At 73.4% G+C, this 56,008-nt stretch carries 55 protein-coding genes and 1 pseudogene (2 of these 56 running past the window's edge); 26 read left to right on the top strand and 30 right to left on the bottom strand.

Features of this window, described 5'->3' with window-relative positions; genetic code table 11:
- From FB558_RS28910 to FB558_RS28900, 3 genes are all read left to right on the top strand, one after another.
- Window positions 1-797, top strand: partial view of an ABC transporter substrate-binding protein gene (locus FB558_RS28910; RefSeq protein ID WP_142058673.1) — the 3' portion only. It extends 214 nt beyond the left edge of the window; only the last 797 of its 1,011 coding nucleotides appear in the window; its start codon lies off the left edge, out of view; it ends in the stop codon at window positions 795-797.
- A gap of 94 nt (window positions 798-891) precedes the next feature.
- Entirely contained in the window at window positions 892-1,560 is a 669-nt protein-coding gene (locus tag FB558_RS28905) for a TetR/AcrR family transcriptional regulator (RefSeq protein WP_142058671.1), read from the top strand.
- A gap of 4 nt (window positions 1,561-1,564) precedes the next feature.
- Window positions 1,565-2,410 carry a class I SAM-dependent methyltransferase gene (locus tag FB558_RS28900; protein WP_142058669.1) on the top strand — a complete coding sequence of 282 codons (846 nt, stop codon included), beginning with the start codon at window positions 1,565-1,567 and terminating at the stop codon, window positions 2,408-2,410.
- 31 nt (window positions 2,411-2,441) lie between these two features.
- Here FB558_RS28900 and abc-f read toward each other — a convergent pair whose 3' ends face one another.
- The 5 genes from abc-f to FB558_RS28875 all read right to left on the bottom strand — a co-directional run bounded on the left by abc-f (window position 2,442) and on the right by FB558_RS28875 (window position 9,663).
- Window positions 2,442-4,061, bottom strand: a complete 1,620-nt coding sequence (abc-f, locus tag FB558_RS28895) for a ribosomal protection-like ABC-F family protein (RefSeq protein WP_142058667.1) — start codon at window positions 4,059-4,061, stop codon at window positions 2,442-2,444.
- 184 nt (window positions 4,062-4,245) lie between these two features.
- Window positions 4,246-6,555, bottom strand: a complete 2,310-nt coding sequence (locus tag FB558_RS28890) for an FAD-dependent oxidoreductase (RefSeq protein ID WP_142058665.1) — start codon at window positions 6,553-6,555, stop codon at window positions 4,246-4,248.
- A gap of 11 nt (window positions 6,556-6,566) precedes the next feature.
- Entirely contained in the window at window positions 6,567-7,406 is an 840-nt protein-coding gene (locus FB558_RS28885) for a carbohydrate ABC transporter permease (protein WP_246106805.1), read from the bottom strand.
- A complete protein-coding gene (locus FB558_RS28880) occupies window positions 7,403-8,347 on the bottom strand; it encodes a carbohydrate ABC transporter permease (protein WP_211366896.1) in 945 nt (314 codons plus the stop codon). The genes FB558_RS28885 and FB558_RS28880 overlap by 4 nt, the downstream gene beginning before the upstream one ends.
- Window positions 8,348-8,358: 11 nt before the next feature.
- On the bottom strand, window positions 8,359-9,663 hold the full coding sequence (locus FB558_RS28875; RefSeq protein ID WP_142058663.1) for an ABC transporter substrate-binding protein: 1,305 nt from the start codon (window positions 9,661-9,663) through the stop codon (window positions 8,359-8,361).
- Window positions 9,664-9,820: 157 nt separating this feature from the next.
- Between FB558_RS28875 and FB558_RS28870 the strand changes: the two genes are divergently transcribed.
- Window positions 9,821-10,843: a LacI family DNA-binding transcriptional regulator gene (locus FB558_RS28870; RefSeq protein ID WP_211366895.1), complete on the top strand. Its 1,023-nt coding sequence runs from the start codon at window positions 9,821-9,823 to the stop codon at window positions 10,841-10,843.
- Window positions 10,844-10,932: 89 nt separating this feature from the next.
- A pseudogene (locus FB558_RS28865) lies at window positions 10,933-11,196 on the top strand (nuclear transport factor 2 family protein); the annotation flags it as partial.
- 4 nt (window positions 11,197-11,200) lie between these two features.
- On the opposite strand, the gene FB558_RS28860 reads toward FB558_RS28865, so the two are convergent.
- Entirely contained in the window at window positions 11,201-12,223 is a 1,023-nt protein-coding gene (locus tag FB558_RS28860; protein WP_142058659.1) for a serine hydrolase domain-containing protein, read from the bottom strand.
- A complete protein-coding gene (locus FB558_RS28855) occupies window positions 12,216-13,040 on the bottom strand; it encodes an IclR family transcriptional regulator (RefSeq protein WP_142058657.1) in 825 nt (274 codons plus the stop codon). Before FB558_RS28855 ends, FB558_RS28860 begins: the two co-directional genes overlap by 8 nt.
- A 72-nt stretch (window positions 13,041-13,112) precedes the next feature.
- On the opposite strand from FB558_RS28855, the gene FB558_RS28850 reads away from it, so the two are divergent.
- The 5 genes from FB558_RS28850 to FB558_RS28830 are packed head-to-tail and all read left to right on the top strand — an operon-like array spanning window position 13,113 to window position 18,100.
- Entirely contained in the window at window positions 13,113-14,642 is a 1,530-nt protein-coding gene (locus FB558_RS28850; RefSeq protein ID WP_142058655.1) for an ABC transporter substrate-binding protein, read from the top strand.
- Window positions 14,639-15,616, top strand: coding sequence for an ABC transporter permease (locus tag FB558_RS28845; protein WP_246106804.1), 978 nt, complete (start codon window positions 14,639-14,641; stop codon window positions 15,614-15,616). The genes FB558_RS28850 and FB558_RS28845 overlap by 4 nt, the downstream gene beginning before the upstream one ends.
- The gene (locus tag FB558_RS28840; RefSeq protein ID WP_142058653.1) at window positions 15,613-16,494 is read left to right on the top strand and encodes an ABC transporter permease; all 882 of its coding nucleotides are present in this window, start codon (window positions 15,613-15,615) and stop codon (window positions 16,492-16,494) included. The genes FB558_RS28845 and FB558_RS28840 overlap by 4 nt, the downstream gene beginning before the upstream one ends.
- Window positions 16,491-17,285, top strand: coding sequence for an ABC transporter ATP-binding protein (locus tag FB558_RS28835; RefSeq protein ID WP_142058651.1), 795 nt, complete (start codon window positions 16,491-16,493; stop codon window positions 17,283-17,285). Before FB558_RS28840 ends, FB558_RS28835 begins: the two co-directional genes overlap by 4 nt.
- Window positions 17,282-18,100 carry an ATP-binding cassette domain-containing protein gene (locus FB558_RS28830; protein ID WP_142058649.1) on the top strand — a complete coding sequence of 273 codons (819 nt, stop codon included), beginning with the start codon at window positions 17,282-17,284 and terminating at the stop codon, window positions 18,098-18,100. The genes FB558_RS28835 and FB558_RS28830 overlap by 4 nt, the downstream gene beginning before the upstream one ends.
- A gap of 5 nt (window positions 18,101-18,105) precedes the next feature.
- Here the strand turns inward: FB558_RS28830 and FB558_RS28825 are convergent, their stop codons facing one another.
- The gene (locus FB558_RS28825) at window positions 18,106-19,047 is read right to left on the bottom strand and encodes an ROK family protein (protein WP_142058647.1); all 942 of its coding nucleotides are present in this window, start codon (window positions 19,045-19,047) and stop codon (window positions 18,106-18,108) included.
- Between the two features lie 45 nt (window positions 19,048-19,092).
- Between FB558_RS28825 and FB558_RS28820 the strand changes: the two genes are divergently transcribed.
- A complete protein-coding gene (locus tag FB558_RS28820; protein WP_246106803.1) occupies window positions 19,093-19,845 on the top strand; it encodes a creatininase family protein in 753 nt (250 codons plus the stop codon).
- A complete protein-coding gene (locus FB558_RS28815; RefSeq protein ID WP_142058643.1) occupies window positions 19,842-20,969 on the top strand; it encodes a mandelate racemase/muconate lactonizing enzyme family protein in 1,128 nt (375 codons plus the stop codon). The genes FB558_RS28820 and FB558_RS28815 overlap by 4 nt, the downstream gene beginning before the upstream one ends.
- Here the strand turns inward: FB558_RS28815 and FB558_RS28810 are convergent.
- On the bottom strand, window positions 20,938-21,873 hold the full coding sequence (locus FB558_RS28810; RefSeq protein WP_142058641.1) for a LysR family transcriptional regulator: 936 nt from the start codon (window positions 21,871-21,873) through the stop codon (window positions 20,938-20,940). The two genes, FB558_RS28815 and FB558_RS28810, sit on opposite strands and share 32 nt — an antisense overlap.
- A gap of 60 nt (window positions 21,874-21,933) precedes the next feature.
- Between FB558_RS28810 and FB558_RS28805 the strand changes: the two genes are divergently transcribed.
- Window positions 21,934-22,842, top strand: a complete 909-nt coding sequence (locus FB558_RS28805) for an oxidoreductase (RefSeq protein WP_142058639.1) — start codon at window positions 21,934-21,936, stop codon at window positions 22,840-22,842.
- On the opposite strand, the gene FB558_RS28800 is transcribed toward FB558_RS28805, so the two are convergent.
- Window positions 22,832-23,671, bottom strand: coding sequence for an alpha/beta fold hydrolase (locus tag FB558_RS28800; RefSeq protein ID WP_142058637.1), 840 nt, complete (start codon window positions 23,669-23,671; stop codon window positions 22,832-22,834). The genes FB558_RS28805 and FB558_RS28800 overlap by 11 nt on opposite strands.
- Window positions 23,672-23,743: 72 nt before the next feature.
- On the opposite strand from FB558_RS28800, the gene FB558_RS28795 reads away from it, so the two are divergent.
- Window positions 23,744-24,736: a GlxA family transcriptional regulator gene (locus FB558_RS28795; protein WP_142058635.1), complete on the top strand. Its 993-nt coding sequence runs from the start codon at window positions 23,744-23,746 to the stop codon at window positions 24,734-24,736.
- Here FB558_RS28795 and cynS read toward each other — a convergent pair.
- The gene (gene cynS, locus FB558_RS28790; protein WP_142059233.1) at window positions 24,699-25,148 is read right to left on the bottom strand and encodes a cyanase; all 450 of its coding nucleotides are present in this window, start codon (window positions 25,146-25,148) and stop codon (window positions 24,699-24,701) included. The two genes, FB558_RS28795 and cynS, sit on opposite strands and share 38 nt — an antisense overlap.
- Before the next feature lie 207 nt (window positions 25,149-25,355).
- On the opposite strand from cynS, the gene FB558_RS28785 reads away from it, so the two are divergent.
- Window positions 25,356-26,213 carry a formate/nitrite transporter family protein gene (locus FB558_RS28785; protein WP_142058633.1) on the top strand — a complete coding sequence of 286 codons (858 nt, stop codon included), beginning with the start codon at window positions 25,356-25,358 and terminating at the stop codon, window positions 26,211-26,213.
- Between the two features lie 4 nt (window positions 26,214-26,217).
- Here the strand turns inward: FB558_RS28785 and FB558_RS28780 are convergent, their stop codons facing one another.
- The 3 genes from FB558_RS28780 to FB558_RS28770 form a co-directional block, all read right to left on the bottom strand.
- A complete protein-coding gene (locus FB558_RS28780) occupies window positions 26,218-27,570 on the bottom strand; it encodes an MFS transporter (RefSeq protein WP_142058631.1) in 1,353 nt (450 codons plus the stop codon).
- Between the two features lie 35 nt (window positions 27,571-27,605).
- Window positions 27,606-28,925 (bottom strand): histidinol dehydrogenase, encoded by a 1,320-nt coding sequence (gene hisD / locus FB558_RS28775; RefSeq protein WP_142058629.1) that lies wholly within the window; start codon window positions 28,923-28,925, stop codon window positions 27,606-27,608.
- 73 nt (window positions 28,926-28,998) lie between these two features.
- Window positions 28,999-29,988 carry a LacI family DNA-binding transcriptional regulator gene (locus tag FB558_RS28770; protein WP_142058627.1) on the bottom strand — a complete coding sequence of 330 codons (990 nt, stop codon included), beginning with the start codon at window positions 29,986-29,988 and terminating at the stop codon, window positions 28,999-29,001.
- Window positions 29,989-30,178: 190 nt separating this feature from the next.
- Here FB558_RS28770 and FB558_RS28765 point away from each other — a divergent pair, with 190 nt between their 5' ends.
- Window positions 30,179-31,129, top strand: coding sequence for a zinc-dependent alcohol dehydrogenase (locus FB558_RS28765; protein WP_142058625.1), 951 nt, complete (start codon window positions 30,179-30,181; stop codon window positions 31,127-31,129).
- A gap of 10 nt (window positions 31,130-31,139) precedes the next feature.
- Here FB558_RS28765 and manD read toward each other — a convergent pair whose 3' ends face one another.
- The 6 genes from manD to FB558_RS28735 all read right to left on the bottom strand — a co-directional run bounded on the left by manD (window position 31,140) and on the right by FB558_RS28735 (window position 37,799).
- Window positions 31,140-32,366, bottom strand: coding sequence for a D-mannonate dehydratase ManD (manD, locus tag FB558_RS28760; RefSeq protein WP_142058623.1), 1,227 nt, complete (start codon window positions 32,364-32,366; stop codon window positions 31,140-31,142).
- A gap of 20 nt (window positions 32,367-32,386) precedes the next feature.
- Window positions 32,387-33,256: a carbohydrate ABC transporter permease gene (locus FB558_RS28755; protein WP_142058621.1), complete on the bottom strand. Its 870-nt coding sequence runs from the start codon at window positions 33,254-33,256 to the stop codon at window positions 32,387-32,389.
- A complete protein-coding gene (locus FB558_RS28750; RefSeq protein WP_142058619.1) occupies window positions 33,253-34,146 on the bottom strand; it encodes a carbohydrate ABC transporter permease in 894 nt (297 codons plus the stop codon). The genes FB558_RS28755 and FB558_RS28750 overlap by 4 nt, the downstream gene beginning before the upstream one ends.
- A gap of 10 nt (window positions 34,147-34,156) precedes the next feature.
- Window positions 34,157-35,443 (bottom strand): ABC transporter substrate-binding protein, encoded by a 1,287-nt coding sequence (locus tag FB558_RS28745; RefSeq protein ID WP_211366893.1) that lies wholly within the window; start codon window positions 35,441-35,443, stop codon window positions 34,157-34,159.
- Window positions 35,444-35,568: 125 nt separating this feature from the next.
- Window positions 35,569-36,240, bottom strand: coding sequence for a response regulator (locus tag FB558_RS28740; protein WP_211366956.1), 672 nt, complete (start codon window positions 36,238-36,240; stop codon window positions 35,569-35,571).
- Window positions 36,237-37,799, bottom strand: coding sequence for a sensor histidine kinase (locus FB558_RS28735; RefSeq protein WP_142058613.1), 1,563 nt, complete (start codon window positions 37,797-37,799; stop codon window positions 36,237-36,239). The genes FB558_RS28740 and FB558_RS28735 overlap by 4 nt, the downstream gene beginning before the upstream one ends.
- A gap of 140 nt (window positions 37,800-37,939) precedes the next feature.
- Between FB558_RS28735 and FB558_RS28730 the strand changes: the two genes are divergently transcribed.
- Genes FB558_RS28730 through FB558_RS28720 form a run of 3 tightly spaced genes read left to right on the top strand, consistent with a single transcriptional unit; the run spans window position 37,940 to window position 40,951 of the window.
- A complete protein-coding gene (locus tag FB558_RS28730) occupies window positions 37,940-38,929 on the top strand; it encodes a Bug family tripartite tricarboxylate transporter substrate binding protein (RefSeq protein WP_142058611.1) in 990 nt (329 codons plus the stop codon).
- Window positions 38,926-39,426, top strand: a complete 501-nt coding sequence (locus tag FB558_RS28725; protein ID WP_142058609.1) for a tripartite tricarboxylate transporter TctB family protein — start codon at window positions 38,926-38,928, stop codon at window positions 39,424-39,426. Before FB558_RS28730 ends, FB558_RS28725 begins: the two co-directional genes overlap by 4 nt.
- 1 nt (window position 39,427) lies before the next feature.
- A complete protein-coding gene (locus FB558_RS28720) occupies window positions 39,428-40,951 on the top strand; it encodes a tripartite tricarboxylate transporter permease (RefSeq protein ID WP_142058607.1) in 1,524 nt (507 codons plus the stop codon).
- Window positions 40,952-40,971: 20 nt separating this feature from the next.
- Here FB558_RS28720 and FB558_RS28715 read toward each other — a convergent pair whose 3' ends face one another.
- The 8 genes from FB558_RS28715 to FB558_RS28680 form a co-directional block, all read right to left on the bottom strand.
- Window positions 40,972-41,856, bottom strand: coding sequence for an alpha/beta fold hydrolase (locus FB558_RS28715; RefSeq protein ID WP_142058605.1), 885 nt, complete (start codon window positions 41,854-41,856; stop codon window positions 40,972-40,974).
- A complete protein-coding gene (locus FB558_RS28710) occupies window positions 41,846-42,526 on the bottom strand; it encodes a TetR/AcrR family transcriptional regulator (protein ID WP_142058603.1) in 681 nt (226 codons plus the stop codon). The genes FB558_RS28715 and FB558_RS28710 overlap by 11 nt, the downstream gene beginning before the upstream one ends.
- 111 nt (window positions 42,527-42,637) lie before the next feature.
- Window positions 42,638-43,909: an HNH endonuclease signature motif containing protein gene (locus FB558_RS28705; protein ID WP_142058601.1), complete on the bottom strand. Its 1,272-nt coding sequence runs from the start codon at window positions 43,907-43,909 to the stop codon at window positions 42,638-42,640.
- A gap of 671 nt (window positions 43,910-44,580) precedes the next feature.
- Entirely contained in the window at window positions 44,581-45,741 is a 1,161-nt protein-coding gene (locus FB558_RS28700) for an RNA polymerase sigma factor (RefSeq protein WP_142058599.1), read from the bottom strand.
- Window positions 45,738-46,145, bottom strand: coding sequence for a YciI family protein (locus tag FB558_RS28695; protein WP_142059231.1), 408 nt, complete (start codon window positions 46,143-46,145; stop codon window positions 45,738-45,740). The genes FB558_RS28700 and FB558_RS28695 overlap by 4 nt, the downstream gene beginning before the upstream one ends.
- Window positions 46,146-46,251: 106 nt before the next feature.
- A complete protein-coding gene (locus FB558_RS28690; protein WP_142058597.1) occupies window positions 46,252-47,907 on the bottom strand; it encodes an alkaline phosphatase family protein in 1,656 nt (551 codons plus the stop codon).
- Window positions 47,908-47,983: 76 nt separating this feature from the next.
- Window positions 47,984-48,310, bottom strand: a complete 327-nt coding sequence (locus FB558_RS28685) for a hypothetical protein (RefSeq protein ID WP_142058595.1) — start codon at window positions 48,308-48,310, stop codon at window positions 47,984-47,986.
- A gap of 243 nt (window positions 48,311-48,553) precedes the next feature.
- Window positions 48,554-49,021 (bottom strand): CAP domain-containing protein, encoded by a 468-nt coding sequence (locus FB558_RS28680; protein ID WP_170231571.1) that lies wholly within the window; start codon window positions 49,019-49,021, stop codon window positions 48,554-48,556.
- A 215-nt stretch (window positions 49,022-49,236) separates the two neighbouring features.
- Here FB558_RS28680 and FB558_RS28675 point away from each other — a divergent pair, with 215 nt between their 5' ends.
- The 4 genes from FB558_RS28675 to FB558_RS28660 all read left to right on the top strand — a co-directional run bounded on the left by FB558_RS28675 (window position 49,237) and on the right by FB558_RS28660 (window position 51,047).
- The gene (locus FB558_RS28675) at window positions 49,237-49,611 is read left to right on the top strand and encodes a YidH family protein (protein WP_142058591.1); all 375 of its coding nucleotides are present in this window, start codon (window positions 49,237-49,239) and stop codon (window positions 49,609-49,611) included.
- On the top strand, window positions 49,608-49,934 hold the full coding sequence (locus FB558_RS28670; protein ID WP_142058589.1) for a DUF202 domain-containing protein: 327 nt from the start codon (window positions 49,608-49,610) through the stop codon (window positions 49,932-49,934). The genes FB558_RS28675 and FB558_RS28670 overlap by 4 nt, the downstream gene beginning before the upstream one ends.
- A gap of 77 nt (window positions 49,935-50,011) precedes the next feature.
- On the top strand, window positions 50,012-50,473 hold the full coding sequence (locus tag FB558_RS28665) for a VOC family protein (RefSeq protein ID WP_142058587.1): 462 nt from the start codon (window positions 50,012-50,014) through the stop codon (window positions 50,471-50,473).
- Window positions 50,466-51,047: a YdeI/OmpD-associated family protein gene (locus FB558_RS28660; protein ID WP_142058585.1), complete on the top strand. Its 582-nt coding sequence runs from the start codon at window positions 50,466-50,468 to the stop codon at window positions 51,045-51,047. The genes FB558_RS28665 and FB558_RS28660 overlap by 8 nt, the downstream gene beginning before the upstream one ends.
- 172 nt (window positions 51,048-51,219) lie before the next feature.
- On the opposite strand, the gene FB558_RS28655 is transcribed toward FB558_RS28660, so the two are convergent.
- Window positions 51,220-52,614 (bottom strand): NAD-dependent succinate-semialdehyde dehydrogenase, encoded by a 1,395-nt coding sequence (locus FB558_RS28655; RefSeq protein ID WP_142058583.1) that lies wholly within the window; start codon window positions 52,612-52,614, stop codon window positions 51,220-51,222.
- 28 nt (window positions 52,615-52,642) lie between these two features.
- A complete protein-coding gene (locus FB558_RS28650; RefSeq protein ID WP_142058581.1) occupies window positions 52,643-53,620 on the bottom strand; it encodes a TIGR03557 family F420-dependent LLM class oxidoreductase in 978 nt (325 codons plus the stop codon).
- Between the two features lie 253 nt (window positions 53,621-53,873).
- Here FB558_RS28650 and FB558_RS28645 point away from each other — a divergent pair, with 253 nt between their 5' ends.
- The 3 genes from FB558_RS28645 to FB558_RS28635 all read left to right on the top strand — a co-directional run.
- Window positions 53,874-54,266: an STAS domain-containing protein gene (locus FB558_RS28645; RefSeq protein ID WP_142058579.1), complete on the top strand. Its 393-nt coding sequence runs from the start codon at window positions 53,874-53,876 to the stop codon at window positions 54,264-54,266.
- Window positions 54,267-54,431: 165 nt separating this feature from the next.
- Window positions 54,432-55,172 carry a GAF and ANTAR domain-containing protein gene (locus FB558_RS28640; RefSeq protein WP_170231570.1) on the top strand — a complete coding sequence of 247 codons (741 nt, stop codon included), beginning with the start codon at window positions 54,432-54,434 and terminating at the stop codon, window positions 55,170-55,172.
- 140 nt (window positions 55,173-55,312) lie between these two features.
- Window positions 55,313-56,008 carry the 5' portion of a cation diffusion facilitator family transporter gene (locus FB558_RS28635; protein ID WP_246106802.1) on the top strand. 276 nt of this gene lie beyond the right edge of the window, so the window shows 696 of its 972 coding nt (coding positions 1-696); the start codon lies at window positions 55,313-55,315; its stop codon lies off the right edge, out of view.

The following is a 56,008-nucleotide window of genomic DNA, read 5'->3' as shown; positions in this document are numbered from 1 at the left end:
GGCAGGAGGCGATCCCGCTCGCGGCCGGCGGCAAGCTGGACGCGGTCCTCGCGGGGTTCTCCGCCGGGATGTTCAGCGCGATCGAGTCGGGCCTGGACGTCAAGGTCGTCGGATCCATGGGGGTGGCCGACGCCGACACCGACCAGCCCGCCTCGGCGCTGGTCGTGCGCAAGGCGCTCGTCGACGACGGGTCGGTCACCTCGGTCGCCGACCTGAAGGGCCGCAAGGTCGGCGCGCTCGGCGGGGCGGGGGCGACGGCGGCGTTCTTCACCGGCCTGGCGCTGGAGCAGGCGGGCCTGACGATCAACGACGTCGAGTTCGTCCAGCTCAGCAGCCCCGACATCCCGACCGGCCTGCAGACGGGCGGCATCGACGCCGCGTTCGTCTCCGCACCGTTCTGGAACCTGGCCGTGGACGACGGCACCGCGGTGAAGATGTGGGCCGCCCCGGAGGGCACCTCCGGCACGGGGATCCTCTACGGCGGGCAGTTCGTGGGGTCGCCGGTCGCGCAGCCGTTCTTCGACGCGCTGGCCCGCGGCGCGCGGGACCTGCAGGGCGACGCCCGCTACTCGCAGGAGAACCTGACGATCATCGGCGAGGCCACCGACCAGACCCCCGAGCAGGTCGCGGCCGTGCCGCTGTACGCGTGGCTGCCCGACCTCGCCCCGCTGCCCGAGCAGCTGAGCACGATGGAGCGGATCTGGATGCAGGTCGGCGCCCTGGAGTACGACAGCCCCGTCCCGCCGGAGCAGTACGTGGACGCGAGGTTCGCCGAGCACGTGCCGGCGCAGGGGTAGCGCACGAGAGGGCGTGCCGGCAGGCCGTTGAGCCCCCGACCCCAGGAGCGTCCGGCCTTGCCCTAGGGCTGAACGAGCGCATAGCATGCTGAACATGCGTTCAGCATCGGCTCCGTCCGACGCGGATCTGACCGCGAAGGCCAAGATCCGCAATGCCGCCATCGCCCACTTCGTCCGCGATGGGTTCCAGAAGGCGAACCTCCGTGCTGTCGCGGCCGCCGCAGGGGTGAGCGTCGGCTTGATACCTCATCATTTCGGCAGCAAGGAAGGGCTGCGGAGCGCCTGCGACGAGCACGTCCTGCAGATCCTGACCACGCGGGCGCGTGCCGCGGGGCGTCCCTCGGGAATGCAGGACCTCCTCGGGGTCTACCTGTCGGACCCCGAGGAGTACCAGCTCCTGGTGCAGTACATGGCCCGGGCGATCCAGGAGGACGCGCCGGCGGCCGGCACGTTCGTGGACGCGGTGGTGGAGGAATCCGAAGCGGTCTTCAGGGCCGGAGCTGCGGACGGCACGATGCGCCCGTCCTCGGATCCGCGAGCGCTGGCGGTGCTGAACGTCCTGGTGGGTCTGGCCGTGTTGACCATGCCGGCGCCCCTGACGCGTGCGCTGGGGCACGAACACTTCGGGCCCGACGTGCTGCGCCGCATGGCGGTGCCGACCCTCGAGCTCTACACCCGCGGGCTCTACACCGACGACGCCCTCCCGACGACCGCCCGGGACGCGTGGGCCGCGGCGGGTCCACCACAACAGGCCAAGGACTGAGCACATGGGCATCACCCCTCCGGCCTTGACGCCGGCACAAAAGAGCTTGTTCCTCACGCTGGGCGGTAGGGCGTTCGACAGTCGCCTGCCACGCCCCTTCCTGGGCGACACCATGGCCGACGAGGTCCTCCGGAAGACGGGGTACGACGTGGCCAAGTTCCCCACCCTGAGCAGCAGACTCGTCGACCCGAGGACCAAGGTCTTCGACATCGCGGTACGGGCCAAGAGGCTCGACGAGGCAGTGCGGCAGTTCGTCACCCGCCACCCGGATGCGGTCGTGCTGGACCTGGGCGCCGGGTTGGACAGCAGGATGTTCCGGGTCGACCCGCCGCACACGGTCGACTGGTACGACATCGACTTCCCCGAGGTCATCGCCGTCCGGCAGCAGGTGCTGCCGCAGCCCGCCAACGCCCACGGCATCGGGGCCGACCTGACGGACCCGCACTGGCTGGACGACGTCCCCGACGACCGGCCGAGCGTGATCGTGGCGGACGGCCTGATCGCCTTCCTCACCCAGGAGGGCTTCGTGTCCCTGCTGAACCGGCTCACCAGCCACTTTCCCAGCGGGGAGGTGGCCTTCAACAGCTACACCACCTACGCCGTCTGGACGGTCAAGCACATCCCGGGCTTCGCCGCCATCGCCGGTGGGGTGGCCAATCCCGGTTTCAACGACCCTCGCGAGCCCGAGCGCTGGGCGCCCGCTCTGACACTGGCCGAAGAGATCTTCCTCACCCGAGCGCCCGAGCTCACCGACATGCCGCTGAGCGTGCGGCTGGCCTCCCGCCTGTTCGCACCGAGCCCGGCCCTGTCCCGGATGCTCGGCGCCACAGTGCTCCGCTACTGCTTCTGAGGTTCGCCCGACGAACCTCCGGCCGGAACCACTAGTCCTCCCGCAGTCGGCCGTCGCCCAGGTGCAGCCGGCGGTCGATCTTGATCTCCCCGAGGAACCGCTCGTCGTGGCTGACCACCACGAACGCACCCTCGTAGGAGGCCAGGGCGCTCTCCAGCTGCCCGACGCTCACCAGGTCGAGGTTGTTGGTCGGCTCGTCGAGCAGCAGCAGCTGCGGCGCCGGTTCCGCGCACAGGACGCAGGCCAGGGTGGCGCGCAGGCGCTCGCCGCCGGACAGTGCGCCGACCGGGAGGTGCACCCGCGGGCCGCGGAACAGGAAGCGGGCGAGCACGTGCATCCGCTGCGCCTGCGCCATGCCGGGCGCGGCGGCGGCGAGGCTCTCGGCCACCGTCGCGTCGAGGTCGAGCAGGTCGAGCCGCTGCGACAGGTAGGCGATCCGGCCGTCGGCGCGCCGGGTCGTGCCGCCGTCGGGGTCCAGGTCGCCGAGGAGCAGACGCAGCAGGGTGGACTTGCCCGCCCCGTTCGGCCCGGTCAGCGCGATCCGCTCGGGGCCGCGGATGGTGAGGTCGAGCCCGTCTCGGGCGAAGAGGGCCCGCCCGTCGTGGCGCACCTGCATCCGCTCGCCGGTGAACAGCGTCCGCCCGGCCGGGACGCGGGTGCCGGGCAGGTCCAGGGTGATCCGCTGCTCGTCGCGCAGCGCGCGCGATGCCTCGTCGAGGCGGGCCTTGGCGTCGCCCACGCGGGAGGCGTGCGTGTCGTTCGCCTTCCCCGCCGACTCCTGCGCGCGCCGTTGCAGACCGCCGGCGACGATGCGCGGCAGCCCGGCGTTCTTGAGGTTGCGCGACGCGGTGGAGGCGCGGCGGTCAGCGCGTTCGCGCGCCTGCTGCATCTCCCGCTTCTCCCGCTTGACCTCCTGCTCGGCGTTGCGGACGTTGCGCTCGGCCACCTCCTGCGCGGCGCGCACCGCGGACTCGTAGGCGGTGAAGTTCCCGCCGTGGGTGCGCAGCTCGCCCCGGTCCAGCTCGGCAATGCGGTCCATCCGGTCGAGCAGCACCCGGTCGTGGCTGACCAGCAGCAGGCAGCCGCCCCAGCTGCCGAGGACGTCGTGGAGGCGGTGGCGGGCGTCGAGGTCGAGGTTGTTGGTCGGCTCGTCGAGCAGCAGCACGTCGGGCCGGCGCAGCAGCTGGGCGGCCAGGCCGAGGGAGACGACCTGCCCGCCGCTGAGGGTGTCGAGGCGCCGGGTGAGCGCGACGCCGCCGAGGCCGAGCCGGTCGAGCTCGGCGTGCGTGCGCTCCTCGACGTCCCAGTCGGTGCCGATGACGGCGAAGTGCTCCTCGCTCGCGTCACCGGACTCGATCGCGGCCAGCGCCCGCAGCACCGGCGCGACGCCCAGCACCTCGGCCACCGTGAGGTCGCCGGCCAGCGGCAGGGTCTGCGGGAGGTAGCCGAGGACGCCCTGCACGGACACGCTCCCGCTGCCCGGCCGGAGCTCGCCCGCGATCAGCTTGAGCAGGGTGGACTTGCCGGCGCCGTTCGGCGCGACGAGCCCGGTGCGGCCGGCACCGACGGTGAACGACAGGTCCTGGAACACCGGGGTGTCGTCGGGCCAGGAGAACGACAGGTTCGTGCAGACGACGGATGCATCGGACATGGGAGGCCTCGCGGGGGATGCGCACGCGCCACCGGGCACGTTCGGCGGTCAGGGGGACGACAGACGGCCACGCGGGCGGGCGCACCCGCCGGGACCGCATCTCCGGATCACCCGGAGATGTCGTCGTCACCTGCCACTTCTGCCTCCTCGGCCGATCAACCGCCGTCCACTCTAACAGCGCCCGTCAGTAGCAGCGGATCTCGTACACCGCCGCCGACGGGTCGCCGTTCGTGGCGTGCACGACGAGGCGCAACCGCGACGTCGTGACCGGTTCGGCGAGCTCGTGCACCCGCCGCTGCCGGCCGTTGCCCCGCACGGTGACGACGTCGCGCCACGCGCCGTCCACCAGTGCGCGCACCGTGTAGTCGCGGCTGGTCTGCGGGTCGGCCCACAGCGGCGGCGTCCGGTCGTACTCGCGCAGCAGGTGCCCGGCGAACGTCACGTGCACGCTGCCGACGTGCCGCGGGACGTCCCAGGCCAGCTCCACCCACTGGTCGAAGGGGTGTCCGGGGTCGGAGCGCCACAGGTTCGTGGCCGCGTGCGGACGGGCGACGCCGCTCACCACGCTCGCCGCCGGGTAGGCCCGCTGCGCCGGCTGCACGCGGTGGCTCATCGTCACGCCGTCGCCGAAACGGCGCATCCGGCCCGGGGTCATCTCGAAGGCAGAGACGGCGCCGGGCAGGACCCGGCCGGCGCGCACCCACTCCACGTCGGGCGTGGCGGCGAGGTCGAGCCGCAGGTACCGGCCGCCGGGGCCCGGATCACCGAGCGCACCCCGGTCGACCGCGACGTCCCAGTCGACCCAGTGCTCGCCCGGCGGCACCCGCAGCGTGGCCTTCGCCAGCACGGCGCCGGTCTCCACCCGGTAGTCCCAGATGTGCGCGGCCCGCTGCAGCCGTGCCGGGATCGCTACCTCCGCGCCGGTGTGGTTGCGCAGCAGGACGCGCACGGACGCGAGGCCCGGCGCCTCCGGCCCGGTCTCCACGGGGATCCACTGGCCGCGCAGCGCGGTGAGGAAGTCCGCGCCCGGCCGCACCTTCTCCTCCAGCCCGCCGTCCACCCAGCGGTCACCGGGGGAGGCACCGAGGTAGGGCGCGTCGGAGGAGGCCGTGACGGTCGCGGCGCGGGCGAGGTCGTCCTCGTCCGTGTTGACGACGTGGGGGAGGAAGCAGCCGTCCTTGAGCAGCTGCTGCTGGACGTCGGCGATCGCCGAGGACGGCACGTCCTGCACCCCGATCCCGCGGTCGAGCGCGACGGCCGCCGCCGTACCGGCCGCCTGACCCATGATCGCGGTGGTCGACTGGACGCGCACCGATCCGAGCGCCACGTGCGTGGCCGAGACGTTGCGGCCCGCCATCAGCAGGTTCGTGACGTCCTTGGCGATGAGCGAGCGCAGCGGGATCCCGAACGGGCCGACGTAGCCCGCGACCGCGGCCGTGGCGTGCGGGTCGTAGCCCTCCGCCGCCGTCGGCTCGCTGGAGCCGGCAAGCAGGCCGCCCACGGTGTGCAGGTCGATGTTCCAGCCGCCGTAGGCGATCTCGTCGGGGAACGGCGCGGTGCGGAACAGGTCGTGCTCGGTGAGCAGGTGCAGCCCGACGATGCGGCGGCTCTCCCGCTTGCCCGGCACCTGCCCCAGCCAGTCCAGCGCCAGCGTGCGGGTGGCCTCACGCGTGTGCGGGTCCTTGTTCTTCATCCAGTCCCACACCCCGAGCGTGTGCCGGGTCAGCTCGTGGCGCAGCTCCTCGGCGTCGTGGATCGTGTGCCACGGCGCGCCGAGCTCGATCCACCAGAACCCGCCGCGGACGTCGTGGGGGCGGCGGCCCTGCTCGTAGAAGAAGGCCGGGTCGGTGTACTCCACGGCCCAGTCGGGGAGCTCGAACTCGACGGGGTGCCCGACGTCCTTGGTCTTGAAGTGCAGCGAGTTGCCCATCGTGTGCTCGGAGGCCTCGAGCGGGGCGTGCGGCTCGTCGAACTCGGCGCGCGCCTCCTCCCCGACGCGGAACTCGCAGCCGGCCAGCGCGGCGACGACGCCGTCGCCGGTGCAGTCCAGGAAGACCCGGCCCCGCAGCTCGGTCTCCTTCTCCGCCGACACCGTCCAGCCGGTGACGGAGGTGATCGCGCCGTCGACGACGGCGACGTCGCGGACCGCGGTGTTGAGCAGCAGCGTCAGGTTGTCGGTGCGCTGCGCGATGTCGTAGAGCGCCAGGTCCCAGACGCTGTTGGCCCAGCCGTTCTCGAAGATCGGCTCGTGGTTGCGGAGGCGCTCGCCGGCCATCAGCTCGGCGAGCACGCCGCCCTCACGGGCGTAGGCGTGGTAGGTGGTGCTGCCGCGCGGCACGACCCGCACCTCCGACGAGCTGTTGCCGCCGAGGACGGGGCGGTCCTGCACGAGGCAGACCCGGTGGCCCATGCGGGCGGCCGCGACGGCCGCGGCGAACCCGGCCAGGCCGCCGCCGCACACCACGATGTCGTAGGACTCGGTTGCGTGTTTCACTGTTCCCTCTCTCAGCCCTTGAGCCCGGTGGTGGCGATGCCGTCGATGAGCCGGCGCTGGAAGAACATGAAGATCGCGAAGACCGGCAGCAACGACAGCACCGACATCGCGAACAGCTGCCCGTAGGACGACTCGCCCATGCTGTTCATGAACAGACGCAGGCCCAGCGGCACCGTGTAGCCGTCGATGTCGCCGAGGTAGATCAGCGGACCCAGGAAGTCCTCGTAGGTCCAGATGAAGGTGAAGATCGCGGTGGTGGCGAGCGCCGGGCCCAGCAGCGGCAGGATCACCCGCGAGAAGATCCGCCAGTGCCCGCAGCCGTCGATCTCGGCCGCCTCGTCGAGCTCGCGGGGGATGCTGCGCAGGAACTGGACCAGCAGGAAGACGAAGAACGCGTCCGTGGCCAGGAACTTGGGCACGATCAGCGGCAGGTAGGTGTCCACCCAGCCGAGCGCCGTGAAGATCGAGTACTGCGGGATGAGCGTGGCGTGCGCCGGCAGCATCACCGTGCCGAGCATCAGCGCGAACCACACCCGCCGCAGCGGGAAGTCGAGCCGTGCGAACGCGTACGCCGCGAGCGTGCAGGCGACCAGGTTGCCGAGCACGGCGCCCGCGGACACCACGACGGAGTTGAGGAGGAACCGGCCGAAGCCGGGCGGGTTGGCGCCCCAGCCCTCGACGTAGTTCGCGACGTTCCCGCCGGTGGGCAGCACCGACGGGGAGGAGAAGATCTCGTCCTCCGCGACGAGCGACCCGCGCAGCATCCACAGCAGCGGGTAGAGCATCGCCAGGCACACCAGCACGAGGAAGGCGTGCAGCAGCACGCGCCCGAAGCGCGGCACGGCGGTCACCGCCCCTCGTCCGCGTAGAAGACCCACCGCTTCGAGGACAGGAAGGTCAGTGCCGTGAACGTCGCGATGATCGCGACGAGGATCCAGGCCAGTGCCGAGGCGTAGCCCATGTCGTACTCCGCGAAGGCGCGTTGGTAGAGGTAGAGCGTGTAGAACAGCGTCGACTCGACCGGCCCGCCCGTGCCGTTGGAGATGATGAACGACGGCGTGAACGCCTGGAACGCCACGATCGTCTGCATGACGAGGTTGAAGAAGACGATCGGCGTGAGCAGGGGCAGCGTCACCGAGAAGAAACGGCGCACCGGGCCTGCGCCGTCGATCTGGGCCGCCTCGGTCAGCTCCGCGGGGATGTTCCGCAGCCCCGCGAGGAAGATGATCATCGGCGAGCCGAACTGCCAGACGGCGAGCACCACGAGCGTCAGCAGGGAGTAGTCCGGGTCGGCGATCCAGTTCGGCCCGCGGACGCCGACGATCGCGAGCAGCTGGTTCACCGCGCCCTCGCGGCCGAACAGCTGCCGCCACAACAACGCGACGCCCACGCTGCCGGCGAGCAGCGACGGCAGGTACATCACCGAGCGGTAGAACGCCATGCCCCGCATGGCCCGGTTCATCAGCAGCGCGATGCCCAGCGCGAAGACCAGCCGCAGCGGCACGGAGAGGAACACGTAGCCGAAGGTCACCTGCACCGACTGCACGAACTCCGGGTCGTCGGTGAGGATCGTGCGGTAGTTGTCCGGTCCCACCCAGCGCGCGTTCGAGAACAGGTCGTACTCGGTGAACGACAGGTAGGCCGAGATCACCATGGGGCCCAGGACGAACCCGGCCAGCCCGACGAACCACGGCAGCAGGAACAGGTACCCGGCGATCGCGGCCGCCCGCCTGCGGGGGTGGCGGCGTCGTGGCGCACCGCGGTGGGACGCCGCGGCACCGGTAGCCCTCACGAGTGTCGCGGTCACTCGAAGGACTCCGCGCGCGCGAAGAACTCGTCGACGGCCTCGGGCACCGTGCTGCTGCCGAAGGCCACGGCCTCGTTCAGCTCTTCGAGCAGGGAGCGCAGCTCGGCGAAGCCGCTCGGCCACAGCCGGTTCAGCGGGGTGGAGGTGGCCGCGACCTCGTCCATGTAGTCCATGGCGGCCTGGTCCGGCCCCTCCAGCGTGCCGCGCAGCTGGTCGCGCGCGGCCTGGGAGGGCGGCATGCCGAGGGCGACACCGAGGTCGGCGATCGCCTCCGGGTCGGTGGCCATGTAGGTGATGGCGGCCGCCGCCTCGTCGGGGTTCGCGCTGGACGCCGAGATCGACCAGAGGCTCGCGGCGTTCATCCACAGGCTCGGGTGCTGGGCGTCGTAGGGCGGCAGCGAGATCGACAGCTCGTCCTGCAGCAGGCGGGAGTAGGACGTGTAGTCCTGCGTCCAGGCGAGGTCCATGGCCGTGCGGCCCTTCGCGAACGGCGAGGCGGCCAGCTCGCCCTGGCCCTCGGCCGTGACGTCGGCGGGCGGCGCGCCGCCGGTCGCGCGCAGGGCCTGCCAGTACTCGAGCCAGCGGGTGAGGTCCTCGCGCGTGGCGTTCAGCGTGCCGTCGTCGGCGTAGAACTGACGTCCGCTGTCGCGGACGAACAGGATGAACGAGATCAGGTCGCCGCCCTCGTCGGAGGCGCCCCAGACGTCCGGACCGAGCGCGGCGTGCAGGGCGTTCGCCGCCTGCGCGTACCGGTCCCATCCGTACTCGCCGTCGGGGACGACGGCCCCGGCCCTGGCCAGCATCGCGTCGTTGGTGACCAGGCCCATCGCGTTCGCGCCCGCGACCACGCCGTAGAGCCGGTCGCCCACGGCGCCGAACCGCCGCAGCCCCTCGTCCACGGCGTCGACGTCGAGGCCCTCGACCGCGGTGAGGTCCAGCAGGGTGTCGCGACCGGCGTAGTCCGGGATCTGGCTGCCCGCCTGCATGATCAGGTCCGGGGCACCGCCGCCCGCCGTCTGGGTGGCGAGGCGGTCCCAGTAGCCGTCGAACGCCTGCGACTCGCGCCGCACCTCCACTCCGCTGCGGGCGGAGAAGGCGTCGAATACGGTGTTGAGCGCCTGGTTCTCCGAGTCCCCGCCCCACCAGGTCGCCCGGATCTGGCCGTCCTGCGTCGGCGCGCCGGACCCGTCGCCCCGGTCGGCCACCGCGCACCCGGTGAGCGCGAGGGCGACCGCGGCACCGAGCGCGCACGCGGCGGTGACGGCTCGGCCTCGGCGGGGCGGCGGGAGTTGCTGGTTCATGGCGACCTCTCAGATCCGGCTCCGACGGCGGTGGGCGCGGCAAGGATGTAACGTCACATTCAGGAAGTCAATGATCAGCGCATAAGCGCTGCTCGAGATGCTGTAACGTTAACTAGCACGATGGGCCAGGGGTGAGATCGCGGAAGGATGCGCCACCGTGAGACGGAGCAGCCTCAAGGACGTCGCCACCCGGGCCGGCGTCTCGGTGATGACGGTGTCGAAGGTGGTGAACAACCACGCGGGCGTCGCACCGGAGACGCGCGCCAAGGTGGAGCGCGCCGTCCGGGAGCTGCAGTACCGGCCGAACCTGGCAGCGCGCAACCTCCGCCGCGGCCGCTCGGGGCACATCGCACTCGCCGTGCCCGACATCGCCATCCCGTACTTCGCCGAGCTCTCCCGCAAGATCGCGGTCGCCGCGGCGGCGCACGGCCTGTCGGTGCTGATCGACCAGACCGGGGGCCAGCGGGCCCACGAGCAGCTCGCGATCTCCGACGCCCGCGCGCAGCTCGTGGACGGGGTGGTCCTCTTCCCCTCGGGGCTGCGCCCGGACGATCTCGCCGACCGGCGCGGCGGCGTGCCCGTCGTCCTGCTCGGCGGCCGCGCCGACCGCTCCACCGACCACGTCGTGATCGACAACGTGGGTGCGGGCCGGGAGGCGACGGCCCACCTGCTCGGCCTCGGCCGGCGCCGGATCGCCGCGATCGGGCCGAACAAGGAGTACCCCGGCGGGTTGCCCCACACCCGGCTGGAGGGCTACCGGCTCGCCCTGCGCGACGCCGGTCTCGAGCCGGACCCGGAGCTGGAGGTGGTCGCCCCCGCCTACCACCGGGCCGACGGCGCCGCCGCGATGCAACAGCTGATCACTGCGCAGCCCGACATCGACGCGGTGTTCTGCTTCACCGACCTGCTCGCCGTCGGGGCGATCAAGACCCTGCACCGGCTCGGTCGCCGCGTTCCCGAGGACGTCGCGGTGGTCGGCTTCGACGACATGGAGGAGGGCCACTTCCACACCCCGGCGCTCACCAGCATCGCGCCGGACAAGGAGCAGATCGCCGCCGGCGCCGTCGACCTCCTGGTCCGGCGCCTGGGCGCGACGGAGCACGCGTCCCCGCGCGCCGTGCAGGCCGCCTACCGGCTCGTCGTGCGCGGCAGCTCCGACCCGCACAGCTCCGACCGCTGACCGCCGGCGGTTCGATGATCGTTGCGAGATCCATGGATCCGCCCCACCGAGCGTGAGCCCGCCACCTCACATCCCGACGGTGCGTCGTCGTATCGCTGGCACCAGCCATCCAGCTCGCGGGCGACACCGCGACGGGCCGGGCCTACGCGGAGTTCGGCCGGTTGCGCGACGGCAGCTCACACCCGAACGACGCGCTCCACCACGACCGCTACCGGCGGACTGCCGACGGCTGGCGGTTCGCCGAGCGCAGCTCCGAGATCCGCTACTACGCCGCCACGCCGCTGACGGGCGCGGCACCCGACACGGCGGGCTCCCCCGAGATCCCGACCCCGGCGGCCGACCAGCCCGCCTGATCGCCTACCGGTGCCGCTGCATCGCCAGCTCGTGGAACTCCCTCCGCACCCGTTCGATGCCAGTGGCCGTGCGGGTGGGGTGCACGCGGTTGGTCAGCAGCACCATCGCGCGGCCGGCGTCGGGATCGATCCACAGGCTCGTGCCGGTGAAGCCGGTGTGGCCGTAGGAGCGCGGGCCCGGGCCGGTGCCGACCGGGGAGCCGACCTCGTCGCGGCCCTGCCAGCCCAGTCCGCGGCGCAGGTTCAGCCCGTCGGTGCGGGCGGCGGTCATCAGCGCGTGCGTCTCCGGGCGCAGCAGCCGGCCGGTCAGGAGCGTGCGGGCGAGCCGTTCCAGATCGGCGAGCGGGGCGAACAGGCCCGCGTGCCCGGCGGGCTCCCCGAGCACCACCGCGTTCTCGTCGTGCACCTGGCCGGTGACCAGGCGGCCACGCCACGCGCACTCCTCGGTGGAGACGGCGCGGTCGGGGTCGGGGGTGAAGGTCGTCGCGCGCATCCCGGCGGGGTCGGTGACCAGCTCGCGGACGAGCGCGTCGAGCGGCTTCGCGCCCACGGCCTCGGCGACCAGGCCGAGCAGGATGAAGCCCTGCGACGAGTACTCCACGCGCGTGCCCGGCGGAGCGGGCAGGGGTGTGTCGCGGATCGCGGCCAGCAGGTCCTCCCGCGTGTGGTGCGTGCGCCAGAGCGGGGTGGCGCCGGGCAGGCCGGAGGTGTGGGTCAGCAGCTGGGAGACGGTGAGGCCGGCCTTGTCGGGACTGGTGCCGTATCCGGGCAGCAGGGCGCCGAGGCTGTCGGTCAGGCTCAGCGCGCCGCGCTCGACCAGCGCCATCACCGTCAGCGCGACGATCGGCTTGGTCACCGAGGCGAGGTCCCACAGCGCGTCCTCGCCGACGGGGGATCCGCCCCGGCACCGGGCGCCGGCGAACCCGCGGGCGATCGGTCCGCCCGCATCGCCCACCGACCACGCGGCGCCGGAGAAGATCCGGTCGTGGACGCCCCGCTCGACGACGTCCGCGATCGCGTCAGCCATCCTCGCCCACCACCCGCAGCCGGCCGCCGCCCAGCGCCGCCGACAGCCGGGCGGCGGCGTCGCGCACGAGCGGGCCGAGCACGTCGGCGCTGTCGCGGCTGAGCACGAACGTCAGCCCGCTGACGGCGACGGCGCCGACCACCGCGCCCGTGCCGTCGACGACCGGGGCGGCGATGCTGCGCACGTCGGGTTCGTACTCCTCGTCCTCGACGACGTACCCGTGCGCGTCGACCTGTGCCACGGCGGCACGCACCGCGCCGGGGTCGGTGAGCGTGTGCGCCGTGCGGGCGGGCAGCGGGCCGGCGCCGAGGAGGGTGGCGGCCTCGCGGTCGGGCAGGCCGGCGAGGATCGCGCGGCCGACGGCCGTGCAGTGCAGCGGCACCTCGTCGCCCGCGCGCACGGCCAGCCGGTACCCCGACGCGGGCTCGACCACGTCCAGCTGCACGGCCACGTCCCGCGAGCGCAGGGCGTAGTGCACGGTGTGGCCGGTGCGGCGCTGCAGGTCGGTGAGCACCGGACGGGCGAACCGGCCCTCCCGGCTGCTCGCGAGGGCGGCCGCGGCCATGCCGAGCAGGTGCGGGCCGACCTGGTAGGAGCCGCCCGTGGTGGTGGCGAAGCCGGAGTCGACCAGCGTGCGCAGCATCCGGTGCGCGCTCGGCTTGGGCACCTGCGCCGCGGTGGCCAGCTCCGCCAGCCGGTGTGGCCCTTCGGGGCGGGCCAGCGCGGTGAGCAGGGCGAGTGCCTTGTCCAGCGCCCCCCGCGCCTCGGCCGGCCGCTCGCCGGGTTCCCCGCCGGATTCGTTGACAGCCGTTGCCATGGCGCCTACCTTACCGCCCAACGTTCCGTGAGACGGAATGCTGAGTAGAAAAATTGGAATGGAGTGGTGCCCGTGACCGCACGGCTGTCCCGGCGCTCCGCCCTGCGCCTCGCGGGGCTCGCCGTGCCCGCGGTCGCCGCGCTCACCGCGTGCGGCACGAGCGAGGCACCGATCGGGCGCGTCCTGCGGCTGACGCAGCCGGGCGACACGAAGACGCTCGACCCGCAGAAGCAGGGCGACATGACGTCGATGAACGTCCTGATCAACCTGTTCGACACGCTCACGACCCGCGGCCCGGACAACGAGCTCGCTCCCCGGCTGGCCCTGTCCTGGTCCAACCCGACGCCGCTGACCTGGCGCTTCCAGCTGCGCCCCGGCGTCACCTTCCACAACGGAGAGCCCTGCGACGCCGCGGCGGTGAAGTTCAGCATCGAGCGCCTGCTCGACCCGGGCACGAAGTCGCCGATCGTCGAGCTGCGCTACGTCACGGGCGCGGCGGTCCTCGACCCGCTGACCGTCGAGCTGCAGACCGACCAACCGGACCCGATCCTGCCGGCGAAGCTGTCGCTGTTCGGGGGCGTCGTGCTGCCGCCGCGCCACCTCGCCGAGGTCGGCGACGACGGGTTCGCCCGCGCGCCGGTCGGGACCGGCCCGTTCACGTTCGTCGACTGGCGGCGCGACCACGAGCTGCGGATGCGCGCGAACGCCGCGCACTGGAACGGGCCCCCGGGCGTGGACGAGCTCGTGTTCCGCCCGATGGCCAACCCGGCCTCGGCGCTGGCGGCGCTGCAGAGCGACGAGGTGGACCTGGTCACCGGCCTCACCCCGGACGCCGCGCTGCAGCTGCGCGGCTACCCGGGCGTCACGATCGACCGCTTCCCGGGCATCCGCACCTCCTACCTGTCGCTGGACACCGAGGACGGCCCGCTGCGCGACCCGCGGGTGCGCCAGGCGCTCAACCACGCCGTGGACGTGCCGCTGCTGATCGAGGCCGTGCTCGACGGCAACGCGCGCGAGGTGCCCACGATGATCCCGCGCGAGTCGTTCGGCTTCGACCCGTCGGTCGCGCCGTTCACCCGCGACACCGCGCTCGCCGTGCGGCTGCTCGCGGACGCGGGCTACCCCGACGGGTTCGACACCGTGCTCACCGCGTCCAGCACGGATGCGAACGTGGCGGAGGCGATCTCGGGCCTGCTGGCCAGGGTGGGCGTGCGCGCCCGCGTCGACGCGGTCGACCCGGGCACCTACTCCAGCCGCCTCACCTCCGAGAACCGGCGCGCGCTCGGACCGATGTACCTGGCCGCGAGCACCGGCTGGACGCTCGACGGGCAGAGCAACGTCCAGTCCAACGTGCGCCGTGACCGCCGCCAGAGCCGCTGGACCTCCGACGAGGCGGACCGGCTCATCGACCGCGAGGAGCTCTCGGTCGACCCCCGGGAACGGCTGCGCGCGTTCGCGGAGCTGCAACGACTGTTGAAGCAGGAGGCGCCGTTCGTGTTCCTCTACCAGATCGACACCCTCACCGCCCGGGGTGACCGGCCGCGCTGGCGCCCGCCGATCCACGGCTCGTTGCAGATGGCGGGCGCGGAGGTGGCGACGTGAGCCAGCCCGTCGTGGAGGTGCCCCGGACGCCGGCGGCACCGGGGACCGGGATCGCGCGCACGTTGCTGATGCGCGCGCTGGGCGCGGTCGGCGTGCTCGTCGCCGCGGCCACGGTGGCCTTCCTGCTGGTGCGGCTGTCCGGCGATCCGGTGGCCATGCTGCTCCCGCCCGACGCCACCGCGGAGCAGGAGGCGACGCTGCGCGCGAGCCTCGGCCTGGACCGTCCGCTCCTGGTCCAGTACCTGGACTACCTGTGGGGCCTGCCGCGGCTGGACTTCGGCACGTCCCTGTTCTACGACCGCCCGGTCGCCGACGTGCTGCTGGAGCGCATCCCCGCGACGTTGCAGCTCGCCGCGGCCGCCGCCGCCATCGCGCTGGTCGTCGCGGTGCCCGCCGGGATCTTCGCGGCGCTGCGCCGCGGCCGCGCGGGCGACACCGGGGTGATGGCCGCGGTGCTGGTCGGGCAGTCCACCCCGGCGTTCTGGACCGGCATCCTGCTGGTGCTGGTGTTCGCCGTGCAGTGGCAGCTGCTGCCCGCCTCCGGGTACGGCTCGTTCGAGCACCTCGTCCTGCCGGCCGTCACGCTCGCGATCTACTCGGTCGCGGTCATCGCGCGGCTGCTGCGCTCGTCGCTGATCGAGGTGCTCGGTTCCGACCACATCCGCACGGCGCGGGCCAAGGGCCTCGGCACGCCGGCGATCGTCGTGTCGCACGCGCTCCGCCACGCCGCGCTGCCGGTGATCACCGTGGTCGGCCTGGAGGTCGGCAGCCTGCTCGGCGGCGCGATCCTCACCGAGCAGGTGTTCTCCTGGCCCGGGATCGGGCGGTTGACGGTCGAGGCGATCGGCAACCGCGACTTCCCGCTCGTGCAGGCCGCGATCCTGTTCTTCGCCGCCACGTTCGTGGTGGTCAACCTGGTCGTGGACGCCTCGTACGCGATCCTCGACCCCAGGGTGCGGGTGGCCCACCGATGACCGCAGCCGTGACCGCCGCCGTGCCCGTCGCGCCCCGCGTCCGCGCGGTCCTGCGCAACAAGCTCGCCGTCGTCGCGATCGCCGTGCTCGCCGCGGTGCTGGTGGCAGCGGTGTTCGCCCCCGTCGTGGCGCCCTACGACCCGGCGGCGCAGGACCTGCTGGTCCGGCTGCGTCCACCGGCCTGGCTCGCCGGCGGCGACGCGGCGCACCTACTGGGCACCGACCAGCTCGGCCGCGACGTGCTGAGCAGGCTGATCCACGGTGCGCGGGTGTCGCTGCTGGTCGGCGTGTCGGCCGCGCTGCTCGCCGGCGTGATCGGCGCGGTCGTCGGCCTGGTGACCGGCTACGTCGGCGGTTGGCCGGACCGGCTGCTCATGCGCCTGGCCGACCTGCAGCTGGCGTTCCCGTCGATCCTGCTGGCGCTCGCGATCGTCGGCTTCCTCGGATCCGGCCTCTGGTACGTGATCCTGGTGCTCGGCTTCACCGGCTGGGTGTCCTACGCGCGGGTCGTGCGGTCGGAGGTGCTGTCGCTGCGCTCGCGCGACTTCGTCACCGAGGCCCGCGCGATCGGCGTGCCGGGCCTGGTGATCATGCGCCGGCACCTGCTGCCGAACGTGCTCGCGCCGCTGGCCACCATCGGCACGCTGCACGTGGCCGCCGCGATCGTCGCCGAGGCCTCGCTGAGCTACCTCGGCCTCGGCGTCCCGAAGTCCGTGGTCACCTGGGGCGGCATGCTCAGCGACGGCCAGCTCTACCTGGGCACGTCCTGGTGGATCGCGGTCTTCCCGGGGCTCGCCCTCATGTTCACGGCGCTCGCCGTGAACCTCGCGGGCGACGTCCTGCGCGACGTCGCCGACCCGAAGGCGTACCGCTCGTGAGCGTGGTGGAGATCCAGGACCTGTCCGTGGAGTTCCGGCTCGGCACCGGCACGGTGCACGCCGTGCGCGGTGTCGACCTGCACGTCGACGAGGGGGAGATCCTCGCGGTCGTCGGGGAGTCGGGCAGCGGCAAGAGCGCCACGGCGCTGTCGGTGCTGCGCCTGAACCCCGAGCCGCCCTGCGTCTACTCGGGCGGGTCGGTCCGGATCGACGGGCGCGACGTGCTCGCCATGAGCGAGCGGGAGCTGCGCGACGTCCGCGGCGACGACGTGGCGATGATCTTCCAGGACCCGATGACGAGCCTCGACCCGCTGCAGCGCATCGGCACGCAGGTGGCGGAGGTGCTGCGCCGCCACCGCGGGGCCTCCCGCGCCGAGGCGCGGGCCGCGGTCGTGCCCGCGCTGCGCGAGGCCGGCGTCCCGGAGCCGGAACGCCGTGCCGACCAGTACCCGCACGAGCTGTCCGGCGGCCTGCGGCAGCGGGCCATGATCGCGATGGCGCTGGTGGGCCGCCCCCGCGTGCTCGTGGCCGACGAGCCGACCACCGCGCTCGACGTCACGGTGCAGGCGCAGATCCTCGACCTGCTCGTCGAGCTGTGCGAGCGACGCGGCACGGCGGTCGTGCTGATCACCCACGACCTCGGTGTGGTGGCCGAGGTGGCCGACCGGGTGGTCGTCATGCACCGGGGCCGGGTGGTCGAGTCCGGCGGCGTGCTCGACGTGCTCGGCGCGCCGTCGCAGGAGTACACGCGCGAGCTGCTGCGTGCCACCCCCCGATTGGAGCTGCGATGACCGCTCTCGTGGAGCTGGACGGCGTCCGCAAGGAGTACCGCGGCCGCCGCGGCGCGCCGGGCGTGGTCGCCGTCGACGGCGTGAGCCTGGCCGTGCGGGCCGGGGAGACCACGGCGATCGTGGGGGAGTCCGGGTCGGGCAAGTCCACGCTGGTGCGGTTGCTGCTGAAGTTGGAGCCGCCCACCGCGGGCACGGTGCGCTTCCGGGGCCAGGACCTGGCCGCCCTGTCGCGGACCGGCCTGCGGGCGGTGCGCCGCGAGATGCAGGTCGTGCTGCAGGACCCGTACTCGAGCATGAACCCGCGGATGCGGGTCACCGACATCGTCGCCGAGCCGATCGTCACCCACGAGCCGGGTACCGGTGCGCGCCGGGCGCGCCCGGCGCTGCGCGAGCGCGTGGCCGGGCTGCTCGAGTCCGTCGGCCTGCCGGGGGAGGTGCAGGACCGCTACCCGCACGAGTTCTCCGGCGGGCAGCGGCAGCGGATCTCGATCGCCCGGGCGCTCGCGCTGCGCCCGGACCTCGTGGTGCTCGACGAGCCGACGAGCGCCCTGGACGTGTCGGTGCAGGCGCAGATCCTGGAGCTGCTCGCCGACCTGCAGACCCGTCTCGGGCTGACCTACGTGTTCGTCTCGCACAACCTCGCGGTGGTGCAGCAGGTCGCCGACCGGGTGGCCGTCCTGCACCGCGGGCGGGTCGTGGAGGAGGGCAGCACGGATGCGGTCCTGCGCACGCCGCGGGAGGCGTACACGCAGGCCCTGCTCGCCGCCGTCCCCGACCCCGACCCGCACCGGGCCCGGCGCCGGAGGGCCGCCTGATCGCCCTACCGCGCCGACAGCACCAGCCCGGCACCGCCGAGCAGCGCGATGTCGTCCACGACCGTGGAGCTCACCACGACCACGGGCGGTTCGGCGGTGGGCGACCACGCCGACGCGGCGCGCAGCCGCCGCTGCACCCGCTCCCGGAAACCCCCGCCGCCGTCGCGCGCCTCGCCGTGCAGCACGAACAGGCCCGGCGCGAACAGCTGCTGGATGTTCAGCAGGCCCAGCGCCAGGTTCTCGGCGTACTCGTCCACGACCGCGGCCGCCTGCGGGTCGGCGCTCGCGACGAGCCCGGCGAGCGTGGCCGGGAGCCCGCTGCCGGCCACCCGCTCGCGCAGCCAGCGGGTGGTGGCCACGGTCTTCCAGCAGCCGCGCGCGCCGCACGTGCAGACGCGGTCGCGCCCGGCCACCGTCATGTGCGCGCCGCTGCGCCCACCGGGCGGGGCGAGCAGCTCGCCCCCCAGCAGGATCCCGACGCCGAGCACCTCGCCGGTGGACACCGACGCGAAGTCGCTGCGGCCGCGGCCCGGCCCGAACCAGCGGTCGCCGAGCACCTGCAACCGAGCGCGGTGCTCCACGTGCACGGGCACGCCGAACCGCGCCAGCCGCTCCCGCACGGGGTAGCCGCGCAGGGCCGGTGCGTCGTTGACCTCGATGATCACGCCGGCGTCCGCGTCGACCAGGCCGGCGGCCGCCACGCCGATGCCCAGCGGGCGCTCGGCGCCGAAACAGGGCGCGCACGCCGCCAGCAGCGCGGCGTCGACGCCGGCCGGGTCCGCGGGCGCGAACACCGCCTCGCCGCGCCGCAGCACCGCGCCGGACAGCTCCATCAGCGACGCCCGCACCAGGCCGGGCAGCAGCTCGACCGCTCCGAGCGTGCGCGCCTGCGGACCGGGGGCCGGCTCGGGCACCAGGCGCAGCGCTGCGCGGTGAGGGCGGCTCATGCCAGAGACCTTATGCACGTCCAGCACAGGAAGGTGGAGACAGCCGTGTTACGACTCGACCGGCAGCCGTGGCGGGAGGTCCGCGCGGCGGGGGAGCGCGGGGCGATCGCCGTGCTCCCCGTCGGCTCCCAGGAACAGCACTCCGCGCACCTGCCGATGGGCACGGACACGCTGCTCGCCGAGGCCGTCGTGGACGCGGCGGTCGCGCGGCTCCGCGACGGCGGCCCGGAGCTCGTGCGGCTGCCCGCGCTGCCGTTCGGGCACAGCCCGCACCACCTGTTCGCCGCGGCCGTGTCGCTGTCCCCGGCGACGCTGCAGGCCGTGCTCGCCGACGTCCTCGACTCGCTGGTGCGCAGCGGGTTCCGCCGCGCGCTGCTCGTCAACGGCCATGGCGGCAACGACGAGATCGTGCGGCTCGCGGTGAAGCGCTGCGCGCTGGAGCGCGACGTGGCCCTCGGGGCCTGCTCCTACTGGGCGCTGGGCGAGGGCGGGTCGCCCGGACACGCCGGCGCGTTCGAGACGTCGCTGATGCTCGCCGCGCACCCCGACCTGGTCGCGCCGCCCGCACCGTGGCACGCGCCGGACGAGCCGCCGCTGTTCCACCGCCCACCCGCCCCGGGCCTGCTGGTGGAGCGGCACGGCGAGTGGGCGCGGGTGGGCGGCACGACCGACGACCCGGCGGCCGCCGACGCCACGACGGGCCGCGCGCTGCTCGACGCCCGCGCGACGGTGCTCGCCGAGGCGATCCGCGCCTTCGACGCGGCCACCGCCACCAGCCACGGAGGGGAAACCCGTTGAAGATCACCGAAGTCGACGTGCAGGTCGTCAACCTGCCCCTGACCAACCCGTTCACCAGCTCGTTCGAGACGAAGACGGGTGAGACGCGCACGATCGTGCGGATCCGCACCGACTCCGGCGTCACCGGTTGGGGCGAGACGATGTGGGGCCGGCCGGTGGCCGAGCTGGTGCGCCGCCTCGCCGCGGACCTGGTCGGCACCAGCCCGTTCGCGCTCGAGGCCTTCCACCGCCGTCAGCACATGGTGCCGTTCTTCCACGGCTACCTCGGCTACGCGGCGATCGCGGCGCTGGACGTCGCGTGCTGGGACGTGATCGGCAAGGCGACCGGGCAGTCGCTCACCGACCTGCTCGGCGGACCGGTGCGCACCGAGGTGCCGATCACCGCGCTGGTCACGCGCGCCGACGCGCCCGGCGCGTCCGCGGCCGACCTGCCGGCCCGGCTGGCCGAGCACACCGCGCGCGTGGTGGCCGAGGGCGGGTTCACGGCGGTGAAGCTCAAGGGCACCCGTGACGTGTTCGGCGACGTGCGGATCCTGCGCGCGCTGCGGGCGGCGCTGCCGGAGGTGGCGCTGCGGGTGGACCCGAACGCCGCCTGGTCGGTACCGGACTCGGTGCGTGCCGGCATCCAGCTCGAGGAGCTCGACCTGGAGTACCTCGAGGACCCGTGCGTCGGCATCGAGGGAATGAGCCAGGTGCGGGCGAAGGTCCGGATCCCGCTCTGCACGAACATGTGCCTCGTCCGCTTCGAGGACTTCGCCCCCGCGGTCCGCCTCGGCGCCGTCGACGTCGTGCACGGCGACGTCTACAAGTGGGGCGGGATCGCGGCGACGAAGGCCCTCGCCGCCCACTGCGAGACGTTCGGGCTCGGGATGAACCTGCACTCCGGCGGCGAGCTGGGCATCGCCACCGCCGCCCACCTCGCCGTGGTGGCCAGCACGCCGGTGCTGTCGCGCGCGATCGACAGCATGTACTACCTGCACGCCGACGACGTGATCGAGCCGCTCGAGCTGCACGGCGGCAGCCTGCGCGTGCCCACCGGGCCCGGCCTCGGCGTCGTCGTCGACGAGGACAAGGTCGCCCACTACGCGGCGGTCAACGCGCGGGAGGGCGACCTGACCGGCTAGTGGCCCCCGAGACCGCCGCCTGCACCGCCTCCCGCAGCGCGCGCAGCAGCGGTCGCCGGTCGTCGCGCCGCCAGGCCAGCGCCAGCCGGCTCGGCTCCACCCCGGTGATCGGCCGGATCGCGATGCCGGGTCGCGCGACGTTCGGCGCGTTGCCCGCCGAGAGCAGGCAGACCCCCAGCCCGGCCAGCAGCGCCTCGGCGGTCTCGTCGGTGTTCGCGATCTCCGCGCCGATGCGGGCCGGCACGCCGTCGCGGGCCCGCGTGACGAGCCAGAAGTCGCGCAGCGCGCCCGCGGCGGCCGGGAGGGCGAGGAACGGCTCGTCCAGCACGTCGGAGATGTCCAGGTCGGTGCGGCCCGCGAGCGGGTGGCCCGCGGGCAGGGCGATCAGGCTGGGCTCGCGGACGATCTCGACCTGCGCGTAGCGCTCGCCGTCGCCGGGCAGCGGGAGCCACACGAACGCCGCGTCCGTGCGGTCCGCTCCGGAGGCGTCCAGCCCGGCCGCCGGGTCGCCCCAGCCGACCTGGCGGACCTGCAGCGTCGCGTGCGGGGCGGACTCGGCGAGCCGGGCCCGGACGGCGGGCAGCAGCCCGCGTCCCAGGCCGGTGCTGATCCCGACGACGAGCGTGGTGCGCTCGCGCTCCGCGGCGGCGGCGAGCGCCTGCTCGGCCTCGGTCCACGCGTCGAGGACGGCCCGGGCGTGGGGGAGCAGGGCCGCGCCCGCGGGCGTCAGCGTGACTCCCCTGCGGTCGCGCTCGAACAGCCGCACCCGCAACTGCCCCTCCAGCGCGCGCAGTTGCTTCGACAGCGTCGGCTGCGAGACGTAGAGCGCCTCTGCGGCGCGCGTGATGTGCAGGTGCTCCGCGATCGCGACGAAGTACCGCAGGTCCCGCAGGTGCACGTCCATGCCGTCTGGCTATCACAGCAGGACTTGGACGGCGAGCAGCGCAGCGGGGAGGGTCGACGTATGAGCGAGCGTCAGCGAGCGAATCATGGGCGGCAGCACGGGTCGCGGGTCTGGATGGTGACCGGGGCGTCGAGCGGGTTCGGGCGGGCGATCACGGAGGCCGCCGTGGCGGCCGGCGACGTGGTGGTGGCGACCGCCCGGCGGCCGCAGGCCCTCGGGGACCTGGTGGCCGCGCGGCCCGACCACGTCGAGGCGGTGGCGCTCGACGTCACCGACGCGGCCGCCGTCGATGCCGTCGTGGCAGATGTGGAGGCCCGCTACGGGCGGATCGACGTGCTGGTCAACAACGCCGGCCACGGCCAGGTCGGCGCGGCGGAGGAGACCACGGACGCGGAGTTGCGGTCGCTGTTCGACGTGCACGTGTTCGGTCCGGCCGCGCTGGTCCGCGCGGTGCTGCCGGGGATGCGGGCGCGTCGTGCGGGCGCGATCGTGCAGATGTCCTCGTTCGGCGGGCAGGTGGCCTACCCGGGCTTCTCGGCGTACTGCGCCACGAAGTTCGCGTTGGAGGGCTACTCGGAGGCCCTCGCCGCCGAGGTGGGCCCGCTCGGCATCGCGGTCGTCGTGGTCGAACCCGGCGCGTTCCGCACCGCGTTCGCCGGGTCGGGCCTGGTGCAGAGCGCGCGTGTCACGGAGGACTACGACGCCACGGTCGGCCCCACCCGCGACATGATCACCGGGATCGGCGGGTCGCAGCCCGGCGACCCGGCCCGGGCGGCCGCGGCGATCCTGCGCGCACTCGACGCCGATCACCCCCCGCTGCGCCTGCCGCTGGGCGACGACGCGGTCGACGGCATCCTCGGCCACCTCGACTCCGTCCGGGCGGAGGTGCACGCCTGGGAGCCGGTGTCCCGGGCGACCGGCTTCGCGCCGGAGCCGGCCGGGGCGGCCGGTGAGGCCGCTACTCCGTGAAGAACCGGGCGAGGGCCCGGGCGACCTGATCGGGGGCGTTCTCCGTGGGGATGTGGTCCGCGTCCGGGATGCGTACGAGCGTGGTCCGCGGGACCTCCGACGCGAACTTCTCGGCGTACCCCACCTTCTCGAACCGGTCGTCCTCGCCCCAGACCAGGAGCTTGGGCGTCGTCGACCGCCGCAGTGCGGGAACGAGCTCGAGCGTGTAGCGGCTGTCGGCGGCGGCCGCCATGGCGAGCCAGGAACGGCGGACCCGCGGATCGGTCCACGGGTCCAGGTAGTCGTCGATCAACGCGTCGGTGGCGGCACCGGCCAGTGCCCCCGTCGCGGCCTGCCGGCGCTCGGCGAGGAGGTCGTCGGCGGTGGTCGCCGCGACGATCCGCGGGTCCCGGAAGCGGCCCACGTGGGGCGCGGGCCAGGAGTCGTAGAGGACCGAGTTCACCAGGGCCAGCCGGGCCACCGGCAGCAGGTCGTGGACGAGGAGGTGCTGGCCGACGACGCCGCCGATGTCATGACCGGCCACGGCGACCGGTCCGGAGATCCCCAGTGCGGACGCGAACCGCGCCACCCACCCCGCGAGCGCCGGGACCGTGGCCGTCTCCGGGGTGAGCTCGCCCCCGGAGCGCCCCAGCCCGGGGAAGTCGACCGCGACGGGCCGCAGCCCGGCCTCCGCGAGACGGCCCAGCACCGGGAGCCACACCCGGCTCCAGTACGTCCCGTGCAGCAGCACCACGGCCGGACCGTCCCCCTCCGCGGTGAGGTAGCTGGCGACCTCGCCGTCGACCTGGACCGAGGTCCTGCGCACGTCCGCTCCGGTGGCTCCACCCATGGCAACCACTCTGACCCGGAGCCTGCTCCCGCCCACAGAGTCCGGAAAGACATCCATGGGTACGTTCCTGCCATGGAGCGTCATCGGGTGGTGGCCCTGCTCACCCCGCCCCAGTCGCCCTTCGAGCTCGCCTGCGCCTCCGAGGTCTTCGGCGCCGTCCCCCAGGACGTGCCGGCCCACTACGACTTCCGGATCTGCGCCGAGCACCCCGGCCCGCTACCGACCACCGTCGGCTACGCGGTCCTCGTCGACGCGGGGCTGGACGCCCTGCAGGAGGCGGACACCGTGGTCGTCCCCGGTCGGCAGCCGCCCGACGCCGCGGTGCCGCCGAGCGTCGTCGAGGCGCTGCGGGCCGCCCACGAGCGCGGGGCGAGGGTCGTCGCGATCTGCACGGGCGCGTTCGTCCTCGCCGCGGCCGGACTGCTCGACGGCCGCCGCGCCACCACCCACTGGCGCCACACCGCCCGGCTCGCCGCCGCCTTCCCCGAGGTGCAGGTGGATCCGGACGTGCTCTACGTGGACGACGGCGACGTGGCGACGAGCGCAGGCACAGGAGCGGGCATCGACCTGTGCCTGCACCTCGCGCGTTCCGACCACGGCGCGGCGTACGCCGCCGAGATCGCCCGGAACATGGTGCTGCCGCCCCACCGGGAGGGCAGCCAGCTCCAGTACGTCGCCCGGCCCACCCCCGCCCGGGCGGACGAGTCGTTGGCGCCGCTGCTGGAGTGGGCGACCTCCCGGCTCGACACCCGGCTGACCGTGGACCGGCTCGCCCGACGTGCCGGGTTGTCGAGCCGGACCCTCGCCCGGCAGTTCACCGAACAGCTCGGCACCAGCCCGGGACAGTGGCTGCTCGGCCGGCGCCTCGACGCCGCGCGGGCCCTGCTGGAGGAGACCGACCTCCCGGTCGACGCCATCGCCACCAGGGTCGGGCTCGCCTCGGCGGTCAACCTGCGCCGCCGGTTCCGAGCGCACCTGGGCACCACGCCGGGCGCCTACCGGCGCACCTTCGGCGAACCCGGGCGGCTCACCACCGGTAGTCGAGGAACTTCCCGTCGAAGGTGACGACCACGCGGTCGCCGTCGGGGTCGGGCCGGCGGGCGACGTCGACCCGGAAGTTGATGGCGCTCATGATCCCGTCGCCGAACTCCTCGTGGATGAGCTCCTTGAGCGCGGGACCGTAGACCGACAGCGCCTCGGTGAACCGGTAGATCGTGGGGTCGCTCATCAGGGCCGGATCGGTTCCCCGGGAGGGCTGCTGCTGGAGGCTCTCGGCCACCGCCGCCTCGAGGCCGAGCAGCGTGCACGCCCGTTCGGCCTGCTCGCGCGTCAGCGGGTGCTGGCCGAGCAGGGCCGCGGTCGTCCACACCGGGGGTGCGCCCAGCTCGTCGGCGATCGCGGACCAGGTCAGGCCGCGCCGTCGCCGGGCGGCGACGACGAGCTCGGCGGCATCGGACTTGCTCATGATCGGGTCGATCGTCGGCTCCTCGGATCGGTGGTGCGCACCAGGCTCGCGCGTCCTCGTGACGATCGTGTTGCGCGCACGGAACACGGTCCTGGCAGGTGGCGGGCGCTCACCGTGAGGGGGCCGTGACCTGATGATCTTCCCGCCGTCACGGCGTGGAAACGCGCGCTTCCCAGACTCGGCCGGACGCACGTGCCCGACCCAGCTGAGGAGCCGCAGATGTCCTACGTGAACCCGGCGGAGTTCGTCGGGAAGATGATCGACGCCGGTGAGGCGAAGGTCTTCATGTCGACCCGCGACACCGTGATCCGGGCATTCATGGCCGGCGCCATCCTCGCGCTGGCCGCCGCGTTCGCCGTCACGATCACGGTGCAGACGGGCAACGCACTCGTCGGGGCGCTGCTGTTCCCGGTCGGGTTCTGCATGCTGTACCTGCTCGGCTTCGACCTGCTGACCGGCGTCTTCACGCTCGTCCCGCTGGCCTGGATCGACAAGCGCCCCGGTGTCACCCTGCGCACGGTCCTGCGCAACTGGGGCCTGGTCTTCGTGGGCAACTTCGCCGGCGCGCTCACCGTCGCGCTGATGATGGCGGTGATCCTCACCTTCGGGTTCACCATGGCGCCGAACGAGGTGGGCGCGCAGCTCGGCGAGATCGGCACCTCGCGCACCGTGGGGTACGCCGACCACGGCGCCGCCGGGATGCTGACCCTGTTCCTGCGCGGCGTGCTGTGCAACTGGATGGTCTCGACCGGCGTCGTGGCCGCGATGATGTCGACGTCCGTGTCGGGAAAGGTGATCGGGATGTGGATGCCCGTCCTGGTCTTCTTCTACATGGGCTTCGAGCACTCGATCGTCAACATGTTCCTGTTCCCGTCCGGCCTGATGCTCGGCGGCGACTTCTCGGTCGTCGACTACCTGGTGTGGAACGAGATCCCCACGGTGGTCGGCAACCTCGTCGGCGGTCTCACGTTCGTCGGGCTCACGCTGTACGCCACGCACGCCCGCACCGGCGCGAACCGCAGGCGCCCGGTCCCGGTGGACGCGGGCGTGCCGGCGGAGTCGCGCCAGGCGGCGTGACGGGTCAGCGTGCGGCCGCCGCGTGCGGCACGGCAGGCGAGGCGGCATCGATCTCCTCCAGCTCCAGGTGCCGCCGGTCCGGGGCGAAGGCGATGGCCACCATCGCGATCAGCGTGGTGCCGATGGCGTAGAGGATCACCATCCACAGGCTGCCGCCCGCCCAGAGCACCATCGCCGCCGCCAGCGCGGGGGTGAAGCTCGCCAGCAGGATCGAGGCCATCTGGTAGCCGACGGAGATGCCCGAGTAGCGCACGGCCGTCGGGAACATCTCGCAGTACAGCGCCGGGAGCGGTGCGTAGACCATCGCGTGGCCCAGCGCCATGAACAGGCTCACCCCGAGCACCACGCCCACCAGTTGCCCGGTGCCGACGAGCGCGAACACCGGCCACGACGTGAGCACGATCAACGCGCCGCCGATGAGGAACGTCCGCGGCCGGCCGATGCGGTCCGAGAGCGCGCCGAACAGCGGGATCATCGCGATGTTGATCGCGGCACCCACCATCGACGCGATCAGCCCGTAGGACTGCGGAGCGCCGAGGTTCGTGGTCACGTAGGACAGCACGAACGTGGTGAACAGGTAGTAGTTGCCGGCCTCGGCGAAGCGGCCGAAGATCGTGATGAGCAGCGCCTTGCGGTGGTCGCGCAGCAGGACGGCGGCGGGTGCCTTCCGCTGCTCGAGCTCCGCGTCCATCTTCGCCTTCTCGGCCAGGAACGCCGGGCTCTCGGTGGCGCGCAGCCGGATGAACAGCCCGACCAGCGCGAGCGGGATGCTCATCAGGAACGGCAGGCGCCACCCCCACTCGCCGAACGCGTCACCGGAGATCGCCGACGCGAGGCTCACGGCGGCGGTGCCGAGCAGCAGCCCCGCCGACACGCCGATCTGCGGCCACGAGCCGAAGTAGCCGCGTCGCCGCCGCGGCGCGTTCTCCACCGCGACGATGGCCGCGCCGCCCCACTCCCCGCCGACGGCGAAGCCCTGCGCCAGCCGCAGGAGGCACAGCAGCAGCGGCGCGGCCACCCCGATCTGGGCGTGCGTCGGCAGGAAGCCGATCGCCGCCGTCGCGACCGTCATGATCGAGAAGGTGAGGATCAGCGTGGACTTGCGGCCGATCCGGTCGCCGAGGTGGCCCGCGACGAACGCCCCGACCGGCCGGGCGAGGAAGCCCACGCCGAACGACGCGAGCGACACGATCTGCGCGATGCCCGGTGGCAGGTCGGGGAAGAACAGGTGGCCGAACACCAGCGCCGCCGCCGTGCCGTAGACCGTGTACTCGTACCACTCGACGATCGCGCCGATCGTTCCGGACTGCAGGGAGCGACGCCGGAGGACCTCCGGGTCGTGGGGCGCAACGCGCATGGGCTGATCTCCGTCGATCGCAGGACGAGGGGGTCTCAGGCCTGGACCCGCTGGTAGTGGTCGGTCCAGGACAGCTGCGCCCCGGCGTACTTGGCGGCGCGCACGTCGCCGGAGCGGGCGTGGCCCTCGAACAGCTCGACCCGGGCCGCGCGCCCGCACAGCACGCCGAGCTCGGCGGAGGCGTCCTGGTCGCGGACCTCCTGGTAGGTCACGGTGCGCAGGTACATCCCGACCCAGAGCCCGCCGGTGTAGCGGGCCGCGCCGCGCGTGGGCAGCACGTGGTTGGTGCCGATGACCTTGTCGCCGTAGGAGACGCAGGTGCCCTCGCCCAGGAACAGCGCGCCGTAGGCGTGCATCTGCTCCAGCGCCTCGCGGGGGTTCTCGGTGAGGATCTGGACGTGCTCGGACGCGAAGCCGTCCGCCACGCGGTAGGCCTCGGCGAGGTCGTCGACCACGATCACCTGGCCGTGGTCGCGCCAGGCCGGGCCTGCGATGTCGCCGGTCGGCATCCCCGGGAGGATCTGCGCGATGTGGCCGAGCACCGCGTTCCCGAGGTCCTCGCTGGTGGTGACGAGGATCGCGGGGCTGTCCGGGCCGTGCTCGGCCTGCGAGAGCAGGTCGACCGCCACGACGAACGGGTCGGCGGTGTGGTCGGCGACGACCAGGATCTCGGTCGGCCCGGCGAACAGGTCGATGCCGACCTCGCCGAACAGCTGCCGCTTGGCCTCGGCGACGTAGGCGTTGCCGGGGCCGGCGAGCATGTCGACCGGTGCGATCGTCTCGGTGCCGACGCTCATGGCCGCGATCGCCTGGACGCCGCCGAGCACGTAGATCTCGTCGGCGCCTGCGAGGTGCATGGCCGCGATCGTCGCGGCGGGGATCTCGCCGCGGATCGGCGGCGTGCAGGCGACCACCCGCGGCACCCCGGCGACCTTCGCGGTCACGATCGTCATGTGGGCGCTCGCGGTGAGCGGGTAGCGCCCGCCCGGCACGTACGCGCCGACCGCCTGGACCGGCACGTGCTTCTGGCCGAGGAACACGCCGGGCTGCGTCTCGACCTCGATCTCCGCCATCGACGCCTTCTGCGCCTCGGCGAAGCGGCGGACGTTGGCCTGGACGGTCGTGATGTCCTCGATGACCTGCGGGTCGAGGGAGGCGACCAGCTCGGCGATCTGGTCGTCGGAGAGGCGGAAGCTCTCCGGCTCCCACCTGTCGAAGCGCGCGGACAGCTCGCGGACCGCGGCGTCCCCGCGCTCGCGCACGTCGGCGATGAGGCCGCGGACCGTCGTGGCGACGGTCTCGTCGGCGGCGAAGCCGGTCGCGGAGGTCGTGGCGGACTTGAGGCTGCGGGACATTCCGGCTCCGTTGCTCGCGGTTGGATACGTATCCAACGTAGGCGCGCCGCGACGCCGGGGTCAAGGGATCAGGTCAGGCGGGCGGCGCCGTCGTGCCGCGCGTCACCAGCTCGACGGGCAGCACCTCGTGGCGCGGCGGGCGCCCGGCGTCGGCCAGCCGGTCGAGCAGCAGCTCCGCGGCGACCTGGGCGATCCGGACGAGCGGCTGGCGCACGGTCGTCAGCGCCATCCGCTCCCAACCCGAGACGGGCACGTCGTCGCACCCGACGACGGACAGTGCGCCCGGGACGTCGACCCCCTCGGCGACGGCCGCGTTGAGCGCGGCGTGGGCCATGACGTCGTTCTGGCAGAACAGCGCGGTCGGCCGGTCCGGGCCGGACAGCAGCGCGCGCACGGCCGCATAGCTCTGGTCGTAGTCGAAGCCGCCCTCGACCTCGACGACCGGCAGGTCGGCCGTGAGCTCCCGGAAGCCCGCACCGCGCTGCACCGCGGTGCTGGCGCCGGGCACACCGGTGAGCATCGCCAGCCGGCGGTGGCCCAGCTCCAGCAGGTGCCCGGCCGCGAGCCGGCCGGCCTCGACGTTGTCGGCCTCCACCTGGTCGGCGGGGAAGCCGTCGATCGTGCGGTGGCACAGCACGACGGGGATGCCGTGCCCGCTGAGCCTGCCCGGCAGGGGATCGGTGGCGACGGCGGCGGTGAAGATGGCGCCCTCGACGCCTTCGCGGCGCAGCATCGCCACCCCCTCCTCGGGTGCGACCACGTCGGTCACCAGGAACAACCGCAGCCCCCGCTCGTGGAGGACGCGCTCCATCGCCTTGACCATGACGGGGTAGAAGGGGTTGGTCAGGTCGCGGATCACGACCCCGACCACGCCGGTGCGCGCACCCACGAGGCTCCGCGCGGCCTGGCTGGGCTGGAAGTCGTACTTCTCCAGCACCGCGAGCACCCGCTCCCGCGTTTGCGGGGAGACGCTCCCGCCGTTGAGCACGCGCGACACGGTGGACTGCGCGACCCGGGCCTCCCGGGCGATCTGGGTGCTGGTGACCGAGGGTCGGCGTGCCATCGGCCCTCCGGATCAGGTGACGGGAACGCCGTGATCCTAGTGCGGTGGCCGGGGCTCGGGACTCGCATGACGAACGGCACTGTCGTCGGCTAGGCGCCGACGGGAGTGCCGTTCGTCGGCTGGTGGCCTCGCGGTGTGCGCCGGACCACATGGGGTCCACAGGGTCGGTCGGAGGCGGTAGGCAGATCGCATGTGGGCACAGCAGCTGACCGGTCCCGCGACGTTGCAGCCCGTGGAGGTGCCCGCACCCGCCGCGGACGACCTGCGCCCCGGCGAGGTCCTCGTCGGCCTGGAGCACGGTGGCATCTGCGGCAGCGACCTCCCCCACTTCCGCGCCGGCGGGCGTCCGGGCGTCGTGGCCCCGCCCGGCTTCCCGCTGCACGAGATCGTCGGCCGGGTGCGGGCGTCGCGGGATCCGGGCATCGCGACGGGGGAGCGGGTGGTCGGCTGGGCGTCGGCGGCGGACGCGCTGGCCGAGCTGGTCGTCACCGCGGGATCCGGGCTGCACCCCGTCGGCGGCGACGGCAGCGGGGTGCACACCGTGGTGGCGCAGCCGCTGGCCTGCGTGCTGTACGCGGTCGACCAGCTGGGCGACGTGCGGGGCAAGCGGGCCGCGGTGCTGGGCCTCGGCGCGATCGGCCTGCTGTTCGCGTGGGCACTGCGGCAGCGCGGCGCGGCCTCCGTCGTGGGTGTCGACCCGGTCGACCGCACCGCGCACGCCACCACGTTCGGCCTGGACGAGGTGGTCGTGGCGGACAGCAGGCAGTGGGCGCAGGCCGTCGACGCCCGGCCCGACGTGATCGTGGAGGCCGTCGGGCACCAGACCTCGACGGTGGCCGACGCCGTCCACGCGGTGGCCGACCAGGGCACGGTCTACTGCTTCGGCATCCCGCTGCGGGAGTCCTACCCGATCGACCTCACCGCCGTCGTGCGCCGCAACCTGCGGATCATCGGCGGGCTCACGCTCGACCGCCGTGCCGTGCTGGGCCGCGCGCTGCAGCACCTCGATCGCGCTCCGCAGGTGGCAGCGGAGCTCGTCACGGACGTCCGGTCGGCAGCCGACGCGACCCCGGCGTACACGGCGGCGTGCACCCCGGCGGAGGGCCGCCTGAAGGCGGTGCTGGAGTTCGACCCGGCCTGAGTGGTGGGGCTCACCAGTCGTGGAGCGTTCCGTCGCGGAGGCGGTTCACCGGGAGGTACGCCGGTTCGTACTCGAACCTTCCTGCCGCTTTCCTGTCCAGTTCCACGCCGATGCCGGGGGTCTCGCCGGGGTGCAGGTAGCCGTCGGTGAAGGTGTAGGAGCGGCGGAACACCTCGTAGGTCTCCGCGCTGTGCGGCATGAACTCCTGGATCCCGAAGTTGTGGATCGCCAGGTCCAGGTGCAGGCCGGCGGCCATGCCGACGGGGGAGATGTCGGTGGGGCCGTGGATGGCGGACTTCACCTGGTACATCGCGGCGTAGTCGAACAGCTTGCGCATCGGGGTGACGCCGCCGGTGTGCGTGACGGCCGAGCGGACGTAGTCGATGAGCTGCTCGCGGATGAGGGTCTGGTAGTCGAAGGCGGTGTTGAAGACCTCGCCGATCGCCAGCGGGGTGGTGGTGTGCTCGCGGACCAGGCGCAGTGCCTCCTGGTTCTCCGCGGGCGTGCAGTCCTCGAGCCAGAACAGGTCGTAGGGCTCCAGGGCCTTGCCCAGCTTCGCCGCCTGGATCGGGGTGAGCCGGTGGTGGCAGTCGTGCAGCAGCGGCAGCTCCGGCCCGAACTCGTTCCGGACCGCCTCGAACACCGTCGGCAGGTGGCGCAGGTAGGCGCGGGTGTCCCAGGTCTCCTCGTTCGGCACCGGGTGCCGGCCCGCCGGCTCGTAGCCGCGCCCGCCGGTGGCGTCCGGGGCGGCCGAGATGCCGTAGATCGTCTCCAGACCGGGGACGCCGGACTGCACGCGGATCGAGCGGAAGCCCTCCGACAGCCGCGCCCGGATCGAGTCCATCAGCTCGGGCAGGTCGCGCCCGCTCGCGTGCCCGTAGGCCCGCGCACCGGTGCGGCTCGCCCCGCCCAGCAGCTGGTAGAGCGGCATGCCCGCGGCCTTGGCCTTGATGTCCCACAAGGCGACGTCGACGGCGGCGATCGCGGCCATCGTCACCGGCCCGCGGCGCCAGTACGCGCCGCGGTAGAGGTACTGCCAGGTGTCCTCGATGCGGTGCGCGTCGCGGCCGATCAGCAGCGGGACGACGTGGTCGCGCAGGTAGCTCGCGGCGGCGAGCTCGCGGCCGTTGAGCGTGGCGTCGCCGTAGCCGACGAGGCCGTCGTCGGTGGTGATCTCGAGGGTGACGAAGTTGCGCCCCGGGCTGGTGACGATGACGTCGGCGCCGGCGATCCGCATGGAGGTCCTTCCGGTAGGTCTCAACCCTTGGTGGCGCCGGCGGTGAGACCGGCGACGAGGTAGCGCTGCCCGAACACGGCGGCGAGCACGACGGGCACGCTCATCAGCGTGGAGGCCGCCATCAGCCCGCCCCAGTCGACGCTGGCGTAGGAGATGAAGTTGAACAGCGCCACCGGGAGCGTCTTCGTGGTCTCGTCGGAGAGGATCAGCGCGAAGATGAAGTTGTTCCAGCTGAACACGGTGGCCAGGACGCACGCGGTGGCCGTGCCCGCGGTGGCGAGCGGCAGCGAGATCCGCAGGAACGCGCCGAACGCCGAGAGCCCGTCGACGCGGCCCGCCTCCTCCAGCTCCACCGGGAGCCCCTCGAAGAAGCCGATCATGATCCAGGTGATGAGCGGCACCGAGACGAACATGTGGGACAGCACCAGCACCGTGTAGCCGCCGACCAGCTCCAGCCGGGCGAACACGTAGTACCAGGGCACCAGCAGCGAGATCGCCGGGATGATGCGCGCGATCAGCACCCAGCCGCCCGCGCGGTGCATCCCGAACCGTCCGATCGCCCACGCGGCCGGCACGGCGACCAGCGCCGACAGCACCGTCGACACCACGGCCACGATGATCGAGTTCACCATCGCGGGGAGGAACACGCCCTGGTCGAAGACCGTGCGGAAGTTCTGCAGCGTGGGCGTGAAGACGATCGCGTCGGCGGTGTTGCCGATCTGCACGTTGGTCTTGAAGGCGGCGAGCACCATCCAGACCAGCGGCAGTGCGAACACCAGGCTCACGAGCACGACCGCGGTGAGCCGCAGGCGCTCCGTCCGGCGCTTGCGCGGGTCGGGGCCGCGCGACGTCGCGGTGGCGGTCGCGGGCTCGGAAAGGGTTGCGATCATGATCCGGCCTTGTCGGAGGAGCGGGCTCGCAGGGCGACGACGATCCCGATGATCAGCACGGTGAACACGACGAGCACGGCGGCGGCGAGCCCGTACTCCTGGTAGTCGAACGTGAGGCCGTAGGCGTAGACGTTCAGGGTCTCCGCCTCGTGGCTGGAGCCGCCGCCCGCGCCCTTCGTCGCGTAGATCAGGTCGAAGGTCTTGAGCGCGTCGACGCTGCGCAGCACCAGGGCGGTGACGATCGTGGTGCCCAGCATCGGCAGGGTCACGAGCCGGAACCGCTGCCAGGCGGTGGCGCCGTCGACGAGCGCGGCCTCCTCCGGCTCCTCGGGCAGCGTGGTGAGCCCCGCGAGCAGCAGCAGCGTCATCATCGGCGTCCACTGCCAGACGTCGATGAGCACGAGCGTGGGCAGCGACTGCGTCACCGAGCCGAGGAAGGGCTGCGGCGGGATCCCGACGAGCCCGAGGATCGCGTTGGCGATGCCGACGGTCGGGTCGAGGATCAGCAGCCACAGCACGCCGACCGCCACCGGCGTGGCGAGCAGCGGGACCATCAGGATCGTGCGCACCCAGCGCATCCCGCGGAACGGGCGGCGCAGCAGCATCGCCAGCGCCAGCCCGAGCACCAGCTCGATGACGACGGCGGCCACGGTGAACACGGCCGTGCGCCAGACCGCCGGCCAGAACCGGCGCGTGTCGCCGAGGGCGTCGGCGTAGTTCGTGAGGCCGAGGAACCCCGTGTCGGCGTTGACGGCGCCGAACGCGTCGGTGGTGCTCAGCCAGACCGTGTACGCGAGCGGGAAGACGATCATCAGGCCGATGAACAGCACGGCCGGGCTGATCATCGTCCACTTCAGCCGACGGTTCTCCTGTTCGAGGGTCAGGGCCATCAGATCTTCCTCATCGGATCCTGCGCTGCCGGGCGTCCCGCACCAGGAACTCGTCGAACTCCTCCGAGGCGTCGTGCGCCTCGGCCACGACGTCCTCGCCGAGGACGGCGGCCACCATCGGGCGGCCGACGATGTCGCGGGCACGCCCGACCTGTACGACGTCGGGCCGGTCGCGGGGCACGCCGGTGGCGCTGCCGGCGACCATGGACGCGGCGAGGTCGGGCGGGAACGCCGCCCCGGCGTCGGGATCCTGCCAGGCCGAGTCCCGCGCGCCCGGCACGCCGGCCCGCTGCAGCGCGAGCACCGTCTCCGGGCTCGTGGCCCAGCGCAGGAACTCCCACGCGACGTCGCGCCGCTCGGAGAACGCGTTGACCGCCAGACCCCAGGACGCGATGTTGAACGGGCGCGAGCCGGCCGGTCCGGCGGGGAAGGGCGCGAAACCGGTGCGGTCGCCGACCAGGGACGTCTCCGGGTCGACGAAGTTGAGGTAGACCGAGTCGGCGTCGATCGCGAACGCCGCCCGGCCCTGCGCGAAGATCGGCGTGATCTGCTCGAGGCTCATGTTGGTGACGCCGAGCGGCCCGGCGTCGCGCAGCAGCCCGCCGTAGTAGGAGTAGGCGGCGACCGCCTCCGGCGTCGCGACGCCCGAGCGGCCGTCGACGACGAAGTCGCCGCCGAACGAGTACAGGTAGCTGGAGAACATGCTCACGGCGAAGTTGCGCTGCCCGCGCCCGGCGAACCCGGTCATCCCGGCGGCCGGGTCGTGCAGCCGCAGCGCCGTCTCGCGCAGCTCGTCCAGGGTGGCGGGCGGGCCGTCGGGCACGAGGTCGCGCCGGTAGTACAGCGTGGGCCGCTCGGTGACGATCGGGACGCCGAACACCCGTCCCTCGGTGGTGACCCGCTCCCGGGCGCCGGCCTGCACGTCGGACCAGTCGTAGCCGGTGTCGCCGGTGACGTGGTCGGTGAGGTCGGCGAGCCAGCCGTTGCGCGCGAACAGCAGCTGCTCCTGCAGCGGCCGGTACATCATCACGTCGACGTCCGGCGCGCTCGCGTTGAGCTTGACGTTGTAGGTCGAGGAGAGCTGGTCGGCCGTCATCGTGGAGACGACCACGCGACGGCCGCTGAGCTGCTCGAACTCGGGCAAGCGCTCCCGGATCGCGGTGGTCCAGACGTGGTTGCACAAGACGAGCCGCAGGTCGCCGTCGGGCCCGCCGCCCGAGCTGCCGCAGCCGGTGAGCCCCGCGCCGGCGAGCGCCCCGAGCGCTGCGGCGCGCAGGAATTCCCGTCGCTGAATCACGTGTCCCCCGAGTACGAACATCAGACGTCCGGACCCTACGTCAGGGTCGCCGGGCCACCGCACACACCGTCGCGCGACCGCACACACCGCCGGGCACGTGTGCGGCCTCGCGATGGTGTGTGCGGTCAGTCGCTCCAGCGGTAGCGCCGCTCGGGGCGGCCCGTTCCGCCGTAGCGCAGGCGGACCGTTGCCGCGCCGGTCGTCACGAAGTGCTCCAGGTAGCGCCGCGCGCTCACCCGCGACAGCTCGGTCCGCTCTGCGCACTCGGCGGCCGACAGGTCCCCGTCGTGCTCCCGCAGCACCTCCATGACGAGCTGCGCGGTGGGCGCGGTGAGGCCCTTCGGCAATCGGGCGGTGGCGCCCGACCGCCCGCCGAAGACGCTGTCGATGTCGTCCTGCGCGGCCCGTGAGAGCCCGGCCAGCCGTCCGCGGACCCGCGCCACGCGCTCGACGTGCTCGCGCAGCGCCGCGGCGTCGAACGGCTTCACCAGGTAGTGGGTGGCGCCGCCGTGCAGGGCCGCCGTCACCGTCACCGGGTCGTCGGCGGCCGTGATGACCAGCACGAACGGGTCGTCGGGCGCTCCCGTGCGCAGCTCGCGCAGCACCTCGATCCCGGAGCGGTCGGGCAGGTAGACGTCCAGCAGCACGAGGTCGGGGCGCAGCTCCCCGGCCAGCCGGACGGCGTCGGCGGCGGTGTGGGCGACGCCGGCGACCTCGCAGCCGGGGATCCGCGCGACGTACCCGCTGTGCACGCGGGCGACCATGAAGTCGTCGTCGACGACGAGGACGCGCATCAGGCGGCCACCGCCAGCGGCAGGCAGGCGGTGAACTCGGCGCCGCCGTCGTTGCGCAGGGTGATCGACCCGCCGCGCCGGAGGCAGACCTGCCGGGCCAGCGCCAACCCGAGCCCGCGGCCCCCGGCGTCGTGCTCGGCGGCCTTGGTGCTGAACCCGTGCCGGAACACCTCCTCGACCAGCTCCGACGCGACGCCCGGACCGGAGTCGCGCACCGTCACGCGCACGGCGTCCCCCTCCCGGCCGAAGCCGACCTCCACCCAGCCCGCGCCCGCGGCGTCCAGGGCGTTGTCGACGAGGTTGCCCACCACGGTGACGAGGTCGGCCGACAGGGCCGGGTCGCGCGCCGGGTCGACCGCGTCGAGGCGGCTGCCCAGGGCGAGCCGCAGCTGCGCCCCGCGCTCGGTGGCGAGGCTCGCCTTGGCCACCAGCAGGGCGGCCACGGCCGCGTCGCCGACGCGCGCGGTGACCTCGCGACGCCACTGGTCCGAGCCCGCGACGACGCCCGCCACGAAGCGGCGCACCTCCTCGTGCTCGCCCAGCTCGGTGAGCCCGGCGATGGTGTGCAGCCGGTTGGTGAACTCGTGCGCCTGCGCCCGCAGGGTGTCGGTGACGTGGCGCGAGGCGTCGAGGCGGTCCTCGAGCGTGGCGAGCTCGGTGCGGTCCCGCAGCGTGACGACCGCGCCGACCTGCGCCCCGTCGACGACCACCGGCATCCGGTTCAGCACCAGGACGCGGCTGCCGTGCAGCACCACCTGGTCCTCGCCGACGGCGGCACCGGTGAGCACGTCGCGCAGCCGCTCGTCCAGGTCGAGCTCGTCGATCCGCGCGCCGACCTCGCCGATGCCCAGCAGCTCGGCGGCGGCCGCGTTGCGCAGCGTGATCCGGTTCGCGCCGTCCAGCCCCAGTACCCCTTCCTTCACACCCAGCAGCATGGCCTCGCGGCGCTGCACCAGCTCCACGATCTCGGCCGGCTCCAACCCGAGGGTCTGGCGGCGCACCCGCCGGGCCAGCAGCAGCGAACCCGCCACCCCGAGCACCACCGCGACGCCCACCAGCGCCGCGGCCGGTGCGGGTGCCGCGAGCAGGCCGCTGAGCAGCGACGGCGCCTCGGCGCGGGCCGCGACGAGCCCGACCACGCGGCCCCGGTCGTCCAGCACCGGCACGTGCGCGACGACGGTGCTCCCGTCCGGGTTGCCGACCCAGGCCCGGCCGGACGGCGCCGTGCTCTCCCCGACCGGGAAGGGCTCGCCGACCTCGGCCGGGTCGGCCGCGCTGCGCACGACGAGGCCGGCGTCGGCGATCACGATCTCGTCGGCGCCCGACAGGTTGCGGGCGCTGGTGCCGAGCGCGGGCAGCGGGCCGTGGGAGCGGGTCGCGAGGCTCTCCCGCACGCCCGCGGTGGCCGCCACGTCCTCCGCGACCGACAGCATGCGCCGCCCCTGCGTCTCCCGGAACGCCGCGTTCGACTGCACGACGGCGAGCCCGGTGACGGCGACGAGCAGCAGCCCGACGATCCCGAGCTGCCAGCCCAGGAACTGCCGCGCGAGTGTCTTCGACACGGACGGGAGGGTCTCACGGGACGCGGCGGAACTGCCGTGACCACAACGACCACAACGACCGATGTGCGAGCAAGGCAGACACCGTCGCCGCGGGGACCCACGATGTGCGCCACGACGGACCTCGACGGAGAGGGAGGCACATGCGGAGCCGGAGTGTGGCCGCGGTGATCGCGGCGTTGGCCGCGGTGCTGCTGGTACCGCCGCTGGTCGGCGGGCTGACCGGCGGTGGGGACGGCACTCAGCTGCGCGGCCTGCGCGTCCTGGTGCCGAACGCGCCGGGCGGTGGCTACGACATCACCGCGCGCACGGCGGCGAAGGCGATGGAGGACGCGGGCCTCACCGGCGCCGTGGAGGTGTTCAACCTCCCGGGCGCGGGCGGCACGGTCGGCCTGGGCCGGACGGTGAACGAGAGCGGCAACGACCGGCTCGTCATGTCCATGGGGCTGGGCGTGGTCGGCTCGGTGTACACGAACGAGTCACCGGCCACCCTCACCGATACGACGCCGATCGCCCGGCTGACCGAGGAGACCGAGATCGTCGTCGTCGGCAAGGACTCGCCGCTGCGCTCGGTCGAGGACCTGCTCGCGCTGTGGCGGGCCGACCCGGGCGCGGTGCCCGTCGGGGGCGGTTCCAGCCCGGGCGGCCCGGACCACCTCGCGCCGATGCTCATGGCCGAGGGCGCCGGGATCGACCCGCGCGCGGTCAACTACGTCTCCTACGACGGCGGTGGCGAGCTGCTGGCCGCCGTGCTCGGCGGGAAGGTGGCGTTCGGCGTCTCCGGGCTGGGCGAGTACGCCGACCAGATCGAGGCGGGCGAGCTGCGGGTGCTCGCGGTGACCGCACCGCAGCGCGTCCCGGGTGTCGACGCGCCGACGTTGAAGGAGGCGGGCGTCGACGTGGAGTTCACGAACTGGCGCGGGATCGTCGCGCCGCCGGGGCTCAGCGAGGAGGGCCGCGCCGAGCTGGTGGACGCGTTCAGCGCGCTGCGCGAGTCCCCGGAGTGGCAGGAGGCGCTCGCGCGCAACGGCTGGCAGGACGCGTTCCTGCCCGGCGACGGGTTCGGCGACTTCCTGGCGGCCGAGAGCGACCGGGTGGCCGGGGTGCTGCGCAACCTGGGGCTCGTGGCATGACCGCGATCACCTGGTTGCGGGAGCGGTCCGAGCTGGGCGTCTCGGCGCTGCTGCTCCTCACGGGCGTCCTGGTGCTCGCCGACGTGACGGTCGCGCCGCGTTCCGGCAACGCCGCCGACCCGCTCGGCCCGAACGCCGTGCCGGTCCTGCTGGGGCTGCTGCTCGTGGCGCTGGCCGTGCTGCTCACCGTCGACGTGCTGCGCGGCGGGCGCGGCGAGGCCGAGGGCGGCGAGGACGTCGACCTCACCGCGCCCACGGACCTCCGCACGGTGCTGCTGCTCGCCGGGGTGCTCGTGGCGACGGCGGCGCTGATCCCGCTGGTCGGCTGGCCGATCGCCGGCACCGTGCTGTTCTGGGGCGCCACCTACGCGCTGGGCTCGCGCGCCTTCCCGCGCGACCTCCTGATCGCCGCGGGCGTGTCGCTCGCGACGTGGCTCGTGTTCGACGCGCTGCTCGGCGTGGACCTGCCCGGCGGACCGCTGATGGGGGCCTTCTGACATGGAGAACCTGACCCTCCTGCTCGACGGGTTCGGCCAGGCGCTGACACCGGGGAACCTGCTGTTCTCCGCGATCGGGGTGCTGCTGGGCACGGCCATCGGCGTGCTGCCCGGCATCGGCCCGGCGATGGCGGTGGCGCTGCTGCTGCCCGTCACCTACGCGTTCGACCCGACCGGCGCGTTCATCCTGTTCGCGGGCATCTACTTCGGCGCGATGTTCGGTGGCTCGACCACCTCGATCCTGCTCAACACGCCCGGCGAGAGCGCCTCGGTGATGGCGGCGATCGAGGGCAACCCGATGGCCCGCTCGGGCCGCGGCGCCCAGGCGCTCGCGACCGCCGCGATCGGGCACTTCATCGGCGGCATCGCCGGTGCGCTCGGCCTGGTGCTGCTCGCGCCGCTCGTCGCGTCGGTGGCGGTCGACATCGGTGCCCCGGACTTCTTCGCGATCATGGTGCTGGCGTTCGTGGCCGTCACGTCGGTGCTGGGCAGCTCCCGGGTGCGCGGCTTCGCGGCGCTCGCGATCGGCCTGACCATCGGCCTGGTGGGGCTCGACCCGCTGTCCGGGCAGCCGCGCCTCACGTTCGGCGTCCCGCAGCTCGCCGACGGCATCGACGTCGTGATCGTCGCGGTCGGGCTGTTCGCGGTGGGCGAGGCGCTGTGGGTGGCCGCGCACCTGCGCCGCAGCGTCGACCGCCCGATCCCGGTCGGACGGCCGTGGCTGTCGCGCGAGGACCTGCGCCGCACCTGGAAGCCGTGGCTGCGCGGGCCGTTCATCGGGTTCACCTTCGGCTCGATCCCGGCCGGCGGCGCGGAGATGTCGACGTTCATGTCCTACGTCGCCGAGCGGCGACTCTCCCGGCGACCCGAGGAGTTCGGCACCGGCGCGATCGAGGGCGTCGCCGGCCCGGAGTCGGCGGCCAGCGCCTCCTCGGCGGGCACGCTCGCCACGATGCTCACCCTGGGCCTGCCGACCACCGCGATCGCGGCCGTCATGCTCGCGGCGTTCCAGCAGTTCGGCATCCAGCCCGGCCCGCTGCTGTTCGAGACCGAGCCGGACCTGGTGTGGACGCTCATCGCCAGCCTGTTCATCGGCCTGGTGCTGCTGCTGGTGCTGAACCTGCCGCTCGCGCCGGTCTGGGCGAAGCTGCTGCGGATCCCGCGGCCGTACCTCTACGCGGGCATCCTGTTCTTCGCCTGCGTCGGCGCGTACGCGGTGAGCGGCCAGCCCGTCGACCTGCTGGTGCTGCTCGCGATCGGCGCCGTCGGGTTCCTCATGCGCCGCTACGGCCTCCCGGTGCTCCCGGCGATCATCGGCGTGATCCTCGGCCCGGACGCGGAGCTGCAGCTGCGCCGGGCCCTGCAGATCGCCGACGGCGACGTCACGACGCTGGTCTCGACGCCGCTGTCGGTGGTGGTGTACCTGGTGATCGCCGTGCTGCTCCTGCTGCCGGTGATCCGGAAGCTGACGAGGCGGGGCAGCGCTGGTGACGAGGCGCCGCCGAAGGACCGAGTGGGCGTCTGAGCGGCTTGCCGGCCGGGGCCTCAGCCGGCGGGGAGCGCGTCGCGCGTGTCGTCCAGGAACTCCCGGACCGCCGCCCCCACCTCCGTGGGGTGGTCCATCGGCGCGGAGTGGCTCGCCCCCTCGACCACGACCAGCCGCGCCCCGGGGATCAGGCTCGCGGCCTCGCGCGCGTACCGGACCGGGACGACCGTGTCCGCGGCGCCGTGCAGGACGAGGGTGGGGCAGGCGATGCGGTGCAGCTCCGGCCGGTGGTCGGTCCGCATGCGGCGGAAGCCGATCTCGACGCGGTTCCAGTCGCTGAACATGTGGCCGTCGCGCTTGGCGCGGTGCTCCGCGACGACTCCGGCCACCAGCCGGTCGCGCTCCTCGGCCGGCACGTCGTCGGCGAACGGGAAGCCGCGCACGTGCCGGGCGAGCGTGGCGGCGGTCTGCGAGCGCGTGATCAGTCGCGACAGCGGCGTGCGCAGCGCCAGCCACGCGAGCTCGTGCCGGCCGGCACCCGGCACGCGGTCCTGGATGCCGCCCGACGAGGCGAGGACCAGCCGGTCGACGCGCTCCGGGTGCCGCAGGGCCGCGCCGATCGCGGTCGTCGCGCCGAGGGAGAGCCCGATCAGCGTGGCCGAGGGCAGCGCCCAGTGGTCGAGCAGCCGCGGGACGAGGTCCTCCAGCGCGCGCTGGTCGGCGAGGGCGCGCCACGGCCGGCTGCCGCCGTGCTTGGGCAGGTCGGGGGAGTGCACGCGGTGGTCCACGGCGAGCTCCCGGGCGAGGCGGCCCCACGTCAGCGTGCTGTTGTCGAGGCCGCCGCCGTGGAGCAGGACGACCGGCGGCCCGGTGTCGCCGAGCAGGCGGTAGGCGATCCGCCCCTCCGCGAACTCGACGTGGGCCACGGCGGGGTCAGCGGGCATCGGGCGCTCCTGTGCCGTGGGTCGTGGAGAGCTGCGCGTCGAGCCGGTCGAGCACCGCCGTGAAGTCCGGGCCGCCGGAGACGGGCGCCTCCAGGCCCCGCTCGACCAGCACGGCCACCACCTCGACGGCCGCGGCCAGCCGGTCCCGCGACAGCGGACCCAGCAGCGCGTTCGCCGACAGCAGCCCGATCGTGAAGGCCGACAGCGCGAGCGAGACGGCTGCCGGCGGCGCCTCGACCCGCAACGCCCCGGCAGCGTGCAGCTGCTCGACGTACCCGGTGAGCCAGGCGGCCCGGTCGCGGTAGCGATCGGCGGGAGCGTTCCGCACCTGGGTGCCGAGGAAGTCGTGGTCGTCGAGGAACGCGGCCGTCATGAGCGGGTCGTCGAGCAGCGCATCCACGCCGAGTCGGTAGGCGGTGGCGAGGCCGACGCGCCCCGTCCCCGCCGCCTGCTCCCGCACCCGCTGCACCAGCCGGCGCATCCCCCGGACCAGCAGGGCCTGCCGCAGTTCCTGCTTGCTGCGGAACTCCCGGTAGACCGCGCCCTTGCCGATCCCGGCCCGCCGCGCGACCTGCTCCACGCTCATGCGCTCGTAGCCGTGCTCGAGCACGAGCGCCTCAGCGGCGTCGAGGATCGCGTCGGGCCGGTTCGGGATGAGCGGTCGGGGCACGCGGCTCCTCTCCTGTAGTGACCACATTAGCCGACCTGGTCACTACGAGCGGGGCGCGGGTGGATGCCAGTCGCCAGGGGCGGTGGAGTGGTCGCGCCGGTCCAGGACGAGTCAGGGGTTGCGCCTGGGTCTCTGCTGCGGATCGATCCATTTCGGTGGTATGAACTCCGGTCGCCCGTCGCGGATCCGGACGGTCCATCCTGAATGGTGGATCAGGCGGTGGTGCGCCTTGCACAACATCACCAGGTTGCACAACACGGTGTGGCCGTCGTGTTCCCATTCGAGGATATGGTGGATTTCGCACCAAGCAGGCGGACGATCACACCCCGGGTGGGCGCAACCCCGGTCGCGGGCGGTGACCGCACGGCGCAACCCGTCCGGGATCACCCGGGTGGAGCGACCCACGTCCAAGGGTTGCCCGGCGCCGTTCATCACGATCGGCACCACGGCGGCGTCGCAGGCCAGCATGCGCAGGGATTCGGGGGTGAGGGTGCCGCCGAAGTCGAGCATGGCCGAGCGGGCCCGCTGCTCCAGATCTTCGAGCCGGATGATCACGTTCAACTGGGGGCGGCGGCCGCCGGTGTCGGGGAGGGTGTCGGCCTCGCCGTGGGCGAGGACATACCCGCACGCGTCGGCGAGTGCTTCGGCCTGGCGCTGCGCGGTGGGACGCTGGTCATCCTTGCCGAGCGGCTTCGACTTCGCGTCGATGACGGTGGCGATGGCGTCGAACATGGCGGCGTCGTCGATCTGGCCGGTGATCTTCCCGCCGGATCCGCTGCGGTGACGGCGCAGGTGCAGTGTGTTGACCGGGGCGGGTGGGGTGTCGTCGGGTTCGGGTCCGTCGTCGTCGAGGGCTTCGATCAGCTGGGTGCCGAGGTTGCGCAGTTGGGTGGGCTGGTACTGGCCGGCCAGGGCGGCGAGTTGTTCTTCCAGCCCGCCGCGTTGGGCGTCGGTGAGCCGTCCCGCCGCCGGGGTGTTCAGCAGTGCGGCGATGACTTCGACGTGGCGCAGGCCGGCTTGTCCGGCGGCGAACGCCTTCGCGGTGGCCGGCAGCCGGGCGGGGAGCATGGTGCCGTCGAGCCCGATCTGCTCGCACGCCTGTTCGGCGGCGACGACGCGGCGGTGGGCTTCGTACCGGTCACAGCCCAGCAGGTCGGTCAACGCGCCGGTGGTGTCCCGATACCCGCGTTCGGTGAAGCTGCCGCGGCGTTGCAGGGCGGCGGTGGTGGCGACGGTGAGGTGCTCCAGCTGTCGTGACAGTCCTTCGCTGACCGTCAGCACCGACAACAACTCGGGATCGGAGGCCAGGCCGGATTCCGCGGCCTGCCGCAATTCGTCCAGCGCCTGTTGGAGGTGCTGGTGTGCGGCGGCGACTGCGGACATACCCCGAGTTTAGTCGAACATGTTTTCGAACGCAGGTGGCGTTCGGGTGGTTTGTGTTTGCGATAGTGGATGCTGCGGCTGCTGATTGGGTGGCTGCGTGCCGGGATATTCGTTGTCTCCGCGACTTCTGTGGGCGGGCCGTTCCCGGCTCGAGACCACTGCCTGCGCGCCTCGGCCCGGTCGTCGGCGTAGTCGGTCAGTTCCCTCGACCCCGCTCGTCGGCGGGGTGGCCGGGTTGGGTCAAGTACCGAATATCGGGGCTGGCCGGACGGCCGTTCCCGACCTGGCCCAGGCCTGTTTGGGGACGAGACCGTCGCTGTCGGGTGGATGCGCACCTTGCTGTGGTCCCGTCCCACCCCGTCCTGGTGATCATCGGACCGGTCCGCGGCCGTCCAGGCGCTCTTGATCGGCGGAAACGGGACATGCGCTGCATGGGGAGCGCGTTGCCCAATCGTGAGGCTCTCACGCGGACGAACGGCACTTTCGTCGGTACCTAGCCGACGAAAGTGCCGTTCGTCATGCGAATCCCGCTTTCACGCGCCGCGCCGATCATGAGGCCGGGAACCGGGTGACCGCCCTCCCCTGCAGCGACGGCGGCGATGTCACAGACATGATCGGAACTTCGGCGCGTTCCCGGGCGCATTCCACCCGTTTTCGCGCCGACTTCGTGATCAAGAGCGATCCCGGCGGTTGTTCAGCCGGGCGGCCTGGCGCGTCAGGTGGGCGCGTTCGGCGAGGGTGGGGGCCTTGTGGGCGGCTTCGACGTACAGCCGGGCCGCCGTCTCGAGGTCACCGTCGCGCTCGTGCAGGTACGCGGCCACCGCCGCGTGACGGGGCAGTGCGTCGTCCAGTTCCGCGAGCGCCGCCAGCCCGGCGCGCGGTCCGTCGGCCTCGCCGACGGCCACGGCGCGGTTGAGCCGGGCGACCGGGCTGCCGGTCAGGCGCACGAGCTCGTCGTACCACTCGACGATCTGGGGCCAGTCGGTCTCCTCGGCGGTGGGGGCGTCGGCGTGCAGGGCCGCGACGGCGGCCTGGGCCTGGTACTCGCCCAGCCGGTCGCGGGCCAGTGCCGCCTGCAGGATCGCGACGCCCTCGACGATCGACGCGGTGTCCCAGCGGCTGCGGTCCTGCTCGGCGAGCGGCACGAGGCTGCCGTCGGGGGCGGTGCGGCTGGCGCGGCGGGCGTGGTGGAGCAGCATGAGGGCGAGCAGGCCCGCCACCTCCGGGTGGTCGATCGCCGCCGCGAGCTGGCGGGTGAGCCGGATGGCCTCGGCGGCGAGGTCGACGTCGCCGGAGTAGCCCTCGTTGAAGACCAGGTAGAGCACGCGCAGCACGGTGGCGACGTCGCCCGGCTGGTCGAACCGCACACCGGCTACGGTGCGCTTGGCCCGGCTGATCCGCTGCGCCATGGTCGCCTCGGGCACGAGGTAGGCCTGGGCGATCTGGCGGGTGGTGAGCCCGCCGACGGCGCGCAGCGTGAGCGCGACCGCCGACGACGGGGTCAGGGACGGGTGGGCGCACAGGAAGTAGAGCTGGAGGGTGTCGTCCACCCCGGACGCCTGCCCGGGCGTGGGCTCGGTGTCGACGACCTCCTCCCGGCGGCGCCGCGCGACCTCCGCCCGGGTGGCGTCGAGGAACTTGCGCCAGGCCACGGTGACCAGCCAGCCCTTCGCATCCCGTGGCGGGTCCGCCGGCCACACGCGGACGGCCTCGACCAGCGCGTCCTGCACGGCGTCCTCGGCCGCCGCGAAGTCGGCTCCGCGGCGGACGAGGACCCCGAGCACGTTCGGTGCGAGGCTGCGGAGCAGGACCTCGTCCACCGGCGAGCTCATTCCGTGATGGTGGGCGGCTCGGTGTAGAACGGGCGCAGCTCGAGCCACTCGTGGATCGGCTTCCCGCCCGCACCGGGGGCGGCGGACAGCTCCCCGGCCAGCTCGACGGCGCGTTCGTAGCTGTCGACGTCGATCACCATCCAGCCGGCGATGAGGTCCTTCGTCTCGGCGAACGGGCCGTCGGTGACCGGCGGGCGGCCCTCGCCGTCGTACCGGACGAACGTCCCCTCGGGGGAGAGCGCCTGGCCCTCGACGAACTCGCCGGTCCCCTCGAGCCGGGCCGCGAAGTCGCGCATGTACTGCACGTGCGCCGAGACCTCCTCGGGGGTCCACTGGTCCATCGGCACGTCGTTGACCGCCGCCGGCGCGCCGCGGTAGTGCTTGAGCAGCAGGTACTTGGCCATCGTGTTCTCCTCGGTGCTGGTGCGACCCGTCGTGGTCACGTCCACCGCGGGGACGGAGCCGGTTACGGGTTCTCGACATCGCCGCCGGCAAGAATTCCACTGATGTCTACTGCCGCACCCGGCGGTCACCGAACGCGGTGAGGAACTCCTCCCGGAAGGCGTCCATCCGCTGGACCGGCGCGTGCGGCCCGGGCCGCAGCCCGTCCTGCCAGTGCCACCCGCCGATCCGGTCGAGCACCGCGGGGTCCTTCGCCACGATGCTGATCGGGACGTCGCGGTCGCTGGTGGGGCCGGTGACGACGGGGGAGGGCTGGTGGTCGCCGAGGAGCACGACGACGAGGTCGTCGTCGCCGTAGGTCTCGACGTAGGAGATGAGGCTGGTCAGGGAGTACTCGACCGCCCGCCGGTAGTCCTCGCGCACGAGCGCGGGGTCACGGGTGAGGATGGCCTCCGGCTGCTCCCCGCGGCCTTCCATGAAGTCGTAGACGGAACCGTCGCCCACCTCGGTCCAGGGCAGGAGCGGCGGCAGCGGGTTCCACGGGGCGTGGCTGGTGACGAGCGGGATCTCGGCCATCACCGGGCCTGGCTTCGCACGCTCCAGCTCCTCGAAGGCCTGCAGGGTGTACTGGTCGGGCATGGTCGCGAAGCTCATGCGGGGGCCGCGGTAGCCGAGCTCGTCGAAGTCGTAGACGCGGTCGTGGCGGTAGAACGCGCCCTCGGGCCAGTCGAGGAAGACCCCGGGCATGACGCCGACGGTCCGCCAGCCCGCCCGGCCGAAGTCGCTCACGAGCGTGTCGCGGTCGGTGGTGTGCAGCAGGTCGTGGCGCTGCTGGCCGTCGACCCACAGGCCGGAGAGGAAGGTGGCGTGGGCGAGCCAGCTGCCGGCGCCCGTGGTCGGCGAGCTGAGGTAGGCGCTGCGCGTGCCGAACCCGGCCTGCTCGAGGCGGCGGGTGCCGTCGTCGAGCACGGCGCCGACGCCCGCGGCGAGCTGCGGGTCCTCGAGCGCGACGCGCCCGTAGCTCTCCACGAAGGCGAACACCACGTCCTTGCCGCGCAGGGCGGTGAGCAGCTGGTCGTCCGGTACGTCGCGGAACGGGTCGGCGGCGAGCTCGCTCTCGAACCGCTGCAGGTCCTGCACGTCGGCGCGCACCTGTTGGGCGCGGTAGAGGGCGAGGGTGGCGGTGCTGTCGGAGGCCACCTCGATCCCCGGCACGAGCTGCGCCTCGGCCACGACGCAGCCGCTCCAGACGGCGGTGGCGGCCGCGACGGTGCGCAGCGCCGTCCGACGGTGCGGCACGACGACGCGCCGGGCCAGCCGCCCGGCGGCCCACGTCGTGGTCGCGACGACGGCGACGGCGAGGAGACCGGCGGCCACCGCGGCGGTGAGCGCAGTTCCCGGGCCACCCGCCTGCCCGAGGAAGATCGCCGCGTCGACGAGGCTGCTCCCGTCGGCCAGCACGTCGAACGGACGGCCGAGCGTGGCCGAGAAGCCCATGTCGAGGACCTTGAGCACGGTCAGCAGGCCCAGCGCCGAACCCAGCAGCGCCGCCGCGGCCGGCCGGGCCCGCCGCGGCGCGGCGAGCAGGACGGCGACCCCGGCGAGCGCCTCGACCGGGATGCGCAGGAACGCCCCGGGCGTGACCCGGCCGATCTCGTTCGGGAGCAGCAGCGCGCCGAGCACGACGACGGCGGCGAGTGCGGTGAGCACACCGCCGGTCACGGTGCGCCTGGGGAGCGGCGGTGCGCCGGTGTCCAACGACAACCCGATGTCCTCCTGTGCGTCGACGGGACGGGGGGTCCCGGCAAGCACACGGGCGGATCGGGCGCGGGGTTCAGGCTCAGCCGCCTCCGAGCGCGGGCGCGGTGGGCAGCTGGGGCTGCGCGGCGAAGAGGTCGAGGTACATGCCGCCTGCGACGAGCATCCCGAGCGCGCCGAGTACGGCACCGCCCAGAGCCAGCGCCTTGATCCACGACGCCGTGCCGGTCCGTCGGGAGTGCGCGGCCAGCAGGACACCGCCGACGAGGACGGCCAGGAGCGCGATGACGCCGTTGACGAGCGCGGCGGTGTGCCACGGGGCGCCGTAGAGCGCATCGACCTGGTCGCCGGCACCGCCGCTGACGGTCGCCTCGATCTGGCCGACGATCTCCTGCCGGGAACGCATCATGTCGCCGAGCCCGGTGCCGGTGAGCGAGGTGAGCCCGAGTCCGGCGCTGACGACGGCCGCGGCCCCCGCCGCGAACCCGGCGTCGGATGACGGCGTGCTGCGGGTGCCCGGTGCGGGGCCTTCCTACTCGGGCGTGCACTCGGTCGTCGCGGTGTTGCTCGTGCTGTCCGAAACCATTGGGCGGCACCATACGGACGGAAGCGGCCCGCACGTCGCCGGGGCGAGGGGCCGGGACGAGCGGCGCTACCGGGGCGTGCCGAAGTCCTGCGTCCAGTAGCCGTCCACCCGGGCGACGCCGATGTCCTGGAACTTGCAGTTCAGGATGTTCTTCCGGTGGCCGGAGCTCTCCATCCACAGCTGCATGGCCCGCTCCGGCGAGGTCGTGCCCGAGGCGACGTTCTCCCCGATGCTGCTCCACCGGTAGCCGGCGTCGGTGGCGCGGTCGCCGACCCGGGAGCCGTCCGAGCCCTCGTGGCCCATCTCGCCGCGCTCGGCCTGGTCCCGCGAGTGGCGCCCGGCGGCCTCGGTGAGCGCGTCGTCGACCGAGACGGGGGAGCACCCGGCCGCCTCCCGCTCCTCGTTGACCAGCGCCACGACCGTGTCCGCGTCGTCGGCGAGGGCCGGCGTCGCGGGGACGACGAGCGCCCCGGCGGTCAGTACCGCCAGGAGGGGGAGGCGTGCGGCGCGGCGGAGCCCACGAAGTTCTCTCACGGTGACTACAACACCCGATCGGGCTATCCGGATACGGCCGATCGGCGAGATCGACACCGCGAGCCGTCACGCACTGTTGTAGCCGACCGGAAGCGGACCTCCTCGGGATTGCGGGTACCCGGTCCCGTGCGAGCGGGCATGGGAGGATCGTCGCGTCGAACGGGAACCGGTGGGGAGTGGAACGCGGCAGTGTCGGACCGACGGGTGGCGGCCCGGTGACCGCATCCCGCTTCCCCCGCTGGGTCTACACCGAGGGCGGTGAACCCGACCCGCGGTTCACCCTCGCCAACGAGCGCACCTTCCTCGCGTGGATCCGCACCGCGCTGGCCCTCATCGCCGGCGGCGTCGCCCTGGAGGCGCTCTCCCTGCCGATCCAGCCCGGCTTGCGCCTGGTGGCCTCGATCCTGCTGCTCGTGCTCGGGCTCGTCTCGCCCCTGCTCGCCTGGTTCGGCTGGGCCGCCAGTGAACGGGCGCTGCGTTGCGGCCGACCGCTGCCCTCCTCCCGGCTCGGGCTGCTGCTCGCGGTGGGCGTCGCGGCGGTGGGTGTCCTCGTGCTCGTGGGCGTGCTCGTGGGTCCGGTCGGGCGGTGAGCCAGCCGGCGCTGTTCGATCCGGGGCTGCAACCGGAACGGACGCTGTTGGCCTGGCGGCGCACGGTGCTGTCGCTCGCCGTCGGCTCGCTGGTGGCGCTGCGCGTGCTGCCGCCGGTGCTCGGGGAGTGGGCGATCGGGCCCGGCGTGGTCGGGGTCGTGCTGTCGGGCGTGTTGTGGGTGCTCGCCGGGCGCCGCGCCGCTGCCGGCTACCGCGCGCTGCGCGACGGGTCCGCCGCCCTGCCGGGCGGGGGCCTGCTGCTGTTCCTCGGTGTCGTCGTCGCCGCCGCGGGCGCGGTCGGGCTGTGGTGGGCGGTCGGCTGAAGTCGTGCGCAGAAGTGCTCATTCGGTGAGCACTTCGCCGTTCAGCATGGTGGGAGGACGAACGAGAGGAACCCACCATGTTGCGGGGATTCGCCACCGTCAGCTTCTTCGCCGACGACATCGAGGAAGCGGGGCGCTGGTACGCCGAGCTGACCGGCGTGCAGCCCTACTTCCGCGTCTACCAGTGCCCGGGCTGCGGCACCCGGTCGCGGGAGGCGACGTGCGCCGGGTGCGGCGTCGAGGGCGAGCTGGGCTACCTGGAGCTGCGCATCGGTGACCACGAGGACGAGCTGGGCTTCATCCAGCGCAAGTGGGCGCCGCACGACACGTCCCGTCCGGGCGGCGCCGTGCTGTTCTGGCACGTCGACGACCTGCCCGCCGCGCTGGAGCGGTTGCAGGCACGCGGCGCCACGATCCACGAGCCGCTGATCCGCCGCGGCGCCGACGGCTGGGCCACCGCGTCCGTCCTCGACCCGTTCGGCAACGTGCTCGGCGTCATGTACAACCCGCACTACCTCGAGCAGGTGTCCGGTGCGTGACCGGGCCGAGCGGTTCCAGCCCTCCACGGTCGCCGAGTGGCGGGAATGGCTCGCCGACCACCACGCCGACCGGCCCGAGGGCGTGTGGCTCGTGAAGTGGCGCGCCGGATCCGGCGGACCGCGCCTGGACCACGGCGAGCTCGTCGAGCAGGCGCTGTGCTTCGGGTGGATCGACAGCACCGGCCGTGCCCTCGACGCGCAGCGCACGATGGTCTGGTTCACCCGGCGCCGGCCCGGCAGCGGCTGGAGCCGGTTGAACAAGCAGCGGATCGCACGCCTCACCGCCGCAGGCGAGATGGCGCCCGCCGGGCTCGCCCTCGTCGAGGCGGCGCAGGCCGACGGCTCGTGGACGCTGCTCGACGCCGTCGAGGACCTGGCGGTGCCGGCCGACCTGGACGCCGCCCTCGCGGCCACGCCGCCGGCCCGCGAGCGCTGGGACGCGCTCTCCCGGTCGGCGCGGCGGGCCGTCCTGCTGGAGATCGCGCAGGCCCGACGCCCGGCGACCCGCGCCAGGCGGGTGGCGGAGGCGGCGGGCAGGGCCGCGGCCGCCGTCAGCGCGCGAGCTCATGCATGATCACATCGACCTCAGCGCTGTTCTCGCGAGGGACGACGTGCTCGCCCGCGGCTGCTCGCACACACCTTCAGGGCGCGGCACACATGTCTGGTGGTGTGTGCGGGGCCTCGACGGTATGTGCGAGCAGCGCTTTCGACCGTGACCATGGATCGGGACCTGCGCTCCAGGGCTGTCACTCGACCCCGCCGCTGCCCTGCTCGGTCGGCGCGATCCAGACGGTCTTCGCGTTGACGAACGTCCGCGGCCCGAAACCGGCCAGCTCACGCCCGTAGCCGGAGTTCTTCGCGCCGCCGAAGGGCACCTCGGGCGTCGACTCGGTGTACTTGTTGATGTACATCATCCCGGTCTCGACCTCGTTCACGAACCGCTGCTGCTCGCCCGCGTCGCGGGTCCATGCGCTGCCGCCGAGCCCGAAGGTCGAGTCGTTCGCGATGCGGATGGCATCGTCGGCGTCGCGCGCGTGCCACACGGTGGCGACCGGCCCGAACAGCTCCTCGCGGTGCGCGGGCGAGCCGTCGGGGATGTCGGTGAGCACCGTGGGCGGGTAGAAGTTGCCCGGGCCGGGCAGCGGTTCGCCGCCGGTGCGCAGCCGCGCGCCCGCGGCCACGGTGTCGCGCACCTGCTGGTGCAGCGTCTCCACCGCGTCCGGTGACGAGAGCGGGCCGCAGTCGGTGTCCTCGGCCATCGGGTCGCCGACGGTGAGGGCTTCCATCCTCTCCACCAGCCGGCGCTCGAACTCGCCGGCGATCTCGGTGTGCACGATGAAGCGCTTGGCGTTGATGCACGACTGGCCGTTGTTCAGCATGCGGGACGAGACCGCGTTCGCGACGGCGTCGTCGAGGTCGGCCGAGGGCATGACGATGAACGCGTCGCTGCCGCCCAGTTCCAGCACGCTCGTCTTCACGGCCCCGCCCGCGGCCGCGCCGACCTGGCGCCCCGCGGGCTCGCTCCCGGTGAGGGTGACGGCCCGGACCCGGTCGTCGGCGATGATCCCCTCGATCGCGCCGGAACCGACGAGGAGCGTCTGGAAGACGCCGTCGGGGAACCCGGCGCGGCGCAGCACGTCCTCGATCGCGAGCGCGCACTGCGGCACGTTCGAGGCGAGCTTGAGCAGGCCGACGTTGCCGGCCATCAGTGCGGGCGCGGCGAACCGGAACACCTGCCAGTACGGGAAGTTCCAGGGCATGACCGCGAGCACCGGGCCCAGCGGCTCGTAGCGGGTGAAGACCTCGGCACCGGGCACGTCGTGGGGGACGTCGGCGAGGATCTCCTCGGTGTGCTCGGCGAACCAGCGACAGCCCTTCGCGCACTTGCCGACCTCGGCCACCGATGACGCCAGTGTCTTCCCGACCTCGAGGGTGGCGGTCCGGGCGAGGTCGTCGGCCTCGTCGTCCAGGATGTCGGCCGCGCGGCGCAGCAGGTCGGCACGCTCGGCCCAGCTCGTCGTGCGGTAGCCGCGGAACGCCTCGGCCGCGCGGGCGAGCTTCTCCTCGAGCTGCCCGTCGTCGAGCGGGTCGAACTCCCGCACCGTCTCGCCGGTCGTCGGGTTGGTGCTCGCGATGGCCATCGTCCCGGGCTACCCGGGTCGCCCGCCGTCACACGGCGGCGGGCTGCGGCGACAGCTCGCGCAGGCGCCCGGCCAGCTCCGAGCGGAAGAAGTCGATGAAGCCGTCGGGATCCGGCCCGGCGTTCTGCAGCACGACGTGGTCGAACCCGGCGTCGACGAACTGGCGGACCACCTCGACGTGCCGCTCGGGATCGGGCCCGCACGCGAACTTCTGCTTCACGTCGTCCTCGGTGACGGTCGTGGTCGCCGCGTCGAAGTTGACCGGGTTGGGCAGCTCGCTCATCACCTTCCAGCCGGTCAGCGCCCAGCGGGTCGTCTCGCGCACGGCCTGCGCCGCGGTCTGCTCGTCGGGCGCCCACGCCACCGGGGCCTCCGCGTAGAGCGGGCCGCCGCCGCCGGCCGACCGGTAGGTCTCGACGAACCCGCGCTCGGGCTGCGTGGCGAACAGCCCGTCGCCGAGCTCGGCGGCCAGCGCCGCGGCGTCCGGCCCGCCGGCGGCCACGGCGATCACCGGCAGCTCGTCGGGGAGGTCGAAGACCCGGGCGTCCTCGAGCTGCAGGTAGGTGCCGTCGTAGGAGCGGTAGCCGCCCTGCCAGAGCAGCCGGATGATCTCCAGTGCCTCGCGGAGCATCGCGTGCCGCTTGCGGACGGCCGGGAACCCGGTGCCGACCACGTGCTCGTTGAGCCGCTCGCCCGAGCCGACGCCGAGGGTGAACCGCCCGTCGGAGACGAGCGCGAGCGTCGCCGCCGCCTGCGCGATGATCGCCGGGTGGTACCGCACGGTCGGGCAGGTGACGCCGGTGGCCAGGCCGATGCGGTCGGTCCGCGCCGCGATGGCGCCCAGCACCGTCCACGCGAACGGCGAGTGCCCCTGCACGTCCAGCCAGGGGTGGTAGTGGTCGCTGATCTCCACGAAGTCGAAACCCGCCTCCTCGGCGAGCCGGGCCTGCCGGATCAGCTCCTGGGGCCCGAACGCCTCCGCCGCGAGCTTGTAGCCGAGCTTCATCTGCCGGTTCCTCCCCGGTCGGACAGGTGATCGTCGTGCCTCGGCTACCCGGCGCCGAGAGGCGGAAACGGCCGTCCCGCCCCGCGCGGCCGGGCATCGCCGAGTTGTCGTGCCCAGGTGGGGCAGCTACCGTCGGCCGCAGGTTGGACCCACAGCCGATGATCTGTCGCACAGCAGGTGGATCCCGTTCGCGGATCTGTCACCGGGCTGCGAGCGCTCGCCCCTGCTGCCGGAGGCCGAAGGGGGTCCACCGATGACCGGTTGCTCGTCCGAGTTCGTGCGGGTGGACCGCTGCGCGGATGTCCTGGTCATCTCCGTCCGAGGCGCGGTGGACATTCCCACCGCTCCGCGCCTGGCAAAGGCGCTGGACTCCGCGCGGCGGGCAGGCCCGGCCGCGGTGGTCCTGGATCTCTCCGGCGTGTCGTTCCTGTGCGCGGCGGGACTGCGGGTGCTCGCGGATGCCGCACGAGACGTTCCCGGCCTCCAGGTGGTCGCGGCCACTCGTGCGGTGCTTCGCCCCGTGGAGGTGACGGGGATGAGCGGCCGGCTGTCGATCCACGCTGACCGGGAGCGGGCGCTCTCGGCCACGGCCGGCAGGGCTGCGGGGCCGGTGTCCGCCGTCGGCGCCCGCCGTCCGGCCGGGTGACCGGTCCGGTCGCTCACGCCATTGCCAGCGGGGCCCGGAGCCGGGGAGACTTGGCCGGTCGGAGGCACCTCGAGTGCGCCAATCCCCATGACGTTCCGTCTTCGGCTCTTCACCACCGACGGCCGCGCCGGTCCTGCCGCGCGGTACGGGAATCGAGCCGCGAGAGTGGGCCGCGAGCACCAGCAGCACGACGAGCACGCCGGGCCGGATCGTGGGCTGGCCGAGCTCCAGGAACTCCTCCTGACCTCCGACACCGTGCAGGAGTTCCTCGGTGACGTCGCCGCGGCGGTGGCGCGTGAACTGGGCGCGAACCGGTTCTCCTGTGCGGTGACGGTGCGGACGCACCGGCGGCGCCCGGCGACGCTGGGCACCAGCGACTCCTTCGCCGCCGCGCTGGACGAGGTCCAGTACGGCCAGGACCAGGGCCCGTGCCTGCACGCCCTGCGCACCGGTGAGATCGTGGAGATGATCGACATTGCCGCCGACCGGCGCTGGCCGCGCTTCGCCGCGCTGGCGGCCGAGCAGGGCACCGGGTCTGCCTTGTCGTTGCCGCTGGGCACTGCACCGACCGGGAGGGTCGGCGCCCTGAACCTCTACGCGCGTGTGCCGGAGGCGTTCACCGACGACGACCGGGAGCGGGCCCGCCGCTACGCGGCCCAGGCCGCCGCCGCCGTCGCCATCGGCGTCCGGCTGGCCCAACGGGCAGAGCTGAGCGAGGACCTGCGCGCAGGGCTGTCCTCCCGTGCGACGATCGACCAGGCCATCGGCATCGTCATGGCTCAGCGCCGGTGCGACGCGGATGCGGCCTTCGCCGTGCTGCGGGAGCTGTCGCAGACCAGCAACACCAAGCTCCGCGAGGTCGCGGCCCAGGTCATCGCCCACGTCACAGGCCCGAGCACGGACTAGGCTCCCACCCGGACGAACGGCACTCTCGTCGCTACCTAGCCGACGAAAGTGCCGTTCGTCATGCGAATCCCGTTCGGTCACGTCGCGGTCGCGGGGCCGTCGTGCTAGACATGCAGAAGTGCGCATGTTTCCATGCGTCGGTGTCAGGGAGCGGAGGGCGCGGCATGGGGCACGGCCATGGTCACGGGCACTCCGCCGAGGGTGACCGGAAGCGGCTGGGGGTCGCGCTCGCGGTCACCCTGCTGACCGCGGTGCTGGGCGCCGTGGGGGCCGCCTTGAGCGGGTCGCTCGCGCTGCTGGCCGACCTCGGGCACCTGCTCACCGACGCGGGTGCGCTGGCCGCCGCGCTCGTCGCCTCGCTGCTGGCGGCCCGGCCGAGCAGCCTGCGCCGCACCTACGGGCTCGGGCGCGTCGAGGTGCTCGTCGCGGGTCTCAACGCGATCGCACTGATGATCGTCGTGGTCTGGGTGGCGGTGGAGGGCGTGCAGCGCCTGTTCACCCCCGCCGACGTGCCGGGCCTGCCGTTGCTCGTGATCGGCGTCCTCGGCCTCGCGGGCAACGTCGTGTCGCTGCTGGTGCTCGCAGGCGGTGACCGCCGCGACATGAACATGCGCGGCGCCATGCTGCACGTGCTGGGTGACGCGCTGGGGTCGGTCGGGGTCCTGGTCGCGGCCGCGGTGCTGCTGACCACCGGCTGGCCCTACGCCGACACGGTGGCGTCGCTGTTCATCGTGGCGCTGGTCGTCCCGCGCGCCGTGGGTCTCCTCCGCGAGGTGGGGCACGTGCTGTTGGAGGGGGCGCCGCGGGGGATCGACGTCGCCGAGGTGCAGGACGCG

The organism is Pseudonocardia kunmingensis, from assembly GCF_006716445.1.
GTDB classification, from domain to species: domain Bacteria; phylum Actinomycetota; class Actinomycetes; order Mycobacteriales; family Pseudonocardiaceae; genus Pseudonocardia; species Pseudonocardia kunmingensis.
This window is presented reverse-complemented; position numbering and strand designations above follow the sequence as displayed.

Coding starts and splice junctions, on each gene's coding strand:
- FB558_RS28655 (WP_142058583.1), bottom strand. CDS start 52,614: ATGGCCATCGCGAGCACCAACCCGACGACCGGCGAGACGGTGCGGGAG.
- FB558_RS28715 (WP_142058605.1), bottom strand. CDS start 41,856: ATGCCCGCTGACCCCGCCGTGGCCCACGTCGAGTTCGCGGAGGGGCGG.
- FB558_RS28805 (WP_142058639.1), top strand. CDS start 21,934: ATGAGCGAGCGTCAGCGAGCGAATCATGGGCGGCAGCACGGGTCGCGG.
- FB558_RS28765 (WP_142058625.1), top strand. CDS start 30,179: ATGTGGGCACAGCAGCTGACCGGTCCCGCGACGTTGCAGCCCGTGGAG.
- FB558_RS28665 (WP_142058587.1), top strand. CDS start 50,012: ATGTTGCGGGGATTCGCCACCGTCAGCTTCTTCGCCGACGACATCGAG.
- hisD (WP_142058629.1), bottom strand. CDS start 28,925: ATGTCCCGCAGCCTCAAGTCCGCCACGACCTCCGCGACCGGCTTCGCC.
- FB558_RS28645 (WP_142058579.1), top strand. CDS start 53,874: ATGACCGGTTGCTCGTCCGAGTTCGTGCGGGTGGACCGCTGCGCGGAT.
- FB558_RS28725 (WP_142058609.1), top strand. CDS start 38,926: ATGACCGCGATCACCTGGTTGCGGGAGCGGTCCGAGCTGGGCGTCTCG.
- FB558_RS28750 (WP_142058619.1), bottom strand. CDS start 34,146: ATGGCCCTGACCCTCGAACAGGAGAACCGTCGGCTGAAGTGGACGATG.
- FB558_RS28860 (WP_142058659.1), bottom strand. CDS start 12,223: ATGGCTGACGCGATCGCGGACGTCGTCGAGCGGGGCGTCCACGACCGG.
- FB558_RS28730 (WP_142058611.1), top strand. CDS start 37,940: ATGCGGAGCCGGAGTGTGGCCGCGGTGATCGCGGCGTTGGCCGCGGTG.
- FB558_RS28700 (WP_142058599.1), bottom strand. CDS start 45,741: ATGAGCTCGCCGGTGGACGAGGTCCTGCTCCGCAGCCTCGCACCGAAC.
- FB558_RS28785 (WP_142058633.1), top strand. CDS start 25,356: ATGTCCTACGTGAACCCGGCGGAGTTCGTCGGGAAGATGATCGACGCC.
- FB558_RS28695 (WP_142059231.1), bottom strand. CDS start 46,145: ATGGCCAAGTACCTGCTGCTCAAGCACTACCGCGGCGCGCCGGCGGCG.
- FB558_RS28905 (WP_142058671.1), top strand. CDS start 892: ATGCGTTCAGCATCGGCTCCGTCCGACGCGGATCTGACCGCGAAGGCC.
- FB558_RS28755 (WP_142058621.1), bottom strand. CDS start 33,256: ATGATCGCAACCCTTTCCGAGCCCGCGACCGCCACCGCGACGTCGCGC.
- FB558_RS28900 (WP_142058669.1), top strand. CDS start 1,565: ATGGGCATCACCCCTCCGGCCTTGACGCCGGCACAAAAGAGCTTGTTC.
- FB558_RS28855 (WP_142058657.1), bottom strand. CDS start 13,040: ATGGCAACGGCTGTCAACGAATCCGGCGGGGAACCCGGCGAGCGGCCG.
- FB558_RS28875 (WP_142058663.1), bottom strand. CDS start 9,663: ATGAACCAGCAACTCCCGCCGCCCCGCCGAGGCCGAGCCGTCACCGCC.
- FB558_RS28650 (WP_142058581.1), bottom strand. CDS start 53,620: ATGAAGCTCGGCTACAAGCTCGCGGCGGAGGCGTTCGGGCCCCAGGAG.
- FB558_RS28685 (WP_142058595.1), bottom strand. CDS start 48,310: ATGATGCGTTCCCGGCAGGAGATCGTCGGCCAGATCGAGGCGACCGTC.
- FB558_RS28705 (WP_142058601.1), bottom strand. CDS start 43,909: ATGTCCGCAGTCGCCGCCGCACACCAGCACCTCCAACAGGCGCTGGAC.
- abc-f (WP_142058667.1), bottom strand. CDS start 4,061: ATGTCCGATGCATCCGTCGTCTGCACGAACCTGTCGTTCTCCTGGCCC.
- FB558_RS28795 (WP_142058635.1), top strand. CDS start 23,744: ATGGAGCGTCATCGGGTGGTGGCCCTGCTCACCCCGCCCCAGTCGCCC.
- FB558_RS28825 (WP_142058647.1), bottom strand. CDS start 19,047: ATGAGCCGCCCTCACCGCGCAGCGCTGCGCCTGGTGCCCGAGCCGGCC.
- FB558_RS28840 (WP_142058653.1), top strand. CDS start 15,613: ATGACCGCAGCCGTGACCGCCGCCGTGCCCGTCGCGCCCCGCGTCCGC.
- FB558_RS28830 (WP_142058649.1), top strand. CDS start 17,282: ATGACCGCTCTCGTGGAGCTGGACGGCGTCCGCAAGGAGTACCGCGGC.
- FB558_RS28800 (WP_142058637.1), bottom strand. CDS start 23,671: ATGGGTGGAGCCACCGGAGCGGACGTGCGCAGGACCTCGGTCCAGGTC.
- FB558_RS28720 (WP_142058607.1), top strand. CDS start 39,428: ATGGAGAACCTGACCCTCCTGCTCGACGGGTTCGGCCAGGCGCTGACA.
- FB558_RS28780 (WP_142058631.1), bottom strand. CDS start 27,570: ATGCGCGTTGCGCCCCACGACCCGGAGGTCCTCCGGCGTCGCTCCCTG.
- FB558_RS28770 (WP_142058627.1), bottom strand. CDS start 29,988: ATGGCACGCCGACCCTCGGTCACCAGCACCCAGATCGCCCGGGAGGCC.
- manD (WP_142058623.1), bottom strand. CDS start 32,366: ATGCGGATCGCCGGCGCCGACGTCATCGTCACCAGCCCGGGGCGCAAC.
- FB558_RS28810 (WP_142058641.1), bottom strand. CDS start 21,873: ATGGACGTGCACCTGCGGGACCTGCGGTACTTCGTCGCGATCGCGGAG.